The 56,764-nt window shown below is 55.6% G+C and carries 55 protein-coding genes, 1 tRNA gene and 1 pseudogene (1 of these 57 cut by a window edge); 42 read left to right on the top strand and 15 right to left on the bottom strand.

Annotated elements, in window-relative coordinates:
• The 4 genes from N3G78_09875 to N3G78_09860 form a co-directional block, all read right to left on the bottom strand.
• Positions 1 to 436 carry the start of an ABC transporter ATP-binding protein gene (locus N3G78_09875; GenBank protein ID MCX8118226.1) on the bottom strand. Its footprint begins 659 nt before the window's first position, so only the first 436 of its 1,095 coding nucleotides appear in the window; its start codon is at positions 434 to 436; its stop codon lies beyond the left edge, outside the window.
• The gene (locus N3G78_09870; protein MCX8118225.1) at positions 429 to 1,205 is read right to left on the bottom strand and encodes an ABC transporter permease; all 777 of its coding nucleotides are present in this window, start codon (positions 1,203 to 1,205) and stop codon (positions 429 to 431) included. Before N3G78_09870 ends, N3G78_09875 begins: the two co-directional genes overlap by 8 nt.
• A 111-nt stretch (positions 1,206 to 1,316) precedes the next feature.
• Positions 1,317 to 2,198, bottom strand: a complete 882-nt coding sequence (locus tag N3G78_09865; GenBank protein ID MCX8118224.1) for a substrate-binding domain-containing protein — start codon at positions 2,196 to 2,198, stop codon at positions 1,317 to 1,319.
• A complete protein-coding gene (locus tag N3G78_09860) occupies positions 2,195 to 2,542 on the bottom strand; it encodes a LysR family transcriptional regulator (protein ID MCX8118223.1) in 348 nt (115 codons plus the stop codon). The genes N3G78_09865 and N3G78_09860 overlap by 4 nt, the downstream gene beginning before the upstream one ends.
• Before the next feature lie 112 nt (positions 2,543 to 2,654).
• On the opposite strand from N3G78_09860, the gene N3G78_09855 reads away from it, so the two are divergent.
• From N3G78_09855 to N3G78_09830, 6 genes are all read left to right on the top strand, one after another.
• Positions 2,655 to 4,124, top strand: a complete 1,470-nt coding sequence (locus tag N3G78_09855; protein ID MCX8118222.1) for a transglutaminase-like domain-containing protein — start codon at positions 2,655 to 2,657, stop codon at positions 4,122 to 4,124.
• A 37-nt stretch (positions 4,125 to 4,161) separates the two neighbouring features.
• Positions 4,162 to 4,902: an ABC transporter ATP-binding protein gene (locus N3G78_09850; GenBank protein ID MCX8118221.1), complete on the top strand. Its 741-nt coding sequence runs from the start codon at positions 4,162 to 4,164 to the stop codon at positions 4,900 to 4,902.
• Positions 4,899 to 6,602: a hypothetical protein gene (locus tag N3G78_09845; protein ID MCX8118220.1), complete on the top strand. Its 1,704-nt coding sequence runs from the start codon at positions 4,899 to 4,901 to the stop codon at positions 6,600 to 6,602. Before N3G78_09850 ends, N3G78_09845 begins: the two co-directional genes overlap by 4 nt.
• Before the next feature lie 149 nt (positions 6,603 to 6,751).
• Positions 6,752 to 7,930 (top strand): nicotinate phosphoribosyltransferase, encoded by a 1,179-nt coding sequence (locus N3G78_09840; protein ID MCX8118219.1) that lies wholly within the window; start codon positions 6,752 to 6,754, stop codon positions 7,928 to 7,930.
• Positions 7,931 to 7,968: 38 nt separating this feature from the next.
• Positions 7,969 to 8,967 (top strand): AmmeMemoRadiSam system radical SAM enzyme, encoded by a 999-nt coding sequence (amrS, locus tag N3G78_09835; GenBank protein ID MCX8118218.1) that lies wholly within the window; start codon positions 7,969 to 7,971, stop codon positions 8,965 to 8,967.
• A gap of 21 nt (positions 8,968 to 8,988) precedes the next feature.
• The gene (locus tag N3G78_09830; GenBank protein MCX8118217.1) at positions 8,989 to 9,300 is read left to right on the top strand and encodes a helix-turn-helix domain-containing protein; all 312 of its coding nucleotides are present in this window, start codon (positions 8,989 to 8,991) and stop codon (positions 9,298 to 9,300) included.
• 14 nt (positions 9,301 to 9,314) lie between these two features.
• Here the strand turns inward: N3G78_09830 and N3G78_09825 are convergent, their stop codons facing one another.
• The 4 genes from N3G78_09825 to N3G78_09810 are packed head-to-tail and all read right to left on the bottom strand — an operon-like array spanning position 9,315 to position 12,035.
• Positions 9,315 to 9,842: a TlpA family protein disulfide reductase gene (locus N3G78_09825; GenBank protein MCX8118216.1), complete on the bottom strand. Its 528-nt coding sequence runs from the start codon at positions 9,840 to 9,842 to the stop codon at positions 9,315 to 9,317.
• 26 nt (positions 9,843 to 9,868) lie between these two features.
• Positions 9,869 to 10,201, bottom strand: a complete 333-nt coding sequence (gene trxA, locus N3G78_09820) for a thioredoxin (protein MCX8118215.1) — start codon at positions 10,199 to 10,201, stop codon at positions 9,869 to 9,871.
• Between the two features lie 44 nt (positions 10,202 to 10,245).
• Positions 10,246 to 11,262, bottom strand: coding sequence for a polyprenyl synthetase family protein (locus tag N3G78_09815; GenBank protein MCX8118214.1), 1,017 nt, complete (start codon positions 11,260 to 11,262; stop codon positions 10,246 to 10,248).
• Positions 11,263 to 11,294: 32 nt separating this feature from the next.
• Positions 11,295 to 12,035 carry a tRNA1(Val) (adenine(37)-N6)-methyltransferase gene (locus tag N3G78_09810; protein ID MCX8118213.1) on the bottom strand — a complete coding sequence of 247 codons (741 nt, stop codon included), beginning with the start codon at positions 12,033 to 12,035 and terminating at the stop codon, positions 11,295 to 11,297.
• 95 nt (positions 12,036 to 12,130) lie between these two features.
• On the opposite strand from N3G78_09810, the gene rpmB reads away from it, so the two are divergent.
• Positions 12,131 to 12,322 (top strand): 50S ribosomal protein L28, encoded by a 192-nt coding sequence (gene rpmB / locus N3G78_09805; protein MCX8118212.1) that lies wholly within the window; start codon positions 12,131 to 12,133, stop codon positions 12,320 to 12,322.
• 67 nt (positions 12,323 to 12,389) lie between these two features.
• On the opposite strand, the gene N3G78_09800 is transcribed toward rpmB, so the two are convergent.
• Positions 12,390 to 14,561 carry a bifunctional (p)ppGpp synthetase/guanosine-3',5'-bis(diphosphate) 3'-pyrophosphohydrolase gene (locus N3G78_09800; GenBank protein MCX8118211.1) on the bottom strand — a complete coding sequence of 724 codons (2,172 nt, stop codon included), beginning with the start codon at positions 14,559 to 14,561 and terminating at the stop codon, positions 12,390 to 12,392.
• Between the two features lie 175 nt (positions 14,562 to 14,736).
• Here N3G78_09800 and N3G78_09795 point away from each other — a divergent pair.
• Positions 14,737 to 14,811, top strand: a tRNA-Thr gene (locus N3G78_09795).
• An 11-nt stretch (positions 14,812 to 14,822) separates the two neighbouring features.
• Here the strand turns inward: N3G78_09795 and malQ are convergent.
• Positions 14,823 to 16,313, bottom strand: a pseudogene (gene malQ / locus N3G78_09790) (4-alpha-glucanotransferase).
• An 81-nt stretch (positions 16,314 to 16,394) separates the two neighbouring features.
• Here malQ and N3G78_09785 point away from each other — a divergent pair.
• Genes N3G78_09785 through N3G78_09775 form a run of 3 tightly spaced genes read left to right on the top strand, consistent with a single transcriptional unit; the run spans position 16,395 to position 19,477 of the window.
• Entirely contained in the window at positions 16,395 to 17,852 is a 1,458-nt protein-coding gene (locus tag N3G78_09785) for a M48 family metalloprotease (protein MCX8118210.1), read from the top strand.
• Complete coding sequence (locus N3G78_09780) at positions 17,849 to 18,325, top strand: GNAT family N-acetyltransferase (protein MCX8118209.1); 477 nt, start codon at positions 17,849 to 17,851, stop codon at positions 18,323 to 18,325. Before N3G78_09785 ends, N3G78_09780 begins: the two co-directional genes overlap by 4 nt.
• A 39-nt stretch (positions 18,326 to 18,364) precedes the next feature.
• Positions 18,365 to 19,477 (top strand): ATP-dependent 6-phosphofructokinase, encoded by a 1,113-nt coding sequence (locus N3G78_09775; GenBank protein MCX8118208.1) that lies wholly within the window; start codon positions 18,365 to 18,367, stop codon positions 19,475 to 19,477.
• 18 nt (positions 19,478 to 19,495) lie between these two features.
• On the opposite strand, the gene N3G78_09770 is transcribed toward N3G78_09775, so the two are convergent.
• The 3 genes from N3G78_09770 to N3G78_09760 all read right to left on the bottom strand — a co-directional run bounded on the left by N3G78_09770 (position 19,496) and on the right by N3G78_09760 (position 22,800).
• A complete protein-coding gene (locus tag N3G78_09770) occupies positions 19,496 to 19,918 on the bottom strand; it encodes a CoA-binding protein (GenBank protein ID MCX8118207.1) in 423 nt (140 codons plus the stop codon).
• A 37-nt stretch (positions 19,919 to 19,955) separates the two neighbouring features.
• Positions 19,956 to 22,433, bottom strand: a complete 2,478-nt coding sequence (locus N3G78_09765; protein MCX8118206.1) for a PBP1A family penicillin-binding protein — start codon at positions 22,431 to 22,433, stop codon at positions 19,956 to 19,958.
• A 76-nt stretch (positions 22,434 to 22,509) separates the two neighbouring features.
• Positions 22,510 to 22,800 (bottom strand): hypothetical protein, encoded by a 291-nt coding sequence (locus N3G78_09760; GenBank protein ID MCX8118205.1) that lies wholly within the window; start codon positions 22,798 to 22,800, stop codon positions 22,510 to 22,512.
• Positions 22,801 to 22,952: 152 nt separating this feature from the next.
• On the opposite strand from N3G78_09760, the gene N3G78_09755 reads away from it, so the two are divergent.
• The 9 genes from N3G78_09755 to N3G78_09715 all read left to right on the top strand — a co-directional run bounded on the left by N3G78_09755 (position 22,953) and on the right by N3G78_09715 (position 32,972).
• Complete coding sequence (locus N3G78_09755) at positions 22,953 to 24,506, top strand: long-chain-fatty-acid--CoA ligase (GenBank protein MCX8118204.1); 1,554 nt, start codon at positions 22,953 to 22,955, stop codon at positions 24,504 to 24,506.
• Between the two features lie 132 nt (positions 24,507 to 24,638).
• Positions 24,639 to 25,580, top strand: a complete 942-nt coding sequence (locus N3G78_09750; protein ID MCX8118203.1) for a TAXI family TRAP transporter solute-binding subunit — start codon at positions 24,639 to 24,641, stop codon at positions 25,578 to 25,580.
• A gap of 99 nt (positions 25,581 to 25,679) precedes the next feature.
• On the top strand, positions 25,680 to 27,536 hold the full coding sequence (locus N3G78_09745; protein MCX8118202.1) for a TRAP transporter permease: 1,857 nt from the start codon (positions 25,680 to 25,682) through the stop codon (positions 27,534 to 27,536).
• A 63-nt stretch (positions 27,537 to 27,599) separates the two neighbouring features.
• Entirely contained in the window at positions 27,600 to 28,844 is a 1,245-nt protein-coding gene (locus N3G78_09740) for a thiolase family protein (protein MCX8118201.1), read from the top strand.
• A gap of 40 nt (positions 28,845 to 28,884) precedes the next feature.
• Positions 28,885 to 29,436 carry a gamma carbonic anhydrase family protein gene (locus N3G78_09735; protein ID MCX8118200.1) on the top strand — a complete coding sequence of 184 codons (552 nt, stop codon included), beginning with the start codon at positions 28,885 to 28,887 and terminating at the stop codon, positions 29,434 to 29,436.
• Position 29,437: 1 nt separating this feature from the next.
• A complete protein-coding gene (locus N3G78_09730; GenBank protein MCX8118199.1) occupies positions 29,438 to 30,421 on the top strand; it encodes a 3-hydroxyacyl-CoA dehydrogenase family protein in 984 nt (327 codons plus the stop codon).
• A gap of 109 nt (positions 30,422 to 30,530) precedes the next feature.
• Positions 30,531 to 31,448, top strand: coding sequence for a LysM peptidoglycan-binding domain-containing protein (locus tag N3G78_09725; GenBank protein MCX8118198.1), 918 nt, complete (start codon positions 30,531 to 30,533; stop codon positions 31,446 to 31,448).
• A 3-nt stretch (positions 31,449 to 31,451) separates the two neighbouring features.
• Entirely contained in the window at positions 31,452 to 32,060 is a 609-nt protein-coding gene (locus tag N3G78_09720; protein ID MCX8118197.1) for an L-threonylcarbamoyladenylate synthase, read from the top strand.
• 24 nt (positions 32,061 to 32,084) lie between these two features.
• On the top strand, positions 32,085 to 32,972 hold the full coding sequence (locus N3G78_09715; GenBank protein MCX8118196.1) for an amidohydrolase family protein: 888 nt from the start codon (positions 32,085 to 32,087) through the stop codon (positions 32,970 to 32,972).
• On the opposite strand, the gene N3G78_09710 is transcribed toward N3G78_09715, so the two are convergent.
• The gene (locus tag N3G78_09710) at positions 32,960 to 33,370 is read right to left on the bottom strand and encodes a hotdog fold thioesterase (protein MCX8118195.1); all 411 of its coding nucleotides are present in this window, start codon (positions 33,368 to 33,370) and stop codon (positions 32,960 to 32,962) included. The two genes, N3G78_09715 and N3G78_09710, sit on opposite strands and share 13 nt — an antisense overlap.
• 133 nt (positions 33,371 to 33,503) lie before the next feature.
• On the opposite strand from N3G78_09710, the gene N3G78_09705 reads away from it, so the two are divergent.
• Both N3G78_09705 and N3G78_09700 read left to right on the top strand, forming a co-directional pair.
• On the top strand, positions 33,504 to 34,316 hold the full coding sequence (locus N3G78_09705) for an inositol monophosphatase (GenBank protein ID MCX8118194.1): 813 nt from the start codon (positions 33,504 to 33,506) through the stop codon (positions 34,314 to 34,316).
• A gap of 33 nt (positions 34,317 to 34,349) precedes the next feature.
• The gene (locus N3G78_09700; GenBank protein ID MCX8118193.1) at positions 34,350 to 35,684 is read left to right on the top strand and encodes a replication-associated recombination protein A; all 1,335 of its coding nucleotides are present in this window, start codon (positions 34,350 to 34,352) and stop codon (positions 35,682 to 35,684) included.
• Positions 35,685 to 35,687: 3 nt separating this feature from the next.
• Here the strand turns inward: N3G78_09700 and N3G78_09695 are convergent, their stop codons facing one another.
• Positions 35,688 to 36,353: a protein-L-isoaspartate(D-aspartate) O-methyltransferase gene (locus N3G78_09695; GenBank protein ID MCX8118192.1), complete on the bottom strand. Its 666-nt coding sequence runs from the start codon at positions 36,351 to 36,353 to the stop codon at positions 35,688 to 35,690.
• Between the two features lie 154 nt (positions 36,354 to 36,507).
• Between N3G78_09695 and N3G78_09690 the strand changes: the two genes are divergently transcribed.
• The 20 genes from N3G78_09690 to N3G78_09595 all read left to right on the top strand — a co-directional run.
• Entirely contained in the window at positions 36,508 to 39,528 is a 3,021-nt protein-coding gene (locus N3G78_09690; GenBank protein MCX8118191.1) for a tetratricopeptide repeat protein, read from the top strand.
• 45 nt (positions 39,529 to 39,573) lie between these two features.
• Positions 39,574 to 40,368 carry a TonB family protein gene (locus tag N3G78_09685; GenBank protein ID MCX8118190.1) on the top strand — a complete coding sequence of 265 codons (795 nt, stop codon included), beginning with the start codon at positions 39,574 to 39,576 and terminating at the stop codon, positions 40,366 to 40,368.
• Between the two features lie 44 nt (positions 40,369 to 40,412).
• The gene (locus N3G78_09680; protein ID MCX8118189.1) at positions 40,413 to 40,676 is read left to right on the top strand and encodes a septum formation initiator family protein; all 264 of its coding nucleotides are present in this window, start codon (positions 40,413 to 40,415) and stop codon (positions 40,674 to 40,676) included.
• 151 nt (positions 40,677 to 40,827) lie between these two features.
• On the top strand, positions 40,828 to 41,697 hold the full coding sequence (locus N3G78_09675; protein MCX8118188.1) for a radical SAM protein: 870 nt from the start codon (positions 40,828 to 40,830) through the stop codon (positions 41,695 to 41,697).
• A gap of 57 nt (positions 41,698 to 41,754) precedes the next feature.
• On the top strand, positions 41,755 to 42,156 hold the full coding sequence (locus N3G78_09670) for an acyl-CoA thioesterase (GenBank protein ID MCX8118187.1): 402 nt from the start codon (positions 41,755 to 41,757) through the stop codon (positions 42,154 to 42,156).
• Between the two features lie 77 nt (positions 42,157 to 42,233).
• Positions 42,234 to 43,295, top strand: coding sequence for a glycosyltransferase family 9 protein (locus N3G78_09665; protein ID MCX8118186.1), 1,062 nt, complete (start codon positions 42,234 to 42,236; stop codon positions 43,293 to 43,295).
• A 103-nt stretch (positions 43,296 to 43,398) separates the two neighbouring features.
• A complete protein-coding gene (waaF, locus tag N3G78_09660) occupies positions 43,399 to 44,508 on the top strand; it encodes a lipopolysaccharide heptosyltransferase II (protein MCX8118185.1) in 1,110 nt (369 codons plus the stop codon).
• An 84-nt stretch (positions 44,509 to 44,592) separates the two neighbouring features.
• A complete protein-coding gene (locus N3G78_09655; GenBank protein ID MCX8118184.1) occupies positions 44,593 to 45,375 on the top strand; it encodes a glycosyltransferase family 2 protein in 783 nt (260 codons plus the stop codon).
• Entirely contained in the window at positions 45,362 to 46,360 is a 999-nt protein-coding gene (locus N3G78_09650) for a GDP-mannose 4,6-dehydratase (GenBank protein ID MCX8118183.1), read from the top strand. Before N3G78_09655 ends, N3G78_09650 begins: the two co-directional genes overlap by 14 nt.
• A gap of 14 nt (positions 46,361 to 46,374) precedes the next feature.
• Positions 46,375 to 47,499: a DegT/DnrJ/EryC1/StrS family aminotransferase gene (locus tag N3G78_09645; protein MCX8118182.1), complete on the top strand. Its 1,125-nt coding sequence runs from the start codon at positions 46,375 to 46,377 to the stop codon at positions 47,497 to 47,499.
• Positions 47,496 to 48,257, top strand: coding sequence for a class I SAM-dependent methyltransferase (locus N3G78_09640; protein ID MCX8118181.1), 762 nt, complete (start codon positions 47,496 to 47,498; stop codon positions 48,255 to 48,257). Before N3G78_09645 ends, N3G78_09640 begins: the two co-directional genes overlap by 4 nt.
• Positions 48,254 to 49,423, top strand: coding sequence for a glycosyltransferase family 4 protein (locus N3G78_09635; protein ID MCX8118180.1), 1,170 nt, complete (start codon positions 48,254 to 48,256; stop codon positions 49,421 to 49,423). Before N3G78_09640 ends, N3G78_09635 begins: the two co-directional genes overlap by 4 nt.
• Positions 49,408 to 50,583, top strand: a complete 1,176-nt coding sequence (locus N3G78_09630) for a glycosyltransferase family 4 protein (protein ID MCX8118179.1) — start codon at positions 49,408 to 49,410, stop codon at positions 50,581 to 50,583. Before N3G78_09635 ends, N3G78_09630 begins: the two co-directional genes overlap by 16 nt.
• The gene (locus N3G78_09625) at positions 50,580 to 51,182 is read left to right on the top strand and encodes an acyltransferase (GenBank protein ID MCX8118178.1); all 603 of its coding nucleotides are present in this window, start codon (positions 50,580 to 50,582) and stop codon (positions 51,180 to 51,182) included. The genes N3G78_09630 and N3G78_09625 overlap by 4 nt, the downstream gene beginning before the upstream one ends.
• A 73-nt stretch (positions 51,183 to 51,255) precedes the next feature.
• A complete protein-coding gene (locus tag N3G78_09620; protein ID MCX8118177.1) occupies positions 51,256 to 51,792 on the top strand; it encodes a class I SAM-dependent methyltransferase in 537 nt (178 codons plus the stop codon).
• Positions 51,789 to 52,796: a glycosyltransferase family 4 protein gene (locus tag N3G78_09615; protein MCX8118176.1), complete on the top strand. Its 1,008-nt coding sequence runs from the start codon at positions 51,789 to 51,791 to the stop codon at positions 52,794 to 52,796. The genes N3G78_09620 and N3G78_09615 overlap by 4 nt, the downstream gene beginning before the upstream one ends.
• Entirely contained in the window at positions 52,793 to 53,788 is a 996-nt protein-coding gene (locus N3G78_09610) for a glycosyltransferase family 4 protein (GenBank protein ID MCX8118175.1), read from the top strand. Before N3G78_09615 ends, N3G78_09610 begins: the two co-directional genes overlap by 4 nt.
• Before the next feature lie 14 nt (positions 53,789 to 53,802).
• Entirely contained in the window at positions 53,803 to 54,321 is a 519-nt protein-coding gene (locus N3G78_09605; protein MCX8118174.1) for a class I SAM-dependent methyltransferase, read from the top strand.
• 285 nt (positions 54,322 to 54,606) lie between these two features.
• Positions 54,607 to 56,034 carry a hypothetical protein gene (locus N3G78_09600; GenBank protein ID MCX8118173.1) on the top strand — a complete coding sequence of 476 codons (1,428 nt, stop codon included), beginning with the start codon at positions 54,607 to 54,609 and terminating at the stop codon, positions 56,032 to 56,034.
• A partial coding sequence (locus tag N3G78_09595; protein ID MCX8118172.1) for a class I SAM-dependent methyltransferase occupies positions 56,031 to 56,764 on the top strand: 734 nt, incomplete at its 3' end. The genes N3G78_09600 and N3G78_09595, both read left to right, overlap by 4 nt.

Here is a 56,764-nt window from a genome sequence, read left to right as displayed (position 1 = left end):
CGAGGGCCCTGAGAAGGGCCACCCGTTTTTTCTCTCCGCCGCTGAGACGAGCCGGATACCGATCGAGAAGGCCTTCAACCCTCATCGCCCGGATCAGGGATTCCAGGTATTCTTCGTAATTTTTCGGCATGTGATTCCTCGCCCGGATCCCGTACAGGATATTCTCCCTCACGCTGAGATGGGGGAAAAGGGCCAGATCCTGAGGGACATACGAGATCTCTCTTCGCTCGGGAGGAAGCCTTTGGACCTCCTTCTGGCCGACCCAAATTTTCCCCCTTTCCGGCCGATGGAGGCCGATGATCGACTCGAGGATGAGGGTCTTGCCCGATCCCGTTGGGCCGAGGAGAAAGTGAAAGGACCCTTCCTCGATCGTGATGTCGAGGTCTTTCAGTTTAAAGGTGCCGACATCGATCGAAAGGGATTCGATCTTAATCATAACGGTACAGTTTTCCGGTCAGGCGAACCGCAAAGAGGGCGAGGAGGCCCAGGGAGACGAGGATCAGGATCAAGAGGATCGTCTTTTCGGTATTGGCCGTCGCCAGGGCCGTATAGATGGCGATGGGCATCGTTTCGGTCTTCAGCGGCATGGCCCCGGCCACCGTCACCGTCGCCCCAAATTCGCCCACCGCTTTGGCCCAGGAGAGGATGGTGGCGGCCAGCAGCCCCCTGAAGGAGAGGGGCAGCGTGATTCGATAGAAGGCCTCCCATGGCGAAGAGCCGAGGGATCGGGCCACGGCCTCGTACCTCGGGGAGATCTCATCCAGAGAGGCCTTCATCAACCGGGTCGCCAGCCCCGCGATTGTGGCGAACTGGGCCAGGAGGATTCCCGGGAATTCGAAGACGAAAGAGATGCCTTTAGACTGGAGGAACTCTCCCAAAGGCGTATTCAAAAAGATCAGAAGGGAGGCGCCCAGGGCGATGGGAGACATGATGATGGGAATTTCAAGGAAGGTATCGACGATCTGCTTCCCCCTGAACTGAAAACGGGAAAGGGCATAGGCCGAGGGAAGGCCGACCCCGATGGCCAGAAGCGTGGCCACGGTTGCAGCGATGAGGCTCAACCGGATGGAGAAGAGGGTCGAGGGTTGGAGGAGGGAGTCGAGGACACCTTTTGGGGTCACCGAAAAAACGAGGGAGACGAGAAGGGCAAGGTAGAAGGAGAAAATCCCAAGGGCAGCTCCGATCATCGTGTATCGAAAGGCCATCGGTCCTCCTCGATTTACCGCCAATCACCGCATCCCTTTCAGCCAATCCTGACCCACGACCAGTCGGGACTGGCCATTGAAAAGGGTTGGGGGATGGGGGCTTGGGATCGGTTACGGTCTCGTCCTCCATTGCTTTGGCAGCCGGTACTCCCCGCCCACGGGGGTGTCGGGTTTTGTGAAGCGGCGTGCCCCTTCGAGATCCATCAGATAGTGATGATTCCTGAATAGGGTTTTTCCCTCGGGCCCCAGGAGGAAGTCAATAAAGGTTTGGGCCAGAGGCTTGCTCCGGGTGAACTTAGAGATGGCGATGGGGAGATATCCGATCCTGGGGATCTCCTCGGGCCTTAGCAAAACCGTTTCGATCCGATCCGGGTCCCAGTGCTGAAAGACCTCCCAGCCCAGCACCGCATCCACCGCTTTGAGGGAGATGATATTGGCCGTTTTCTCGCAGCTTTCGGTATAGCTGACCAGATTCTTCCTCAGGGCCTCCTTTTCCGAGGGGGAAAGATTCCTTTCGATGATTTCGACGGCATAGGTGCCCACGCAGACCGACTCGGGGTTGGCGATGGCGAGACGAATTCCGGGGCGGGCAAGGTCCCTCAGTGACCGGATCGCTTTGGGGTTACCCCTCTGGACGTTGATCGCGGGGATCAGGTAGGCCACGACCCTCTCCGATTCAGAAAAGACAAGGCCCTCCCTTTTGGCCAGCTCCATGAAGTCCGAGGAGCCCGGGAAGAAGAGGTCGCCCTTTTTCGAGAGCTTCATCTGGGAGAGGACAAAACCGGACCCTCCATAGACGACCTCCACCCGGGTACCCGTTCTCTTTTGGAACGACCGGATGGCGCTATCGGTCGGGGGTTTGCTTGCGGCGCCGGCAAAGAGGAGCAGTTTTTCAGGAGAGGAGGCCTCTCCCACGACGACGAGGAAGGGCCATAGAAGGAGAGCGAAAAAAGGGGCCCGAAGCGGTCTTCGAAGAAGAGGGAAAATTCTCATACCTTCTGGAAATGGTCTTTGAAGACTTTCCGGAGGACTCGGTCGGCCTCTTTGCGGAACCTCCCGTATCGGTCCATCATCTTTTTCCCCTCAGGGGTGAGGCGGGAGCCCCCTCCTGCGATTCCCCCGGTCTTTCGTTCGAGAAGCGGGAAACCCAGGCGCTTCTCGAGGATGCCCATCAACCGCCAGGCCTTGTTGTAGGACATCCCCATGTCCAGGGCGGCCCGGTGGAGGGAACCGGTCTTCTCCACCCTCCGGAGGAGTTCGTAGGGGCCATCGCCGAAGGCCTTTCCGTGGCGATCGAGCCATAATTTATAACCGAGCTTCACGGGAGGGGGCCTCATCGTTATACTCCATCGTATATAATGGTGTTTAACCCAAGCAATCCCCTTCTGTCAATTTCGGGATGGGCAAGAGAAGGTTGAACGGAGGGGGGTTGTAAGATATGATTAATCGATGAAGAACCTCCCTCGATTCAGACCTTACGCGGTCCTCGGATTGGGCTTCCTATCGGTCTTCACCTTCCTTCTGATGCTCCGTTTGGGGGTCCTGGAGCCCAAGGGGAAAGGAGGGCCCTCGCTCTCCTTCACCCTTCCCTCCGGCCCGAACCGGGAGATCTGGATGCAGATCTTCCAGCACGACCGGAGGATCGGGTATGCCCACCGCCAATTTTTCGAGATGGCCGACGGGTTTCGGGTTCAGGAGACGGTTTCGCTCAGAATGAACATCCTTGGCCTGGTCCAAGACCTCCGGTTCAGGATGACGGGAGATCTAAATCACCGCCTCGGCCTTTCCGGCTTCGACTTTGAACTCCAATCCGGCCTCGTCCGGTTCAGGGCGAGGGGAGGGGTCCAGGGCCGGACCCTCGCCGTTTCCTGTGGGCCAACCGGTTCGGAGGAATACCTCCAAATCCCCCTCGACCGCGAGGTCCATCTCCCGGTCGGTCTTTTGGAATCGCTCAAGCCCGCGACGATGAGGGTCGGGGATCGGCGAAGCTTTGAGGTATTTGATCCCTTGACCCTTTCCCGAAGATCCGTCCGATTGACGGTGGTGGCCGAAGAGACGATCGAGGTGATGGATCGCCGGGAGAAGGCGAAGAAGGTTTCCGTCGACTGGATGGGTTCCCCGCAGGTGGCTTGGATTGGAGAAGACGGTTCAATCCTGAGAGAGGAAGGCTCCCTCGGCCTGAGGCTTGAGCGAACCACCCGGGAGGAAGCCATCCAAGGGGGAGGTCTTTCCCTCCCTTTAGATCTTGCGGAAGTGGCCTCGGTGCCGGTCAGCCGGGTTCTCCCGGAGCCCTCCTCCCTGAACCTTTTGAGGATCCGGTTGGAAGGGATTGAGGCCCCAAGGTTCTTCCTCCATGGAGGGAGGCAGGCGTTCCGAAATGGGATCTTGACCGTCCGGAGAGAAGACCTCCTCCGCCCCCCGCCGAACCAGGAGAGGGAGGGAGGGGGAGATCTCAAGGATTTCCTCAAGCCCTCTCCGTTTATCCAGTCCGATCATCCTGAGATTTTGGCCCAGGCAAGGGCGATCCTTTCGCAGGAGGATTCGGATCTGGAAAAGGGGAGAAAACTGGTCCTCTGGGTCCACCAGAATATCCGGAGGCAGCCCGTCTTCTCGATTCCCAATGCCCTCGAGACATTGCGAAAACGGGTCGGCGATTGCAACGAACATGCGGTCCTCTTGGCGGCACTGGCCAGGGCCGCCGGCCTCCCGGCAGAGGTCGAAGCGGGTCTGGTTTACCAAAACGGGAGATTCTATTATCACGCCTGGAATGTCCTCTATTTGGGAAGATGGGTCACCGCCGATGCCACCTTAAACCAACTTCCGGCGGACGTGACGCACCTACGATTTGTGCGGGGGGCGGCTCGACAGATCGACCTGGCCGGGATGATCGGAAAGATCCGACTGACGATCCTGGAGTGAGTGCGACTGGGGGGGAAATCTTCGGGAGGCCTTTGGGATGGGCGCCATCGAATTGAGAAACCTCACCAAGACCTTTGGAAATCGGATCGCCGTCAACCGAATCAATCTCACGGTCAAAGAGGGGGAGATTTTCGGGTTCATCGGTCCTAATGGGGCGGGCAAGACGACTACTTTAAAAATGATCAGCGGCATCCTCTCCCCCACCGAAGGGACCGTGATGATTGACGGCATCGACATGGCCAAAGAGCCGGAAAAGGCCAAACAGCGCCTCGGCTATATTCCGGATCGCCCCTTTCTTTATGAGAAGCTGACGGGGATGGAATTTTTGAGGTTCACGGCGGACCTCTACGGGCTCGAGGAGGATCGTTTCTGGGAGAGGGCCGAGATTTGGTTGGATATCTTCTCCCTGACCGATTGGCGCCACGAATTGATCGAATCCTATTCCCACGGGATGAAACAGCGATTGGTCTTTGCAGCCGCCCTTCTTCGCGAGCCGAAGGTGTTGATCATCGACGAGCCCATGGTCGGCCTGGACCCGGCCGGCATGAGATTGATCAAACGCCTTTTTGTGGACCTGGTTGAGAAGGGGACCACCCTTTTTCTCTCGACCCATCTTCTGTCCGTGGCCGAAGAACTCTGCCACCGGATCGGCGTCATCCACAGGGGAAACCTGATCTCCACGGGGACGATCGGAGAGCTGAAAGCATCGGCCCAGATCGAAGAAGGAGATCTCGAGAAGGTCTTCCTGATCCTGACCGAAGGGGAAGGCCTTTTATGAAGGAGATCTTCATCCTCTTGAGGCCGAGGCTCCTCTCCTTCAAACCTCGTAGGGGTTCTCCTCGGAGAGGGCTGAAGATGCTCTTCGGGGTTTTCGGCCTGTCTTTCTGGGGAGGCCTCTTCCTCCTTTTCTTCCGGGTCCTCCGTTATCTTCACGCGGTGGAGGGCTTCGGAGACCTCCTGGCCTTCAAGCTCCTTTCCATGATCCTCATCACCTTCTTTTTCCTCCTCCTCTTCAGCGCGGTCCTGGCCACCCTGAACCATCTCTATCTCTCGAAAGATCTCCCCCTCCTCCATTCGATGCCCGTCTTCAAAGAGACGCTCTACCTCTCCCGGTGGGTGGAATCGACCTTTGACAGTTCCTGGATGATTCTCGTTTACAGCCTGCCCGTCTTTATCGCCTATGGAGTGGTCTATGGGGGAGGAGCGGGTTATTACCTCGCGGTGGGACTCAACCTCATTCCCTTCTGCGCCATCGCCTCGAGCCTCAGCGCCCTATTGGTTTTGATCTCTGCCAAGGTCCTTCCAGCGGGTCGGCTCCGGAATCTCTTCCTCTTTTTCGGCCTGATGGCGGTCCTCCTCCTCGTGATCGTGTTCCGTTTGATCCGGCCAGAACAGTTCGTCAATCCAGAATCGTTTGCCACGCTCCTTCTCTATCTCAGGACCCTCGAGACTCCCTCCTCTCCCCTCCTCCCCACCACCTGGATGTGGGAGGCCGTCAGGGGAGCCCTGCTCGGTTCATGGGAGGAGGTCTGGTTCAACACCGCCCTCTCCTGGAGCTGCGCCCTCAGCGGGGTCTTCCTCTCGACCTGGATTGCAGGAAGCCTCTATTTTGGAGGGTTCTCAAAATCCCTGAGCGGCAGAGGAGGCTCTCCGACCTATCCCTCCCGGTTAGGGAGGGGAATGGCGATCCTCCTTCGGCCTCTTCCCCGTTCCGTCCGGGCCTTTGCTGAAAAGGAGGTGAAGACCTTCTTTCGAGATCAGTCCCAGTGGTCCCAGATCTTCCTGATCCTGGGGGTGATCGTGATCTACCTATATAACTTTTCGGTCCTCCCCCTGGAGAAGAGTTCGCTCCCCATCGACTCCCTCCGAAACGTCCTCGCTTTTTTAAATATGGGGTTGGCTGCCTTTGTCCTGAGCGCCATCTCCGTGAGGTTCGTCTTCCCCGCGGTCAGCCTCGAGAGAGAGGCCTTCTGGATCGTGAGGTCTTCCCCTCTCTCCATCCGCTCTTTTCTCTGGATCAAGGTGTGTGTCTACGGCGCTCCTCTCCTCTTTCTGGCCGAGGCCTTGATCGTTATAAGCAACCTCCTTCTTCAGGTGAACCCTCTGATGATGACCCTCTCGGTCATCACCCTCTTTCTGGTCGTTCCAGGGATTGTGGCGATGGGGGTCGGGCTGGGCGCCATGTATGCCGATTTTCAATCGGAGAGCCCTGCCCGATTCGCCACGAGCCTCGGGGGCCTGATCTTTATGACCCTCTGTAGCGGGTTCATCGCCGTTGTCATCGTCCTCGAGGCAGGGCCGGTGTGGCGGCTCCTCATGGCCGGCCTCGGCTGGGAGAGCCTCACCCTTGACCAGTGGGCGTGGATGGCTGGGTCCTTGGTCTGTGTCCTCGGACTCAGTGGGATGGCCACGTGGATTCCCATCCGAAAAGGAGAACGGAGGCTCCTCGAGGAGGGGATTAATCCCCGAGGGCCTTGAAGCTCTCGCCTTCTCGTGACCCCCTGTCCCCCTCCTGTCGAGGCAAGAGGAGGGGACGACCTCCCTCCCGAGAGCCATCTCATATAGACAGGGGCAGGAAGTTTCTGTTATATAGGGAAAAGAGAACTCCGAGCCGAGAGGAAGGGACGATGTTCCATATCGCTGATCCCAAGGATATCAAAGCCGGAAAGTACACGGACGTCTATTTTACCCGGACGATGGAGGTCCTCAAGGCGAAGAAGATCGATAAACGGGTCAAGGCGGAATTTATTGCCAAGCGCTTTCCCGAGGACTACAGTTGGGGCGTGCTGGCCGGGATCGAGGAGGCCGTCTATCTCCTCAAAGACCTTCCGATAAAAGTGAGGGCCATGAGAGAGGGGACGATCTTCAGGGCCTACGAGCCGGTGATGGAGATCGAGGGGATGTATACCGACTTCGGCCTCTATGAGACGTCCATCTTGGGGCTCCTCTGTCAGGCCTCTGGCGTTGCCACCAAGGCGGCCCGCTGCAAGAAGGCCGCCGGGGATCGGGGGGTCATCAGCTTCGGGGCCAGGCGCATCCATCCTGCCATCGCGCCGATGGTGGAACGGAATGCCTTCATCGGAGGTTGTGATGGCGTTGCCGTGGTCAAGGATGCGGAGTTGATCCACGAGGAGCCCTCCGGCACAATGCCCCATGCCCTGGTCCTCCTCTTCGGAGACACGGTGGAAGCGACCAAGGCCTTTGACGAGGTGATCGACCCCAAGGTGAAACGGGTGGCCCTGATCGACACCTTCAACGACGAGAAGGTCGAGGCCGTCCGGGTGGCAGAGGCCTTGGGAAAGAAACTATACGGCATCCGGCTCGACACGCCGAGTTCGAGGCGAGGGGATCTGCAGAAGATCATCGAAGAGATCCGTTGGGAACTCAACCTGAGAGGCCATGGCCATGTGAAGATCTTTGTCAGCGGAGGATTGGACGAAAAACGGATCTTGAGCCTCAATCCCGTGGTGGATGCCTACGGGGTGGGTACCTCGATTACCAATGCGCGGTCGATCGACCTGGCGATGGATATCGTGGAAATCGAAGGGAAACCCCTGGCCAAAAGGGGAAAGATGTCGGGTTCGAAGAGCGTCCTCCGCTGCACGAAATGCTACCAGGATAAGTTGGTCCCCTATCGACCTCCCTCGGAGGCTTCGGAAAGGGGCTCAGACCGGTGTGCCTGCGGAGGGCATTTCGAGGATCTCCTCCTCCCTTTGATCGACCATCACCGGATTCTTCAGGACTCTCCCGCACCTCAGGAGATCCGGAAATATGTCCTGGAACAGTTGCCCCATTTCGACCTTTAGGCGTCGTTCCTGCCTGGGGATATAGAATGAAAGAGGCGATGCTTTACCACTCCCTCGAGGAGGGGAAGGTCAAGTGCCACCTTTGCCATCATCGGTGTCTTATCCTCCCCTCGAAGAGGGGCCTCTGCGGGGTGAGAGAAAACAGGGGGGGGAAGCTCTACAGCCTTGTCTTCGAGCGGGTCATCTCGATGAATGTCGACCCGATCGAGAAGAAACCCCTTTTCCACTTTCAACCGGGCACAGCCACCTTCTCCATCGCCACGGTCGGATGCAACTTCCGGTGCCTTCAATGTCAGAACCACGAGATCTCGCAGATGCCCGTGGATCAGGAGAGGATCGAGGGGACGCCCGTTGCTCCCTCCCGGATCGTCTCCCTCGCCGAACAGCGAAGATGCCAATCCATCTCCTACACCTATACCGAACCCACCATCTATTTCGAATATGCCTACGAGACCGCCCTCCTTGCGGCCCAGAAGGGGTTTAAAAACATCTTCGTGACCAATGGCTACATGACCGAGGAGGCGTTGAAGGCCATCCGGCCTTACCTCCACGGGGCCAACGTCGATTTGAAGAGCTTTGAGGAGAAGTTCTACCGGGAGATCTGCGGGGCCAGACTCCAGCCGGTGCTGGAGACCCTGAAGTTGATGAAATCCCTCGGGATCTGGGTGGAGGTCACCACGCTGGTGATCCCTACGTTGAACGATTCGGAGAGGGAGTTCGAAGCCATTGCCCAGTTCATTCTCACCTTGGGACGGGAAACCCCTTGGCATATCTCAGCCTTCTATCCCACTTACCGGATGACCCGCCTTCCGAGGACTTCTGCGGAAACCCTCCACCGGGCCAGAGAGATCGGGTTGGCCGCTGGACTCTGGTATGTCTATTGCGGCAATATCCCTGGCAGAGGCGGCGAGGACACCTTCTGTCCGGGGTGCGGTCGAAAGATCATCGAACGCATCGGATTTAATGTGACCCGGTTGGAGATCCATCAGGGAAGGTGCCGGTACTGTCAAAGGGAGATCGAGGGGGTCTGGGATTAGGAAGAGGGAGGCAGAGAACCGATGAAGCCGGCCGACACGGACGGGACCCTCACCTTCAAGGAGATCACCCTGGAGACGGGCGAGATCGACTATCGCGGGAGGTCCTTAAAAGAGCTCCGAGAAAAGTTGGGGATCGACCTCAAAACGATCTCCGCTGAAACGAAGATCAACCCCAAAATTCTGGAAGCGATCGAGGCCGAAGACCTTTCGCGACTCCCTGCCCCGGTCTATCTCAAGGGATTTCTAAAGGCCTATGCCCGGTTCCTCCATTTGGACCCCCAGCGTTTGGTGGAGGGATATTTCCGGCTCTTCAAAGAGGAGAGGAAGAAATAGACGGGGGAGGGCGATCAGGGAGATTCGGCGATCAGCTCTTCCACTTTCGAGTCGATCTGCTGGCCGATGGCGCTATTGAAGCCGACGATCCTTTGGCGGATGACCCCCTTTCGGTCGATGAGGACGGTTGTGGGAAGCCCGGTCACCCGGTATTTTCGGGCTACCTCGTCGGGGGTCAGGATGATGGGGTAGGGGATCTCCATCGTCCTGACATATTTCCGCACCACCTCGATGTCCTCTGACCGGTCTTTGCTCATTCCGATCAATTCGAAGCCTTTCTCTTGGTAATTTCTGTAGAGACGAACCAGATGGGGGATCGATTCTCGACAAGGACCGCACCAGGTGGCCCAGAAATCGAGCAAGACCACCTTCCCCTTCAAGTCGGAGAGGGTGATCTGCTGACCGTTTAAAGTCCGGAGGGAAAAATTGGGGGCCTGATCCCGCTCCTCCGTCTTTTTGGCGCAGCAGGGGAGGAGGATGAGAACGCTCAGGGCAAAGGCGAAGGCAAGGGAAGTCTGCAAGAAAAGGCGTTTCAATGACATGCTTTGCTCCGAAGGGAGGGGTCCGGCTACAATGCCTTTTCGATCATGGCCTTCAGACGGGCCTTTGGAACCGAGCCCACGATCTGATCCAAAACTTTTCCTGCCTTGAAGAGGATGAGGGTGGGGATGCTTCTGACCCCGTACTGGGAGGGGGTGAGGGGGTTTTCATCCACATTGAGCTTGGTGACTTTGACACGGCCCGAATATTCTTGGGCCAGTTCATCGACGAGGGGGCTGATCGCCCGGCAGGGTCCGCACCAGCTCGCCCAGAAATCGACCAGGACGGGCAGGTCGGATTGCAGGACCTCGGCGGCGAAATTTTGGTCTGTCAGATGAAGAAGGAAGGTTTCCGTTGCCATGGTTCACTCCTCTCAAACGGTGATTTTTGTTCTTTTAGAAAGATTCACCATCTTCTTTCTACCACGTAATCCGCAAGGGCCCTCAAGGCCTCCCTTTCTCTCGATTGGGGCAGAAGATGGAGACGCGTCTTGGCCTGTTCGACGTAGCTCTTCGCTTTTTCATAGGTGTAGCGGGTTCCCTCGTATTTTTCGATCAGGGCCAAAACCTGATCAAAGGACTCCTGAGCCATCTCCTCCGTAGAAACGGCTCGGTGGACGAGGGCCCTTTCCTCTTCGGTGCATTGGGCCAGGGTGAAGATCAAGGGGAGCGTGATCTTCCCGTCCTGGAGGTCGATCCCGATCTTCTTGCCAAACTCCTCCTCCCGGGAGATGTAGTCGAGGTTGTCGTCGATGAGCTGGAAGGCAATCCCGAGTTCCTTTCCGAAATGGGCGAGGGCCCACTCCTCCTCCTCCGAGGCCTCGCCGAGGATCGCGCCCACCTGGGCTGCCGCAGAGAAGAGGGAGGCGGTCTTTCGGGTGACGATGAAAAGGTACTCTTCCTCTGTCAGAGAGAGGTCATTCGTCTTGATCAATTCCTCCAGTTCACCCTCCGCCATCGAGGTGGTGGCCTTGGCGATGGCCTGTAGGATTTTACGATTGCCGTTTTCGACGAGGAGGGAAAAACACTTGGTGAAGAGAAAATCTCCTACCAGGACACAGGCCTCATTGCCCCATTTGGCATTGGCCGATTCCATCCCCCTCCGGAGTTCTGCCCGGTCCACCACATCGTCATGGAGGAGGGTTGCGGTATGGATGAATTCGATGAGGCTGGCCATGGAGATGTGGTCATGACCTTGGTAGCCGCAGGCCCTGGCAGAGAGAAGGAGAAGGAGGGGTCTGAGCCTTTTCCCCCCGCTAAATAGAAGGTGCTCCCCGATGGCAGAGATGATGGGGACCCTGGAGTTGAGATTCTTTCGGAACTCGAGATCGACCTTTTTCAGGTCATCCCCGAGCCAATCCAGGAGATCTTTCAGCGAGAGCTTCTCTTCTGTCTTCGGTGTCGCCGCTTCCCATGCCTTCATTAGACAATAATTATCCTATTCCTCGCCCGTTGTCAAAACGTATTTCGGTCCTTTCCGTCCCGACCCCCCGGATGGAGGATCCGGGGAGGCATCAAGGTCAACTCGGCGCCACTCGACTTGATCGATTCGACGACAACGAAGACCGCCTTTTCCCCCCAAAAGGGGTGGACCGATTGGAGACGCTTCGGTTCCAGCTTTTCTCGCCTCAGCGACACCAAAAGATCGACGAGCCTGGAAGCCGGATAGATGAGATAACATCTCCCCTTGTTCGGAAGGAGATAGGAGGCGAGCGAGGTGAGGTCGTCCAGGGTGGCATGGATTTCATGACGGGCCATCGCCTTCGAAAAGGAAGGGTTGACTCTCCCAGAGTGAGCCTTTCGATAAGGGGGATTGGAGATGACGACATCGAAGGAGGCGGGGGGAAGGGTGTCCCTTAATTTTCGAAAGTCGTCCTGGAGGATGGTGATGCGTTCCTGGAGACGATTGAGGTGCACATTTTTGACAGCGCACTCCACCAAAGATTTCTGAATCTCCACCCCGACGAAGGTGGCCGTTTCCGATTTTTTGGACAACAGGAGGGGCAAGATCCCGCATCCCGTACCCAGATCGATCACCCTCTCCCGGGGGCGCAGGGCGACGAACTCGCTGAGCAGGATCGCATCGATCGAGAAACGATAGGCCTCCTTCTTCTGAATGACCCTCAGTTCGCCGTTAAAGAAGGCATCGAGTGTTTCGTCGGTCGAGGGGGAAACCGGGCCCTCTTCTTTTTCCATGGACGTTGCGATTCTCCCGGGGTTGTCCGTCAAGGGTCCTTGAATTTGGTCAAAGGGTGTGTTAATCAATATTCAATTTCGTTTGAGGTCTTTCTATGGCAAAGAGATGTGACATTTGCGGCAAAGGCCCTGTCTTCGGCCACAACGTGAGCCATGCCAACAATAAGACCCGGAGGGTCTGGTATCCCAATCTCCACAAGGTCAAGGCCTCTCAGGGAGGCAAGACCTTCCAGATCAAAGTTTGCTCAAGGTGCCTTCGCTCCGGCCGGGTGGTAAAGGCCGCCTGACCTCCTTCACCCTTTAGCCCCTTCGTTTTTCCCTCCCGCATTTTCCGCAAGCCCCTCTGGAGGAGCTTCAGGAATCGATCTGGGTTTCGAATTTCATCCTCTCCACCCGGAGAACCCCTTTGATCTTTTCGAGACCCTTGATCACCTTTTTCAGGTGGTTGAGATCCCTAATCTGTAATTCGAAGGTCCCGATCGCCTTGTGGTCCTCGGTCGTCTCGACACGGGCGTTGGTGATGTTGGCTTCGTTCGAGGCGATCGAACTGCTGATCTCGGCGAGCAACCCTTTCTTGTCCTCCGAATAGACCCGAATTCGGACGGGGTAGCTGTATTCTTTCGTCCCGTCCCATTCCACCTCCACCTTCCGGTTGGGATCTTCATCGATGATGTTCTGGCAGTCGACCGTATGGAGGGTCATGCCCCGGCCCCGGGTGATGAACCCCACGACCCGGTCCCCTGGCACGGGATTACAACAGCCCGCATAGCGCACCATCACGTTGTCGACCCCTTTGATGAGAAGGGCATCTTTCGGACCGGCATGGGTGATTTTATGGAGGAGGCTTCTCAGGCGTCCCTCCTCGGTCTCTTCTTTCCTCTCCATCTTCTCGGGGGGGAGGATCTTTCCGATGATCTGGTTGGCCGTGATCTTTCCGTAGCCCACGGCCGCGATGAGGTCCTCGGCCCCCTGAAAGCTGAATTCCGAGGCCACCCGATCCAGCTCTCCCGATTTGGTGACTTTCGCCAGCTGGAGGTCATATTTTCTCAATTCCTTTTCGAGGATCTCCCTTCCGAGGAGGATCGATTTCTGCCTCTCCTCCGCTTTGAACCACTGGCGGATCTTCGTCTTGGCCCGAGAGGTCTTGACAAATTTGAGCCAGTCCTTGCTCGGTTTTTGATTGGGCGAGGTGAGGATCTCGACCGTATCGCCGCTCTTAAACTCATATCTCAAGGGGACCAGTTTTCCGTTGACCTTGGCGCCGACGCAATGATGGCCGATGTCGGAATGGATGCTGTAGGCGAAGTCGACCGGCGTGGCTCCCACCGGAAACTCTTTGACCTCCCCTTTAGGGGTGAAGACATAGACCTCATGGGGAAAGAGGTCGACCTTGACGCTTTCGATAAACTCTTGATCGTCTTTTAAGTCGCGCTGCCACTCGAGGAGCTGCCTCAGCCAGGTGAACCGTTTGTCGTCGGCCTCGTCCAAGGGTTTTCCCTCTTTGTATTTCCAATGGGCGGCGATCCCCTCCTCGGCGATCCGGTGCATCTCCTTCGTCCGAATCTGGATTTCGATCCGTTCCCCGTAAGGTCCGATGACGGAGGTGTGGAGGGATTGATAGAGGTTCTCCTTGGGGAGCCCGATGTAATCCTTGAACTTTCCCGGGATGGGTTTCCAGAGGGAGTGGATGATCCCGAGGACATCGTAGCATTCCTTGACGGTATTGACGATGACCCGAAAGGCCGTGATGTCGTAAACCTGGTCAAAGTCGATATTCTGGTCCTTCATCTTCTGGTAGATGCTGTAGATCTGCTTGAGCCGGCCGGTCACTTCCCCCTCGATCTTATTCTCATAGAGCTTTTTCATGAGGGTCCGCTTCACCTCATCGATATACCGGTGCCGCTCCTTCTCCATTTTGGAGATCTTTCGTTGGATCTCCTGATAAATCTCAGGGTGGAGGTGTTTGAAGGCGAGATCCTCCAGTTCGGTTTTGATCCAGTCGATCCCCAGACGATTGGAGAGGGGGGCATAGATATCGAGCGTCTCCTGGGCAATCTCGGCCTGCTTTTCCGGATGGTGATATCGAAGGGTCCGCATGTTGTGGAGGCGGTCGGCCAGTTTGATGAGGATGACCCGGATGTCTTTGACCATCGCCAGGATCATCTTTCTAAAATTTTCGGCCTGTCTCTCCTCGGAGGATCGGAAGGAGATCCGGCTGATTTTGGTGACCCCGTCGACGAGCTCTGCGATCTCGTCCCCGAAGTTGTTGCGGATCTCCTCGAGGGTGGTGAGGGTATCCTCAACGGTATCGTGGAGGAGGCCGGTGGCCAAGGCCGCCACATCCAGTTTCATCTGGGCGAGAATCCCTGTGACTTCGAGGGGATGGGTAAGATAGGGCTCTCCCGAGAGACGGACCTGGCCCTGATGGACTTTGGCCGAAAAGACGTAGGCCTTCTTCAAGAGGTCGACATTCGCATTTGGGTTGTAGGAGAGCAAGCGATCCAAAATGTCATTGAATCTTAACATCTTAAACACATCATACTACAATGGACAGAAAATTCAAGGGATGGCGGCATGGGAGAGGCTATGGAAGGAAGGTCGTAGGCCCGAAAAGGAGAGTTGAAATTCCTAAAGGAAAGTGGCACAACATAGTTAACCTCGAGGGGGGCCGGAGAAAAAGGTTTCCCCTTTCCGACCAAAGGCCGGCGTAGCTCAGCGGTAGAGCAACTGATTCGTAATCAGTAGGTCGAGGGTTAAAACCCCCCCGCCGGCTCCAATTTCGTTCGCCCTGCCATAAATCTCGGTCATATCGAGGAGCCTTGCCGCATGGACCTCCGTCAACTGGTGGGGGAGGAGGCGCCATTGCCAGTTGCCAGAAGAGGTGGCGGGGCGGTTCATCCTGCCCTCTTCACCCAATCCCAATAGATCCTGCACGGGGATGAGGACGGTATTGGCCACCGACATCATGGCAAGGCGGATCAACTCCGTGGAGACCTCTTCCGGGAGGAGTTCTCTTCCCACATAACGGAACACCCTCCTCCGTTCCTCTGGAGAGGTTTCCCTTTCGAACCACCCCCTTACGGTATTATTGTCGTGGGTTCCGGTATAGACCACGCTATGGGGGATATAGTTATGGGGAAGATAAGGATGGGAGGGGTTGTCCTCGCCAAAGGCGAATTGCAAGATGCGCATTCCGGGAAAGCCGAATCGCTCCATGACCTCCCGGACCTCAGGAGTGATGATCCCGAGGTCTTCCGCGATGAAGGAGGAGACCTGGAATCTCCTCAACAGGGCCTGGAAGAAGTCCTCCGAGGGGGCGGCCTTCCATTCTCCGTTGACGGCCGTGGTTTCACCCGCCGGGACTTCCCAGTAGGCGACGAACCCCCTGAAATGGTCGAGACGTAAGAGGTCATAGAGGTGGAGGTTGTGGGAGAGACGATCGATCCACCACTGGTAACCCTCTTCTCTCAGGCGATCCCACCGATAGGTCGGATTTCCCCAGAGTTGGCCGGCCTCGCTGAAATAGTCCGGAGGAACCCCCGCCACCCCCAAGGGCCTCTTCTCCCCATCGAGGTTGAAGAGCTCGGGATGGGCCCAGACATCGGCGCTATCATAGTTGACATAGATGGGGATGTCCCCGATCAAACCGATTCCTCTTCTATTGCAGTAGGTTTTTAGGCTCCGCCACTGGGTGAAGAAGAGGAATTGGTAAAACATCTCCTCCTCAACCTCCTCTCGGAGCCTTCTCCTCATGTTCTCAAGAGGCCCGGGTTCCCGGTGTTTCAGACCCTTTTCCCAGGTGTCCCATGATTTTCCGCCGAAATGATGCTTGATCGCCGTGAAAAGGGCATAATCCTCGAGCCATCCCCTCTCTTCTTGACAGAAAGTTTCGAAGGCTTGCGGCCTTTTTTCGGCTTTGAAGGATAGGTAGGCCTGTCGAAGGAGGGCCTTTTTATAAGAGGCGACCTCTGAATAATGGCAGATGCCCTGGGGGAAGGGCGGTGGGGAAACTACGGCCTCCCTTTTAAGCCATCCGGATTCGACGAGAAAATCGAGGTCGATCAGGAGGGGGTTTCCTGCGAAGGCCGAAGGGCTGCTATAGGGAGAGTTCCCGCAGGCGAGATCGGTGGGATGGAGGGGCAAGACCTGCCAGTAACTCTGCCTCGTATGGGAAAGAAAGTCGGCAAAGTCGTAGGCCGACCGGCCCAGATCGCCGATGCCATAAGGAGAGGGTAGAGAGGTGATGTGACAGAGGATGCCGCTTCCCCGTTTCCCCATCGGTCGACCCATTATATCCGAAGCCCGCGGAGTTTACCAGAGGGGGAGAAATGGGGTATAATTTCCCCATCACCCTCATCGATGGGAGGAAGGAATATGAAAGGGATGACAGGCCCGGTCGCCTGGCTGGTGCTTCTCTGCTTCATCGTCTCCTGTGCGGTCAACCCGGTCACCGGAAAAAAGGAGTTGATGCTTCTCAGCGAACGAGACGAGCTGCAATTGGGCAGGGAAACCGACAGGGAGATCCTGCAACAGTACGGCCTCTATGAAGATCCGAAGCTGACGAGCTATGTTCAGGAGATGGCCAAGCGGATCGGAGGCTTCTCCCACCGGCCTCACCTGAACTACGATTGTAAGATCCTCGATGCGCCGGTCGTCAATGCCTTTGCGGTTCCAGGAGGCTATGTCTATTTCACGCGCGGGATATTGGCCTTTCTCAACAGCGAGGCAGAGCTGGCAGGGGTGATGGGACACGAGATCGGCCACATCGCGGCCCGGCACTCCGCCCAGCAATATAGCAAGGCCCAGATCGCTCAGTTGGGATTGGGGTTAGGGTCGGTCCTCATCGATTCCCCCCTCGTCACCGGACTGGCCCAGATCGGCGTAGGCCTCCTCTTTCTGAGGTTCAGCAGGGACAATGAGAGGGAAGCCGATGAGTTGGGGGTGGAGTATGCAGCCCGGGCAGGGTACGATGCAGAGGCCTTGGCCCAATTTTTCGAGACCCTCGAGAAGCTCAATCCCGGTTCTGATCGAAGCGGCCTGCCGGGATGGTTTTCAACCCATCCCAGTCCAGAAAATCGGATCGCTGCGGTAAGGGCGAAGGCGAAAGAATGGTTCCAGAAACTGAATCTTCAAACTTCGCGGGTTGAAAGGGAGGGCTATTTGAAAAGGATCGATGGGCTCCTCTATGGGGAAGACCCGAGGCAGGGTTACGTGGCCGAAGATGTCTTTTACCATCCTGTCCACCGGTTCGAGTTTCCGACGCCTTCGAGGTGGAAGCTCAATCAGAGGCCCTCGCAAGTCCAGTTCGTCAGCGAAGGCGGGGAGGCCCTCCTCCTGTTCCTCGTCTCAACGGCGTCCTCCTCTTGGGAGGCGGAACGGCAGTTCCTCGCAAAGACCCAGCCCATCGTCCTTCGGTCCGAAACCCTCCGGGTGAACGGTCTGCCTGCGCGGCGGCTCCTCTCCGATCACCGATCTCAGAACGACCTCCTTCGGGTCCTCTCCTATTTTATCGAAAAGGATCGAAAGGCCTTTGCCTTTCACGGGGTGACTTTGGCCCAGCGATTTCCCTCTTATGTTAGGGTCTTCGAGACGACGATGGGTCAATTCAAGGAGTTGACGGACCCGAGAAGGATCGAGGTCAAACCGGATCGGGTGAGGGTTCAGGCGGTTAAAACCTCCGGCACCCTGGAAGGTTGTTTAACCCAACTCGGTGTCCCCAAAGAGCGGATGCAGGAGGCGATCCTGTTGAACGGAGGAAGGGCGGGCCAGACCCTTGCGGCGGGGAGTCTGGTCAAAGTGGTGGAGAGGGGGCGATGAGGATCCGTGCGTTGATGGCCAAGGACAGAGCCGGACTCGAGAGGATGCTGAGAGAGGTGGCCGTCTTCACAGAGGAAGAGATCGGCGTCGCCTTGGAACTCATCGATATCGTCCTTGAAAACCAACATCAGAAGGATTATCAGGTCGCCTGCGCCGTCGATGTCCATGATCGCCCGATAGGATATATCTGTTATGGGCCGGCCCCGATGACCCGGGGGACCTACGACCTTTACTGGATCGCGGTCGATCCCAAGGTCCAGGGACAGAAGATCGGTTCGACCCTTCTCGCTTTTCTCGAAGACCGCCTTCGGTCCTCAAGGGGGAGGATGCTCCTCGTGGAGACCTCCTCCCTCCCATCCTATCAGAAAGCCCAGACCTTCTACAGGGCCAGGGGATTTCAGGAGGTGGCCAGGATTGCCGATTACTACTGGGAAGGAAACGACCGGATCACCTTTTGCAAGAGGATTGTCTGATCGGGTCTTTTGACCATCTTGATAGGGAAAGGAGGGTCTATGGAAAAGAAAAGGATCGGCGTCTTGACCGGGGGAGGAGACTGTGCCGGGTTGAATCCTGCGATCAAATGGGTGGTGAAGACCGCGCTGGATGACAGACTTAAGCGGATGAGAAAGGTCGAACACGAGGTCATCGGGATACGGGATGGCTGGAAGGGGCTGGTCGAGCCCGAAGGGGATGAGGAGTCCCCTGTCCCCAGACTGGTGACGTTGACCGAGGAGATGGTGAGGACCTGGGATCGCTACGGAGGGACGAACCTCGGCACATCGAGGACGAACCCCTACGATCCCAAAAGGGATCGTTCCAAAATCGTTCTGGAGAATCTCGAGCGGTATAAGATCGACTATCTCATCGCCATCGGAGGAGAGGATACCCTTGGGGTGGCAAATAAGCTCTTTAAAGAAGGGGTGAAGGTCGTCGGCATTCCCAAGACGATCGACAAGGACCTTTCCGGGACCGATTATACGTTGGGGTTCGAGACGGCCCTGAACGTGATCACCGAGGAGATCGATCGGCTCCGGACGACCGCAGGGTCCCATCGCCGGATCTTCGTCGTCGAAACGATGGGCCGCCATGCCGGGTGGCTGGCATTGGAGGGGGGGGAGTCGAGCGGGGCCTACATCATCCTCATCCCCGAGTACGATTTCGAGGTGAACAAGGTGAACGAGCTGCTCCTCGAGGGGAGGCGAAAGGGCACACGCTATGAGATCATCGTCGTCGCCGAAGGGGCCAAGCCCGTGGGCGGGACCGAATTCACCAAAGAGAACGGTCTGGACAGCTTTGGCCACAAAACCCTCGGAGGGATCGGAGAATTCTTGGCCAACCAGATTTCGAAGGCCACCAAGATCGAGACCCGGAGCATCACCTTGAGCCATCTCCAGCGGGGAGGGGCTCCCTGTGCCTACGATCGTCGGATGGGAAGGTATTTCGGGATCGCAGCGGTCGACCTGATCGTCAAAGAGGACTTTGGCAAGATGGTGAGCTATAGAAACGGCAAAATCACGGCTGTGCCCCTCGAAGAGGCTGTGGGCAAACTGAACCTCGTCGATGTCCAGACCCAGTATGACATCGAACGCTACAACGGGAGGAGAACCATCTTGGGATATTCCTGAGCTCTTCCAAAGAGGGATTTAACGATCGTCCCGAAAAAGACGCTCATGTTCTTTCTTCATGCACCGGTCCATGACCACGAGGAGGCCGGCCTCCCTCGCTTTTGCCGCGGCCCCGGGGTGGAGGACGCCTTCTTGCATCCAGATGACTTTGACCCCCCGCTTGATCGCCTCCTCCACCACCGGCGGAACCTCCTCTGCTCTCCGAAAGATGTCGACGAGATCCACCTGAATCTCTCCCGGGATCTCCGAGAGCGAGGGGTAAACTTTTTCCCCTAAGATGACCTGGCCATCCGGCCGGACGGGGATGATCCGATATCCTTTGGATTGGAGATAAGCGGCCACCCCGTAGCTGGGCCGATCCTCTTTGGGTGAGATTCCGACGACGGCGATCGTTTTACAACTCTCTAAGATTTCCTTGAGCTTCACATCCTCTTTGATCATCCCGAATCACCTCAGATCGATCGAAGGGTTAGAATCTTCATGGACCCGTGGTCGGAGGCCGTGAGGGATCTGACAGGGAGACCCCCCGGAAAGGAGCGGCACCGGTGAGATCCCCTCTCTCCTTAGGAACGGTCCCCTCGACAAAGGCCTCCAGAACGGTTTGGGAGACGCTGCCATCGGCGGGCAGGCCGGTCTCGAGATTGACCCTAACCAGGACGATCTTCTCCGGGACTCTGAAGGGCTCCGGAGGAGTGCGGTCCAAGGCCCATCCCATGAAAGCGATCCAGATGGGAAGGGCAGCCTTGGCTCCGGTCTCATTCCTCCCTAACGAGGTTTTATCATCGAAACCTACCCATACCCCTGCAAGAAGGGAGGGGGTATATCCGATGAACCAGGCGTCGGCATAATCGCTCGAGGTCCCCGTCTTTCCTGCCACAGGCCTGCCTAAAATCTTGGCCCTCTGTCCAGTCCCGTGTTGGATCACCCCTTCGAGAAGATGGGTCATGATGAAGGCATGTTGGGGCGAAATGACCTGCTCCCTGACGGGGGTGGGAGACGGTTTGGGAGAGGGCTCTTCGGCTTCCTCCTCATCCTCCTCCACCTCCTCATATCCTTCGAATGGGATGTGCTCTTCGAGCACCTCTCCCTTCATCGTCACGACCTTTTTGATGAACAGGGGCTGGATGCGCTCCCCCCCATTAGCAAAGACCGCATAGGCGGAGACCAATTCAAGCAGGGAGACCCCTGAGGTCCCCAGGGCTACGGAGAGGTCCCTCTTGATGGGGGATTCGATGCCCAACTTCTTGAAGAATTTGAGGGCATATCCGATGCCGATGTCTTCGAGGATCTTGACGGTAACGACGTTTCTCGAATGGGCGAGGGCATTCCGGAAAGTGATGGGTCCCATGAAGTTTTTGTCGTAGTTTTTGGGAGCCCAGTAGTATCCTCCGTCATAGTCGGAGTATTCGACAGGGGAGTCCATCAGGATCGTCGAGGGGGTATACCCTTTCTCCAAGGCAGCGGCATAGATGAGGGGTTTGAAGGCCGAGCCGGGTTGCCTTCGAGAGTGGACCGCTCGGTTAAATTGGCTTTCCAGGAAGTCCCGTCCCCCTACCAAAGCTTTCACAAACCCTGTTCGTGGATCGATGCAGATCAGGGCTCCTTGGACCAGCGGTTCTTGCTCGAGGGTGAATACGGGCGGGGTCTCTTTTCTGGGTGGCTCTTTCAGCCTCACCTGGACGACATCTCCGGGCTTGAAAAGGTCTGCGGGCGATCGAATCGGCCCCGGTTTGAAATGGGGGGTGGGTTTCACCTGAAGCGCCCAGGCCATCTCTGAATAAGGGAGGATCCCCTTCCGATCTGCCACCCAGATCAGATAATGCTTCTGCGAGTCTTCTCGCGAGAGGACCACCCCCTCATAGATCTCCTGAGTCGATAGGGGTTGCAAAGGGGGCCTTTTCTTTTTTGTGATCTCCTTCAACTCCTCAGGGGTGAGTCTCTGAACGGGTCCCCTAAATCCCTGTCTTTTATCGAGGTCCCTCAACCCCATGTCGATGGCCCTCTCAGCGGCCTTCTGTAGGTTGAGGTCGAGGCCGGTATAAATTCTCAACCCCTCCTTATAGAGTTTCTCTTTCCCATATTTCCTCTCGATTTGTTGGCGAATAAGTTCGGTAAAGTAAGGTGCCCTGCTGAAAAAGGCGCTGCCCCTGGATTGGACCTTCAGGGGGCTCCTCAGGGCCTTTTCCTTTTGGTCCGGGGTGATGAATCCCAATTCGGCCATCCGACTCAGGACGTAATGTTGCCGCTCTTTGGCCCTTGAAAGGTTGTGTACGGGAGAGTAACGGCTGGGGGCCTTGGCCAAGCCTGCCAGCATGGCGATTTCAGCGAGGTTGAGCTGTTCGACCCGTTTGTTAAAGTAGCTCTCTGCGGCCGCCTCAATCCCATAGGCGCCGTTGCCCAAATAGATGTGGTTCAGATAGAGGGTCAAAATCTCCTCTTTGGTAAAATTGCGTTCGAGCCCGAAGGCATAGGCCACCTCTTTCAACTTTCTGAGCAAGCTCCTCTGGGGGGTCAGGAAGAAGGTCTTGGTCACCTGCTGGGTGATGGTGCTCCCTCCCTGGACGATCTTTCCTGCGAGGATGTTTTTCAACAGGGCACGGAGGATCCCCCGATAGTCGATCCCCCGATGTTCAAAGAACTCCGCATCTTCGGCGGCCAGGAAGGCCTGGATCACGGGTTTGGGGATCTTTTCGTAAGAGATCGGGATTCGATTGTTCAGAAGGAATTTCCCCACGACCTCGTCGTCCTCCGAATAGACGATGGAATAAGCTTCCAGGTCTCGTTCTTTGAGGGAGGCGAAGTCCGGAAGGTTCCGGGAATAATAGACGAAGAGCGAGATGCCTAAGAGGAGGAGCAAGAAGGCCGAGGTTGCGAAGGCCAGGAGAAGGGAATAGACAAGCCCCTTTTGGGTCTTTTTCTTCCTCCGTGGTTTTATTTTTTTCTTCCCTTTGTCCATGGAGAAGGAGATGAAGAATCAAAAAGGGAAAATCCGCCAGAGAGGGATTTTCCCTTTTTGGGGGGGCCAGGACGATTTACTTCTTCTTCTTCGCAAGCTGGGATTTGAGGTCTTCCACCTGTTTTTTCAGGGCTTCGTTCTCCGCGGTGAGAGAGGCGATGGTGGCCTCCTTTTCAGCGCCCTTTTGGAGGTCTTCTTTCAATTTCTGGACCTCGAGTTTCAGTTTGTCATTGTCTGACTTGAGGCTTGCGTTCTCCGCTTTCAACTTCTCATTTTCGGCCTTGATGTCCGCTCCGCACCCCAGAAGGCCGGACAGGCACACGCCGATCAGGAAGATGGAAAGCGCCAACGAGATCGTCTTCTTCATCTACGAGTCACCTCCTTTTCTCTCAAGTTTTCTTCAAAATTTCTTGCATTATAATTTCCGCGCCAGAAAAAATCAAATCGACCTTCGGCCGCCTTGTGCTTGACGGAGGATCCTTTTTTATATAGGATGGGCCGAGGGATGAGAAGAAAGGGATGGACCTCGGAAAGATCCTCGCCTTGACCGCCCGTAAATTCCCCCATCGGATCGCCTTGATCTGCGGAGAGGAGCGGGTGACCTACCAGGCCTATGAAGATCGGGTCCATCGGCTGGCCCATGGGCTTCTCCGGATCGGTCTGAGGAAGGGGGACCGGGTGGCCGTCCTTCTCTATAATTCGATCCCCATGGTCGAGATCTTCTTCGCCTGCGCAAGCACCGGAGGCGTCTTCACGCCCATCAATTTCCGGTTTACCGCCGAGGAGGTTTTTTACATCCTGGACCATTCCGACGCCAGATTTTTTATCTACGGCCAGGAGTTTTCCGAACTTGTCGAGACCATCCGGCCCAGACTGGAAAGGATCGAGTTCTTCCTGGCCGTGGGGGAGTCGTCCTCTGCCCGTACATTAGACTACGAGACCCTCCTAAGAGAGGCCTCTTCCGAGGCCCCGGAGGTCCAGCTCACCGAGAGGGACGAATGCGAATTAATGTACACCTCCGGCACGACCGGAAGGCCAAAGGGCGCCCTCCTCACCCATGGGAATCTCCTCTGGAACCTCTTCAACACCATCCTGGGAAGGGAGGAGAGAGAAGGGGAGCGCTCCATCGTCATCAGCCCCCTCTACCACACCGCGGGCCTCAACAACCATTTCCTCACCCGTGTGGCAATGGCCGGAACGAGCATCCTCGTGAAACAATTCGACCCCGAAAGGGTGATGGAGATCATCGAAGAAGAAAGGGCCACCGTGATCTCGGGTGCGCCGGCCGCCTACCATTTCATGCTCTCCCTCCCTGAGGGCCGGTACGATACCCGGTCCATCACGAAATGCACCACAGGGGCCTCTATCCTCCCGACAGAGACGAAGGAGAGATTGGTCAAGCTTTTTCCCAACCTCACCGGGATTTATGACGTTTACGGTTGCACGGAGGCCAGTCCCTCCATCGCCATCCTAAAGGCCGGGGAGTCCATGAAGAAGGAGCGATGTGTGGGCCGGGCGGTCCCCTTTCTCGAGGTGAGGATCGTGGACGAGCAGGATCGGGACCTTCCCTTTGGGGAGGTGGGCGAGGTGGTCTGCAGAGGGCCCAATGTGACGAAGGGCTATTATAAAGATGAGGAGGCCACCCGCGAGGCGCTCCGGGGCGGTTGGCTTCACACGGGCGACCTTGCCCGGATGGACGAAGAAGGGTTCCTCTATATCGTCGGCCGGAAGAAGGAAATGATCGTAAGCGGGGGGGAAAATATCTATCCACGCGAGATCGAGGAGGTCCTCTTTCGTCACCCCAAGATCGAGGAGGCGGCCGTGATCGGGGTTCCCGATCCGCTCTGGGGAGAATCGGTCAGGGCCTTCGTTGTTTTAAAGAGAGGGGAGGTGATGACCGAAGCGGAGGTGATCCAGTACTGTAAAAGACATCTGGCCAGTTACAAAAAGCCAAAATCCGTGGAATTCGTGGAGGCCCTTCCGAGGAATCCCTCCGGAAAGGTCCTCAAGAGGATCCTGAAGGAAGATTATTTAAAGAGGGTGGGGGCTGGAGACCCGAGCCTCGGTGAATAGGCCTCTTTTCAATTGGCGAACCCATCTCGTCGGGGAGGGGAAGTCAAGGCTTCTTGACATCCCTTTCAATTTATGGTTTATGAAGAGCCATCAATCCATTCAGGGAGGTAGGAGATGACATCCAAGAGACTCATGGGTCTGGGGTTAGGCTTGCTCCTTTTGTTGATGGTTCCATTGTTTTCCTTCGCACAGGAGAAGGTCGATCTCAAGATAATGAGCGGGCCCACTGGCGGGGTGTGGATTCCCCTCGGGGGCGCCATTGCCGAGTTGATCCAGAAGAATATCCCGGGGACGACCGTCTCGGTGGCCCCAGGGGCTGGCATCGCCAATGTGGTGGCCGTCGAAGAGGGAAAGGCGGACATCGGTTTCGGGAATTCCTCCTCCAGCGTGGACGGGGTGGCGGGAAGGGAACCCTTCAAGGCCCCTACGAAGAATGTGATGCAGCTGGCCAACCTCTACCCGCAGTATTTCCAAATCGTGGTCCTCGAAGATTCCCCGATCAAGACGATCCTGGATTTAAAAGGGAAGAGGATCTGTCCCGGGACCAAAGGGATGACGGGCGAACTCCTGGCCAGCCAGGTGCTCCAGGTCCACGGCCTTTCCTATAAAGACATGGCCAAGGTCAATTACGTGAGCTATGCGGATTCGGCCTCGTTGATGAAGGATGGCCATGCCGATGCCTATATGCCGGGGACGACCATCCCTGCGGCCACGATCGTCGATTTGGCGACGACGAAGAAGATCCGGCTCCTCTCCATCCCGGAGGATAAGATCAAGGAGCTTCAAAGGATGAACGTCGGGTATATCCGAAGGGTCATCCCCGCCGGGACCTACCCTGGGGTCAATTACGATGTGGTCACGGTCGGTTATTTTACCCATCTGATCATCAGCGCCAAACTCCCCGAGGCCCTCGTCTACAAGATCACGAAGGTCCTCGTGGAGAACGTCGATCGATTGGGCGATGTCGTCAAAGACATGAAAGGGGTGACGGCAAAGGACCTTGCCCATGACATCGGGGTTCCTTTTCACCCGGGGGCCTTGAAGTTTTACCGGGAAAAAGGCCTCCTCAAATGAGGTCGGGAAGAAACTTTTAAACGGCATTCGGAAAGGGGTTCCCCGATGGAGGAGGCGGGACGCCCTCCCCTCCCGCCTTTTCTTCTACCCGAGAGCAGGATGAATAAGGTACGTCAGATGAAACGGGTGGCCGCCGGGATTGCCATCCTCATGTCCCTCTACCACCTCTATACGGGCGCCTTCGGGGCGCCCGAGGCGATGATGCACCGAACCGTCCATCTCGCCTTCACTCTGGTGTTGATCTTTCTCATTGGCCTGACGACCGAAAGCAGAAGGTCTCGAGGGAGGATAGCCCTGGATATCCTCCTCCTTCTCCTCGCCGGTATTTCGTTGGGATATATTTTCCTCCACTACGAATACGTCGTCACCCGCTATCCCTATGTCCATCCCGTCACGCCATGGGCCTTTGGATCGGGGGTGGCCCTCACCCTGCTCCTTCTTGAGGCCTCGAGAAGGGTGATCGGATGGGCCTTGCCGTTGACCGCGGTGGGCTTCCTCCTCTACGGTCTCTTCGGCCAATACCTTCCAGGGTTGTTACGGCATACCGGGTTCAGCGTCGAGACCGTCATCGACCAGCTCTACCTCACCACGGAAGGGATTTTCGGAATCCCCCTCGGCGTCTCGGCAACCTATGTGATCCTCTTCGTGGTCTTCGGGGCCTTTCTCGAACAGTCCGGGGCGGGAAAGTTCTTCATGGATTTTGCGACCTCCTTGGTAGGCGGGGCCAAGGGAGGGCCTGGAAAGATCTCGGTCGTGTCGAGCAGCCTCTTTGGAACGATCTCTGGAAGCGCTGTGGCCAATGTGATGGTCGATGGGTGGTTGACCATCCCCCTGATGAAACGGGCGGGATTTAAGCGCGAATTTGCGGCAGCGGTCGAGGCGACGGCCTCCACAGGAGGCCAGATCATGCCGCCGGTCATGGGCGCGGCGGCCTTCGTCATGGCCGAGTATACGGGCATCTCCTACATCCACATCTGCAAGCACGCCCTCATCCCGGCCCTCCTCTATTATCTGGCCCTCTTCATGGCGATCCATTTCGAGGCCTCCAGGACAGGCCTTTTAGGGGTCCCGAAAGAGGAGAGGCCCCCGCTCCGACAGATCCTCCTATGGAGAGGCCATCTCTTCGTACCCTTGGTCGTCATCGTCTATTTCATGATGGCTGGATATACGCCGATGTACGCCTGCATCTTCGCGACGATCTCCGTTGTCCTTATCTCCCTGATCCGGAGGGAGACGAGGATGGGGGTGGTCAAAGTCTTGGAGGCATTGGAATCCGGCGCGAAGAATATGCTTCCGGTGGCCGCGGCCTGCGCCTGTGCCGGGATCGTCGTGGGGGTGATCAACCTCACCGGCCTCGGGCTGAAGTTCACCAGCCTCATCCTCCTCATCGCCGGCGACTCCCTCGTTCCCGCCCTGATCTTCACGATGATCGCCGGGATCGTCCTCGGCATGGGGCTTCCGACCACAGCCGCTTACATCGTCCAGGCCGCCCTTCTCATCCCTGCCCTCATCAAACTGGGGGTGCCGGTCATCGCCGCCCACCTCTTCGTCTTCTATTTTGCCATCATCTCGGCCATCACCCCTCCGGTGGCCATGGCCGTCTATGCGGCTGCGGGCATCAGCGGCTCGAACCTCTGGAGGACGGGGCTTGCGGCCATGAGGGCCGGGGCCACGGGATTCATCGTCCCCTTCATGTTCGTCTACGGGCCTTCCCTGCTCCTCATCGGCTCTCCGATAAGTGTGGTTACGACGATCCTTTCGGCATCGGTGGGTGTGATCCTGCTTTCGGCCGGCCTGATGGGATGGTTTTTGAAAGAGACGACATTTCTGGAAAGGGGATTGCTCATCGCGGGCGCGCTCTGCCTGATCAAACCCGGGTGGGTGACAGATATGGTCGGCCTGGGCCTTCTGATCGCGGTCGTCCTATCCCAGAAGTTCCGAGACCGATCCCGATAAGGGTCGGTGGGATCCAGAAAGGGATGGTCGGAAGATCAGGGGTTACCTTCAAAGGGGGATGTTTTGAGAAGGCCGGTGATCGTCAGTGCGGTTCGAACGCCCATCGGGAGATACCTCGGGATGTTGAGGGATATCCCCGCCTATGACCTCGGCGCCCTCGTCATCGACGAGGCCATCCGGAGGGCGGGATTGCGCCCCGATCAGGTGGATGAGGTGATCCTGGGCCAGTCCTACCAGAGCGGCGAGTATGTCAATATCGCCCGGATGTCCCTTCTGAAAGCGGGTTGGCCTGAGTCGATCCCCGGGATCACCCTCGATCGGCGGTGCTTAAGTGGCCTCGATGCGATCTGTTTTGCCGCCATGGCCATCCAATCGGGACATGCCGAGATTGTGGTGGCAGGCGGCGTCGAGAGCATGAGCAATGCCGAATTCTACCTCCCGGGGGAGATCAAGTGGGGGATCGGCGGAAAGAGGGGGATGCCCAAGGGCCATGGAGATCTCGCCATTTGGGGCGTTCCCCTCTATGACCGGATCCAGAGGGCCAGGGTGATGTCTCAGCCCATCGAGAGGTATGGGGTGCTTCCTACGATGATGTCCTGGGCGGAGACAGCAGCCCGGGCAGAGGGGATTACGAGGGAGGATTGCGACCGCTGGGCCCTCCGAAGCCATCGAAAGGCCTGCGAGGCCACCGACTCCGGCCGATTCAGGGAGGAGATCGTGGCCATTCCCCTCACCGGTGAGAAGGCCACGACCTCGCGGATGGATCGTGACGAGACGCCAAGGCCGGATACGACCCTCGAGCAACTTTCGAAGCTTCCGCCGATCCTGGGAGGGGTCTGCACAGCGGGAAACTCCTCCTCCGAAAATGACGGGGCGGCCGCCTGTGTCGTGATGACCGAGGAGAGGGCCGAGGCGATGGGGCTGTCCCCCCTGGCCTGGCTCGTCGATTTTTCTGTCGCAGGGGTGGATCCCAGGGAGACCTACAAGGCGGTCGACCTTGCCGTAAAAAAGGTCTTGCAAAAGACCGGATTGAGGTTGGAGCAGATGGATTTGATCGAGATCCAGGAGGCCTTTGCAGCCCAGGTGCTTGCAGATATGAAACTTTTAGGATTGACCCAAAAGGATGAGGAGAGGGTCAACGTCAATGGCTCCGGCATCTCTCTCGGCCACCCCATCGCCTGCACAGGGGCGCGCGTTTTGGTGACCCTCCTTCACGAGATGAGACGAAGGGGGAGCCGCTTCGGCCTCGAGGCCATCTGTGGCGGCGGAGGCCTCGGGATCGCGGCCATCTTCGAAAGAAAAGGGTAAGGAAGAACCAGATAATCCATAAACGGGAAGGAGCATCTCTATGGCATTCCCTTCACCCCCTCAACCCCTCATTACGCCTTTCGAGGGCAAGACCCCCTTGTTCGACGAGAGCGTCTTCATCGATCCCTCGTCGAGGTTGATCGGCGAGGTCGTCCTGAAGAGGGAATCAAGCATCTGGCCCTTCGCCCTATTAAGGGCTGATAGCGATCGGATCGTCGTGGGCGAACGATCGGTCATCCTCGACAAGGTGCTCATCGAAGCTCCGACAGGATTCCCCGTCCTCATCGAGGATGAGGTTTTGATCAGCCACGGGGCCATCTTACACGGATGTGTCGTCCGGCAAGGGGCGATCGTCGGGATCGGCGCCATCCTCCTGGACGGGGTTGAGGTGGGGAGGGATTCGATCATCGGAAGCGGCTCTGTGGTCCCTCCCCATACGAAAATCCCAGAGGGGTCTCTCGTCTTAGGCATCCCGGGCAAGGTCGTCAAGCCTTTGGACGAGGAGGCGAGGAGGCGATCGAGAGAGCAGTGGGCCGAAGCTTACGAAAAGGCGAAGAAGTATTTAAAGATTTTCCGACCTTCAGGGGCATAAAATGGGAAGGGTTCAGAGGGTCATGGTTATCGGAGCGGGGACCATGGGACATTCCATCGCCCTTGTCTTTGCGAGAGGGGGCTACGAGGTCGATCTCATGGACGAAAAGGAGGAGGCCCTTGACCGTGGGCTCGGCCTGATTCGGGCAAGCCTCCGGATCTTAAAAGAAGCGAGGGCCTTGGCCGGCCGCCCCCTTCCTGAGATCATGGCCCGCATCCACCCCACCACCTCCCTCGATCCGGCGGGCCGGGCCGACCTGGTCATCGAGGCCATCTCAGAAAATCCCAAAGCGAAAAGGCGACTGTTTCAAACCCTCGATCGCCTCTGCCCTGGCCGGACGATCTTTGCGAGCAACACCTCCTACCTCAATCTCTTTCGGCTCGCCAAGGGGATCCGTCCCCAAAAGATGGTCATCTGCCACTTCTATGCCCCTGCCCATCTCATCCCCCTGGTCGATCTCGTCAAAGGGCCCCAAACCTCCGCCGGGACGGTGGAGACGGTAAAAGAGATCCTCCTGAAGCTCGGAAAGGTGCCCGTGGTGATGAATCGATTCATCCCCGGCTATATCGTCAACCGTCTCCAGAGGGCCATGGCAAGGGAGATCTTCTTTCTCCTCGACAATGGGTATGCCACGGCCGAAGAGATCGACCGGGCGGTGAAGAACAGCCTCGGCATCCGGATCCCCGTTTTGGGCGTCGTCCAACGATACGATTTCACCGGTCTGGATCTGGCCCTCACCTTCGAACAGAACCCCTCCATCCGCCTCGTCTCCCGGGATCGGATCCCGAGGACCTTGAGCCAGCTGGTGAAGAAGGGACATGTCGGGATCAAATCTGGGAGAGGATTCTACGACTACTCCTCCAAAGGCCTCGAAGCCATTTTGAAAGAGAGGGACCGGAAGCTGTTAAAGGTGAAGGCCTTTTTGGAAGAGCTGAACCGTTCCTCCCCTCTCTCCCCCCGTTTCCAAGGGAGGGGGGTTGGTTGACAGATCGGTCCGATCGATGTATAAATAAACCACATCTTCAGACGGTGAGATTTTTTATCGGAGCCTCTTTCGGTCGGGATGAGATTCTGAACGAAAGGAGGATGGGTTTATGGCAGGACGGTTGAGCTTTCTGGGGGTGAGGCTGGTCGTCCTTCTGCTTCTGGCCTTCCCAGCGGGAATTCTGGCAGAGACAAGGTATACGGTCAAATCTGGAGACACCCTTTACACGATCGCAAAGCAATATGGCATTTCCGTAGAGGCGTTGAGAGAGGCGAACGGTCTTTCCGGCTCCCTTCTCCGGCCCAAACAGGTTCTTCTCATCCCCTCTCCCCAAAAGGGACCTTCGGGAAATGGTCTGAGGAAGACCACCTGGGAGCCTGAAGTCTATGTCGTCAAACAGGGAGAGAGCCTCCATTCGATATCGAAAAAGACGGGCCTTTCGATTGAAGAGATCAAGCGGTTGAACCGGCTCCAGACGTCTGCGTTGAAGGTAGGCCAGAGGCTGATCCTATCGGAGCGAAGGGGGAGCCAGGCGGAGGAACTGGAGGAACTCGGCGACGTTTCGGAGAGCAGCGACTCTCCGGTGACAGAGGCCGAAGGGTTTAAAGACTCCGAACCCCTGGGAAAGTGGAGGAGCCCTGAAGAACGAAACCTCTTCATACGGGTGGTGAAGACCTTCCTGGGCGTCCCTTACCGGTTGGGCGGCAGCACGATCAAAGGAATGGACTGTTCCGCTTTTGTGAAGAAGATCTTCGAGATCTTCAATGTCCATCTTCCAAGGACCGCCCGGGAACAGCTGTCCATTGGGAAGAAGGTCGGTCGGGAGGAGCTTGAAGAGGGGGACCTTCTCTTTTTCCGAACGCGGCGGGCCAACAACATCCACGTAGGGATTTATATCGGCAACAACGAATTCATCCACGCCTCCTATCGGAGCAAAGAGGTGCGGGTGGACAGCCTCGATTTGCCTTATTTCAGACAGAGGTTCCTCAACGGGGTGCGGGTGATCGAACTGGAACAAGAGAGTTGAGAGATGATCCTTACCATCAATCCCAAAAATCCTCAGGTCCGGCTGATCCGAAAGGTGGTGGAGGTCCTCCAACAGGGAGGGGTCATCGGTTATCCCACCGACACCATCTATGGATTGGGTTGCGACCTCTTTCAACCCGAGGCGATCCGGAGGATCCATCGTTTGAAAAAGATGGACGGGAAGAAACCCCTCAGTTTTATCTGTGCCGACCTGAAGGACATCAGCCGCTATGCCTACGTCTCCAATTACGCCTATAAAATGATGAAGAAGCTTCTCCCCGGCCCTTACACCTTCATCCTGAAGGCGACCAAGCTGGTCCCCAAGATGGCCATGACGAAGCAGAAGACGGTCGGCATTCGCATCCCCGACAACAAGATCTGCCTCGCCCTCGTCAAGGAATTGGGCCATCCGATCATCAGCACCAGCGTCTACACACCTGAGGACACCTTATACAACAACCCCCTCGAGATCGAAGAGCGGTTCGGGAAGCAGCTCGATCTCGTCATCGACGGAGGGGTCATCGTCGCAGAGCATTCGAGCATCATCGACCTCACCGAGGATGAGCCCAAGGTCCTCCGTAAAGGGAAGGGGGATGTCAGCCTCTTCCTGTAAATCCAAGGACGTCTCCTCTCCTGCATGATCATCGATGGTCATACCCACATCTTTCCGGAATCGGTCAGAAGAGACCGAATCGGTTTCTGTGGGAAAGACCGGGGGTTTGCTGCGATCTACGCTCATCCGAAGGCCAGGCTCATCGGCGCCGAGGAGTTGATCGCCTCCATGGACGAGGCCGGGGTATCCCGAGCCGTCATCTGCGGTTTCCCCTGGAGGGACAAGGAACTCTGCGCCCTTCACAACGCCTACCTGATCGAATCGAGCAGGCGCTATCCCGGCCGGCTGATCGTTTTCATCCTTTTCCCCTTTTCTGACCCAGAATGGTCTTTGCAGGAGTTGGAACGAGGGATCGGGGAAGGGGCCTGTGGGGTGGGGGAGATGGCCTTTTACGATCGGCCAATGAGCCTCGAGGGAATGAAGGCCCTGGAAAGGGTTTTCAGGAGGATGGAGCAATGGGAGATCCCCCTCCTGCTCCATGCCAATGAACCTGTAGGCCACCTCTACCCGGGGAAGGTCCAGACAGACCTTGAAACGATCTATCAGTTCGTCCTCGCCTTTCCCGGGCTTAAAATCCTCTTGGCCCATTGGGGCGGGGGCCTTTTCTTTTATGAACTGATGCCGGAGGTGGCCCGGGCGATGAAAAACGTCTTTTACGATACAGCAGCCTCCCCGTTCCTCTATTCGAGAGAGATCTACCAGGTGGCGAAGCGGATCATCGGGGTCGAAAAGATCGTTTTCGGATCGGACTTCCCCTTGATCAGGCCTGGGAGGTACTTCGAGGAGATGGAGCGTCTCGGCCTCACGACGGAGGAGAGGGAAAAAATCCTGGGATCGAACCTCTTGAGACTCCTTCCATCGAAACCCTTTCTGAGGGAGGCGGATGAGAAGCCTAAAGTTCAGCCCGTCTGACGCTCCTGCCGAACGAAAGTGGCGGTGGCTGTAGCCAGCAAGGTTCCATCCTCCCTTGAAATCCTCGCTTTGGCCCTGACCAGCTTTTTGTGCACCTCTGTGATCTCCCCAAAAATATTAAGGGGCTCAAGGACCGGGGCGGGTTTCTTAAACCTAACCTCCATCGCCGCCACGATGCCGCCCAGTCCCAGTTCGTAGACGAGATTGGCCATGGCCTCGTCAAGGAGGGTGCAAACGATTCCGCCATGGACCACGCCCTCCCACCCTTGATAGGTGGAGGGGACCGAATAGGTCGCCGAGATGGTCTGATTCACCCGATCTACCTGGAATTTGATCTTCAACCCCCCTGGGTTCTTTTCACCGCAGACAAAACAGCTCCCTTCCGCAACGAATTCCATCTTCCCTCCTGATTCGAACCTTTGCCGTCCCCGAGGGACAGGGGTCCACCCTTTTATGGGCCCCAGGTTGACTTGTATTTTGGGGTATCATATAGTCAGATCTAAGGAATGTCAAACCCCTGTGGGAGAGAGGATGTCCCTAAAAGAGAGCGAACCCTATCTCGCGGTGGCCCTCCAGGCGGCCAGGGAGGCCGGGAAGATCCAGATGGACCATTTTGGCAGGCCCCAGTCGATCACCTACAAGGGAGAGTTCGACCCCGTGACCGAGGTGGATCGCCTCTGTGATTTAACCATCCAAAGGACGATCCGGCAGCAGTTCCCTGAGCATGAGATCCTGACCGAGGAGAGCCCTTTTCAGGGAAGGGGGGGGCCTTGGAGATGGATCATCGACCCCTTAGATGGGACGACTAACTATGCCCGGGGATTCCCCTTCTTCTCGATCTCGATCGCCCTTGAGCGGGAAGGGGAGGTAATTCTCGGGGTGGTCTACATCCCCATTCTGGATGAGCTCTTCGTCGCCCTGAAAGGGGGCGGGGCCTATCTCAACGAAAGGAGAATCCGCGTCTCTCAGACCGGGCGGTTGCGGAGGAGTTTTATCGCCACCGGGTTTCCCTATGATGTGCAAGAACGACCCGACGATTACCTCCCTTACTTTCGTCAATTTATCCGCCAAACCCTGGCCATTCGCCGTCCCGGGTCGGCCGCCATCGACCTCTGCTATGTCGCGGCAGGCCGTTTTGATGGCTTCTGGGAATTTAAATTGAAACCTTGGGATATCGCCGCGGGCAGTCTCATGATCCGGGAGGCCGGGGGAAAGGTGACCGATCCAGAGGACAAGCCTTTCGATATCTATTCCGCAGGACTCCTCATCGCCACCAATGGGTTGATCCACGAGGAGATGCTGCAGTCGATTCAGGAGGTCCGGTGGTCTGGAGGACCTGCCTAAGACGAGGAAGGGGACGGCGGTAGGAGTGGGACATTGAAGAGACAGCCCGATCTTTTCCGAAGAACCGGTGGGGAGACGTTCAGGAAAGACGGTCCTCTCGCAGACCGCATGAGGCCCAGGACTTTGGAAGAGTTTGTCGGGCAGGACCATCTCCTGGGTCCTGGAAAGGTCCTCCGGCAGGCCATCGAGTCGGATCAAATCCCTTCCATGATCTTATGGGGGCCTCCGGGCTCGGGCAAGACGACCTTGGCCTTGCTCATCGCCTCGCTGACCCGGGCCCGGTTCATCGCCTTCAGCGCCGTCCTTTCCGGAGTCAAAGAGATCAAAGAGGTTATCAAGGAGGCGGAGGAGGAGTGGGGATACCGGGGAAGGCGGACCATCCTCTTTATCGACGAGATCCACCGTTTCAACAAGGCCCAACAAGATGCCTTCCTCCCCCACGTGGAAAGGGGGACGATCATCCTCATCGGCGCAACCACAGAGAACCCATCTTTCGAGGTCATCTCCCCCCTCCTTTCCAGGGCCAAGGTCTTCACTCTTAACGCCCTTCGGGAGGAGGAGATCGAGGTCATCCTGAGCCGGGCTTTAAAGGATCGAGAGAGGGGGCTGGGGCAATATCCTGCCCAGATAAGTGGCGAAGTGATCCGGAGGATTGCGACCCTGGCCAATGGGGATGCGAGGGTGGGCTTGAATACCCTCGAAATGATTGTCCTCACCACCCCGCCCGATGAAAATGGAGTCCGTCAAATCACGCCAGAGAACCTCGAAGAGGTCCTCCAGAGGAAGGCCTTTCTTTACGACAAGAGCGGAGAGGAGCATTATAATCTGATCTCCGCCTTCCATAAGAGCCTCAGGGGGAGCGACCCGGATGCCGCCCTCTACTGGCTCGGTCGAATGCTCGAAGCCGGGGAAGATCCCCTCTACATCGCCAGAAGGATGATCCGGTTTGCCTCGGAAGACATCGGAAACGCCGACCCCCATGCCCTTCAGGTTTCGGTCTCGGCCATGCAGGCCTTTCATTTCATCGGCCGTCCGGAAGGCGACCTGGCCCTGGCGCAGGCCGCGGTCTACTTGGCCACCGCTCCAAAATCGAATGCCCTTTACACTGCCTTTCAGGCCGTCCAGAGAGATGTCCGGGAGCTGGAGAATCTGCCCGTCCCCCTCCATCTCCGAAATCCGGTCACCTCCTTGATGAAGGATCTGGGCTACGGGAGAGATTATAAGTACCCTCATGATTACCCGGATCATTTCGTTGAAGAGGAGTATCTCCCGGAAAATTTGAAAGGGAAGATCTATTACCACCCCTCGGAGCAGGGATTCGAGAAGGAGATCAAAAGGAGGTTGGAGGCCTGGAGGAAGAAAAGGTAGGGTCTACTTCTTTCGTTTCACCCCCTCGCCGGTCATCGGGACGAAGATGACCGGGATGACGTCGATCGTTTCGATCTTGCCGGATCGTTTGATCACCTTTTTCAACTCTTGAGCATGGGTCCCGACGGGGAGGACCAGCCGTCCCCCTTCCTTAAGCTGTTCGATGAGGGGAACGGGAATGTGGTCAGGGGCACAGGTGACGATGATGGCATCGAAAGGGGCAGCCTCCGGCCAACCGAGATAGCCATCTCCGGCTTTCACTTGGATATTGGGGTACCCGAGTTCTTGGAGCAGCCGCCTGGCTGAAGTGGCAAGCGTTTCAAGGATCTCGATCGTGTAAACCTCTTTGGCCAGTTCGGCAAGGATGGCCGCCTGATAGCCCGATCCGGTTCCAACTTCGAGAACTTTCTCCTCCCCTTTCAGCTCGAGCAGTTCCGTCATCAAGGCGACGATATAGGGCTGGGAGATGGTCTGTCCCTCTCCGATGGGAAGAGGCTGGTCAGAATAGGCAAGGGCCTGATACTCCTCTGGAACGAAGCGGTGGCGCTCGACCTTCAGCATGGCGGCGAGGACCCGTTCATCTTTCACGCCCCTTTGTTTAATCTGGGTCTCCACCATCTTCTCCCGCATCTTCTTGAAATCCCTTTCCGCCTTTGGAGGGAATCCCACCCTCTCCCCGCTACATCCTCCCGTTAAGACGCATAGGATGACAAAAAGGAGGTAAACGCAGAAAGTTGACTTCACAACCGAAGGTTATCATACCTTTGAATATCCTGTCAATTCTTGACAATCCGTTGGCCCATCTGATACTTTGATAGAACGGATGAACATTTTCAAAATGGCGGTCAAGATCTTCAGCCTTTTCCTCCTCCTCTCCCTTACCTTCTCTTTTTCGTTCCTCAATGGCCAGGATCAGACCCGAGGGAACACCTCTGCGGTGACCATCACAGGGATCGAAGAAAGACGATGGAAGGAGGTGCGAGACCCCCCCGTCCCCCAGCTCGTGGCCCACGGGACCAAAGAAGAACCCTTCTGGGGGTCGATTGACTTTCAGGAAGATCGGATCGCGCCCATGAAGAAGATGGGCCCTGCCACGACACAGCCAGGTTGCGCCTATCGAAGCCGATTGACCAGGGGGATGATCCGTGGGGACGAGGCCTTTTATGAACGCGGCAGGTATCTGTACCTCCAGGGGGATTATGAAGAGGCCGTCCATCTCTTCCAAAGGCTGCTTTCGGAATACCCCGAAAGTCCTTGGCGGGGGGCTGCGACCTACTGGTTGGGAGAGGCCAAGTTCCATCAAAGGAACGTGGAGGAGGCCTTTGTTTACTTTCAAAGGGTCGTCGATGCCTTTCCTGAGAACGAATTCTCACCCTATGCCCTTTACTCCTGCGGTTGGATCCGGATGACGGGAGGGGCCTACGAGGAGGCCAGCCGGTTCTTCCGTCTGGCTTACGAAGCGAAGCCCAGCCTATCCATTGCCCAGTCTTCCCTGTTCTGGTCAGGATACTGCCTCTATCAGCTGGGCCGTTTTGATGAATCGCTCAGGGTGATTGAGGACCATCTTCAACAATATCCCGAGGGACTCTGGCGGCCCGAGGCCGAATACCTGAGGAGTCTCAACATCTTCAGGTTAAAGCGATATGAAGACGCCCTGAGCCTTTTTCGAGCCTTTTTGCGAAGGTATCCCCGGCATCCCCTCGAGGAGAGCGCACGATATGCCCTGGCCTGGAGCCAGATTGCCTCTAAGGACTACCTCGGGGGACGAAAAACCTTCGAGGACCTTCTCCTCCACTTTCCTCATACCCCGCTATCGGATGCCATTTTCTGGGGCCTTTTGAGGAGCTATCTCGGAAATGACGAATCCGAACGGGCTATCGATTATTATCAAAGATTTCTCTCCTATTTTCTCCCATCCCCTTATAACGAACAGAGTCTCTTCGATATCGGCCAGCACTTTTTTCAAAAGAGGGATTTCGGCCAGGCCATCTCGATGTTCCGCATGTTCTTGAGGGCCTTTCCAGAAAATGAGCTTCGGGAGAGGGTCTATCTCATGTTAGGAGATTCCCTCTTTAACCAGAAGGACTTCCCGGGGGCCATCGACGCCTACCTGCAGATCCTTCGGTCTAAGAGGAGAGTGGAATTCGAGGAGCAGGTCTACAGGAAGCTTGGGGTGACTCACTTCCTTATGAAACGGTATGGGGAGGCCATCGGTTACTGGGAACAGTGGGTTAGGAAATTTCCTGGACATCCTGAAATGCCGGAGGTGCTCTATTGGTTGGCCGAGAGCCACCTTCTGGGGGGAGATTACCCGAAAGGTCTTCAATACGTGGAAGGGCTGAGGGGAAATCCAACCCTCTATCCAAAAGGGTTGAATACCTTGGGATGGTACCATTTCGAACGGGGGGAGTGGAAAGAGGCCCTGTCTTATTTTCAAAAAATCTTGAAGGAGTTTCCCCAATTTCGATCCTCACCCCCCCTCCTTCTTGTCCTCGGTCAATGCTATATGAACCAGAATCAGTACGAGGAGGCCAAGGTCCATTTGATCCGGCTGGTGGAGTCCCAGGAGGAAGAGGGGAAGGAGAAAGGATACTATCTCCTGGGATGGATTGCTTACCGACAGGAACGGTTTGAGGAAGCCCTAAATTATTTTGGGAGACTGAAGGAGAGATATCCTTCGAGTTCCTACCGCGGGGAGGCTCAATATTGGGCCGGTTGGTCCCATTTCAGGAAGAGGGATTTCGAAAAGGCGATCGAGGCATTTCAGGAGCTCCTCAGGCACCATCCGGAGGGCCCTCTGGCCCCCTCTTCGCTCCTAAAGATTGGGGACAGCTTCTACAACCTTAAACAGTATTCCCAGGCCATCCAGGCCTACCAACAGCTGGTCAAAGAACACCCCAAATCGAAGGAGGCGCCGGAGGCCGACTACGGGATCCTCCTCTGCCTTTTCCAGGAGAAGCAATTTGACCCCTACCTGGTGCGTGCGGAGGCATTTATCAAACATTATCCCCAGCATCCCTTGGCAGGCCAGGTCCTCCTCCAATTGGGAGAGTATTACCAACAATCGAAGGTGTTGGAGAAGGCCTTGAAGACCTTCCAGGAAACGGTTCGTCTCTTTCCCCAAAGCCCTTGGGCGGAGGAGGCCCAATTTCGCCTCGGCCTCCTGCTGAAGGGAGAGAGGCGGTGGTCCGAGGCGATGGAAGAGATGGAGAAGTTCATACGGGCCTATCCGAGAAGCCATCTCCTCCAGGAGGCCTATCTCGAGGCAGGGGAGACTTACCTTCTCCTCAAGGCCTACCCGAAGGCCCTCGAACGGTTTTCCTGGGTGATGAAAAATCGGCCGACAAGCCTCGCATTCCGGAGAAGCACCTTGGGGATGGAAGAGGCCTACCGACACATGGGCCGAATGGAGGAGGCCGAAAAGATCCTGAAGGAGTTTCTCGAAAAATATCCCCAGGAGGAGGCGCGTTTTGAGATCTTTTATAGATTGGGTCTTCTTTATCTTCACCTCAAACGTTATTCCGAGGCCATCGCTTCCCTCACCCAAGCCCTTCGAAGCCCGGAGGAGGGGATGGCTGGCCAAGCACTGTTCAAATTGGGCGAGGCCTATGCCGAAGCCGGGAATCGGGAAGCGGCCATCCTCCATTTTTCGAAGGTCCTCTATCTCTATCCCCATCTGACAGCCTTGACAGAGGAGGCGCTGTTGAAGCTGGGAGCCCTCTATATGGAGGAGAGGCGATGGGCGGAGGCCAGGCAGGTTTATCAGCGCCTTTTTGAGAAGACGAGCCGGGAAGAGAGGCGCCGGTTGGCCCGGAGCATGCTGGAGCAGATCAAGGGGAGGTAGGGTCGGTTAATGAATAAGGTAAAAAGGCCAAGTTCTAGACCGAAGGTGCCCCGTCTCGTCTTCCTCCTCATCGCCGTGGTCGGTTTTTGTCTTTGGGCCCTTCTCTACATCCCGTCGGTCCAATTCCCTCTCGAACAGGGATGGCGGGAGATAAGCCGGGAGGCGGCCAAGCGTCTCGGTTTGAAAAGGGGCGAGGGAGTTTCCCTGGAAGAGAAGAGGATCCGGGAAGAGGTCATTTTGAAAAAAATGGAGGAGGCGAGCGCTCAGCAAGATTGGAGGGCCCTTGCCCCAGAATATCCCCGAATGCCCAAGATCGAGGGGGCCACGGAAGAGGAACGGATGAGGGCCCTCAAGAATCACCCTGAGTTTAAGGCCCTGGAAAGGGAGATCGAAAATTATTTAAGGGAGAAGGAGGAGAAATTCATCCCCGAGGCACCGATTCCCTCGATGAAGGAGGCTTTGAAGATAGAGAAAATCAGAGATCGAGGCGCAGAGAGGGTCGCCGAGAGGTTGCTCCTCGTTAAAGAAAGGCCCGTGACCGCGAAACCCCTGGAGGAGAACCTCAAATTAGGGATCAAAGGACAGCTGGTTACCCGGAGGATTATCGAGAGGCCCCCTCCTCCAACGGCCCAAGTGGGGGTGGAGGCAGAAATTGAAATGATGATCTGGGTCCTGCCAAACGGCATGGTCGATCGTGTCGTGCCAACGATCAAAGGGGATGCAGAGCTGGAGCGGATCGCGATCCAATACCTGAAGCATTGGCGCTTTGCCCCTCTTCCGAAAGATCACCCCCAGGTGGAACAGTCAGGGACCATCCCCATCAAGTTTAAACTCCAATAGATTCGAGGTCTATGAGGTTTAAAAAGAAATCCTTCTTCCTTCTCTTGATCGGATTTCTCCTTTTCGGGTTCTTCACCTTTTTCGGGGAGAAAGGCCTGCTCCATCTCATCCGTTTAAAAAAGGAGCTGGCCAGGATCAGGGAGATGAATCTGAAATTATCGGAGGAAAACGAGAAGTTGAAGGAGGAAATTCGACGGCTTCGGAATGATAAAGGTTATATTGAGGAGGTCGCAAGAAAGGAGCTCGGGTTGGTCAAGGAGGGGGAACTCCTCTATCAGTTCGATCTTCCGGAGGGGAAAAACCGTTAGGCCCAAGCCCGTCCGTTTGTCCGAGGGCGAGTTCCTGGTTCACGGGGCCAGGTTTGGAGTAGCGGCTGTTTTAACCCAAATCACCCATCCGGATCAAAGGAGGTCTGATTAAAGGTCCTGCTTAAAGGAATTGGGGAGCGAGGGTTTGAAGATGAAATATGAAGGGATGATCTTTCGACCGCCCAGCGAGGCCGAGAGCTTGATCCTCCAGGTCACGGTAGGCTGCTCCTATAATCGATGTACCTTCTGTGGCGCCTATCGGGGGAAGAAGTTCAGGGTGAAACGTTTCGAGGAGATCCAGGAGGACATTGATGAGGTGAGCGGATATCCGATCCGTAGGGTCTTTTTGGCCGACGGGGATGCCCTGGCCATCCCTCAGGATGAACTGAGGAAGATCCTTGAATACCTCCGGAGGAGGATCAAGGGGCTCGAAAGAGTAGGGATTTATGCCAATGCGAGGGACATCCTCAGGAAGGGGCTGGAACAATTGAAGGAACTTCGAACATTAGGGTTGGGGATCCTCTATTTAGGATTGGAGTCTGGCGACCCCCACGTCCTGAAAAGGGTGAAAAAGAATGCGACGGTGGAGCAGATGATCCAGGCGGCCCGGATCGTGAAGGAGGCCGGGATCCTCCTTTCGGTGACCGTCATTTTAGGTTTGGGCGGGGTGGAGGGAAGCCAGGCCCATGCCCGGGAGACAGGCCTTGTCCTTTCTAAAATGGACCCGGACTTCGTAGGGGCCCTTTCTCTGATGGTCGTGCCGGGAACGCCGATTGAGAGAGAGATCGAGGAAGGACGATTGGTTCTTCCCACCCCCTTTGGCCTCATCCAGGAGCTCGAGACGATGATCGAGCACAGCGAGATGACCCATTGCTTCTTTGCCTCTAACCATGCCTCGAATTACCTTCCCCTTCGGTTTTGGATTCCCGAGCAGAAGGAGGAAGCGCTAAGGAGGATCCGGGAGGTCCTCAAAAGAAGAGACCCCGCTCTCTTGAGGCCGGAATACCTGAGGGGGCTCTGACCCGGCCGGCGAATCAATCAGGGCGATGGCATGAGGATCGTTCCTTGAGGGGAGGAGATGAAGGATTACGTGGATGTCGAGATACGGGTGAGATATGCGGAGACGGATCAGATGGGGGTGGCTTATTACGCCAATTATCTCATCTGGTTTGAGGTGGGAAGGTCGGAGTTCTGTCGCCGGAAGGGGTTTCGATATGCTGACCTCGAAAAGCTCGGATACCGGCTTGTCGTATCCGAGGTCCATTGCCGCTACAGGGGTTCTGCAAGGTATGACGAATTGATCCTTGTTAGAACTCGGTTGAAACAATTGAATAAACGGATGGTCACGTTTGCGTATCAGATCTTGGGTGAGGACCGGAAGGAGATCCTGGCCGAGGGAGAGACGAAACACCTCTGCGTCAGCATTGAGGGCAAAACGAGGAGCCTTCCCGACACGTATCTCCAGTGCCTGGCCGGTTAGGTGAAGCAGGAGGAATGGGGAAGGGCCCGTGGATGTCCTCGAAGTCAGAATCGGCGTGAGATAAGTAAGATCGATCGATGGGATACCAAAGGATTTTAATTTTAAGGCTGAGCGCAGTGGGGGATGTGATCCGGACCCTTCCGGCCGTAAAAGCCATCAAGGCACACCATCCTTCCTCGTCTATTTCATGGGTGGTCGAGGAGCCCTCCCAAGGGCTCCTCGAAAGCCAACCCGAGATTGACGAGGTGATCCTCTTTCCGAGAAAGAGGTGGGAAAGGGGGATGAAATCGGCTCAAGGCCTGATGAGAACGGCCTGGGAGGTCCTCTCCTGGGTTCGGCTCCTCCGCAGCAGGAGATTCGACCTGGTGCTCGACTTCCACGGCATCCTGAAGAGCGGACTGCTTTCCTTTTTTTCGGGTTCTCCCAAACGGATCGGTTATGGCCGAAGAGCGAGCAGAGAAGGAAACTTCCTCTTTTCGAACGTCCGAATCGATTTCGTTGAAAGGGTCAGCCGTTATGAGAAGAATTTCAGATTGCTCAAGGGAATGGGCCTCGAGATTCCACCCCAACCCTACCCGGTCTTCGTCCCAAAGCCGGACAGGGATTATATAAACCATTTTTTTGATCAAGCCATCCCTGCTTCCAAAGGTCCTCTCATCGCTATTCATCCGGGCACCAGCCGTAACACGCCTTACAAAAGGTGGTTTCCAGGCCACTATGCCCAACTTGCTGACCGGCTCACCATGGAGCTTGGAGCCACCGTCCTCTATACCTGGGGTCCCGAGGAATTGGATTGGGTCAAAGAGATTCAGGGAAGGATGAAAGGCCATTCCCTCCTCGGGCCACGGACATTTTCCCTTACCCAGCTCGCGGAGGTCTACCGGCGATGCCATCTTTATATCGGGGGGGATACGGGCCCAATGCACCTGGCCTCCCTGATGGGGATTCCCGTGGTGGTCCTCTATGGGCCAACCGACCCCGTTGTGAACGAACCCATAGGGATTCACAAAAAGGTGGTCAAGAAGGTGGGTTGTAACCCCTGCAGGGAACGTTCCTGCCGGAGGTTAACCTGCCTTGAAGAGATCACGGTGGAGGACGTATTTAAAGCAACAGAGGAGGTCTTGTCTCTAAGCACTTGAAAAGATATTCATATTGACTTTGGAGGCTAAATAGAATAATTTAATGAATCGAAAGGGGACAGCCACGATGCCTGTCCCCTTTCAATAAGGAGAGAAATCGAGCTTGAAGGTCGACTTTGATCAGGTGAGGCGAATTCTGGTCCGGGGGGTCAACTGGGTCGGCGATACGATCCTCACCTACCCAACGGTGGAATCCCTGAAGAGGCGATTTCCAGGGGCGATGCTCTCGGTCCTGGTTCCGGCCCCTCTGGCGGATTTATGGAAGAATTCTCCCTATGTCGACGAGATCATCCCGTTTGAGAAGAGAGGAGGGGCGAGGGCCGTTTTTGACGATCTCAGAATCGGGAGGAGCTTAGAAAAGAAGAGGTTTGATCTGGCCCTCATCCTCCCGAGGTCTTTTCGTTCCGCCTTCCAGGTCTATTTGGCAAGAGTCCCGATCCGGGTTGGATATCGGGATGAAGGCCGGTCAATCCTGCTCACCCACGGGATCGTCCGCAAGGAAGAGCTCCTCCGGGTCCACAGGATTTTCTATTATCACGAGCTCTTAAGATCCCTTGGCCATCAGGAGGTTCCATCCTCTCCCTCCCTTCCGCTGGGGGAGGAAGAAAGGGGATGGGCTGAAGAGATTTTAAAGGGGAGGGGGGGGCTGGAGGGGAACCCATTGGTCGGCCTCAATCCAGGAGCGGCCTATGGGTCGGCCAAGTGCTGGTCTCCGGAACGTTTCGGCGAGCTGGGAAGAAGGCTCGCCCGGGCACGGAAGGCCAAGGTGATCATCTTTGGAAGCGAATCGGAACGGAGGATTGGTCGCAGGATCCTGGATCACTTAGGGAACGATGGGATAGACCTTACTGGGAGGACCAATCTGCTTCAGCTTGCTGCCCTCCTTGAACGGTGTGCCTTTCTCCTCACGAATGACACCGGAACGATGCATGTGGCCACCGCCGTCGGGACGCCTGTGGTGGCCATCTTTGGCCCGACCGATCCTTCTGCCACCGGCCCTTGGGGAGAGGGACATGTCGTTGTAAAAAAGGAGGTCTCCTGCAGCCCCTGTTTTAAAAGGGTTTGCCCGACCGATCACCGATGTATGGAACAGATCACGGTGGAAGAGGTTGAGGAGGTCATTGACAAGGGTTGGGAAACCTTTTCGAATCGCCGAATCTCAAGGCCTGAACACCCCCTAAGCGCCCACTGCCAATCCCCCCTTGTTCCTTAAAAGGGGAGGAAAGGATTGGGGATTGGGCCGGTAGGATTGGGTGATTGGTTGTGGAACCCTGCCCCCTTGATTAGGATCAAGGCCATGAGGGATAAACTTCCAGTCTCGGTCTATGTTTTAACCTTTAACAATCGTCGAACCATTGAGCGATGTCTGAAAAGCCTTCCCTGGGCTGAGGAACTGGTGGTCGTGGATTCGGGAAGTACCGACGGAACCTATGAAATCTGTCAACGTTATACCGACAAGCTCTACCGGAGGGAATTCCGGGGCCATCGGGATCAATACCAATATGCGGCGGATCTGACGACCCGGCCCTGGATCATGTTCGTGGATGCGGACGAGGAGGTTCCTCGGGCCCTGGCGGAAGAGATCGGAGAGGTCTTAAAGGACGGCGCAGACGGGGTGGACGGTTTTTTCGTCTACCGTCAGACCTACTACCTGGGACGGTGGATTCGATACGGCGGGTGGTATCCGGATGGCGAGATCAGGCTATACCGGAGGGAGAAGGGGAGGTGGGAGGGCGGACTTCATGCCAAGGTGGTGGTTGACGGAAAAGTGAAGGTCCTCAAAAATAAGTACCTTCACTATACCTATCGAGACATTTCGGACCAGATTCAGACGATCGACAAATATTCTCGAATCGCCGCGGAGGATATGGTTCGAAAGGGGGAGAAGTTCAGTCTCTTCAAGCTCCTATTCCACCCCCCCTTCCGTTTTATCAAGGAATACCTTTTGAAGATGGGATTTCGGGATGGCCTGCCCGGTTTGGTCATCATCGTCTCGACCATGTTCTATGTCTTCATCAAGTATGCGAAGCTCTGGGAGATCCAGAGGGCCCAGAAGGAGAATCTCGATGACCTCCTATGAGGAAGCCTTTCAGGGAAGACGGGTCCTGATCACGGGAGGATTGGGTTTCATCGGATCGAACCTCGCCCTCCGCCTCGTCAACCTCGGAGCCAAAGTGACGATCGTTGACAATATGATGCCCCGCCTTGGAGGAAACCTCTTCAACGTAAGAGAGATCGTGGATCGGATCCGGATCAATTTCAGCGATGTCCGCGACGAACATTCGATGGACTACCTGGTGAAAGATCAGGACTACATCTTTCATCTCGCCGGACAAGTCAATCATGTGGATAGCATCCGCAATCCCATCCAGGACCTGGACATCAACTGCCGGGGAACCCTGGTCCTCCTCGAGTCCTGCCGAAAGAATAACCCGGCGGTGAAAATCATCTTTTCAGGGACCCGGGGAGAGTACGGGTCGAGCGTCAGGCTTCCGGTGGGGGAGGATCATCCCACCAACCCTAAGGGGATCTATGCGGTGACCAACCTTTCGGCGGAGAAGATGGTCCTGGTTTACGATGATGTCCACAAGATCTCCGGAACCTGCCTCCGAATTACCAACACCTATGGCCCCCGACACCAGATGGCCCATGATGAATATGGGGTGGTCAACTGGTTTATTCGGAAGGCCATCGACGACCAGGCGATTCCTGTCTTCGGGGATGGCCGTATTTTGAGAGACTTTCTCTATGTGGATGATCTCGTGGACTGTTTCCTCCAGGTGGCGGCCTGCCCCCAAGCGTACGGGGAGGTCTTCAATGTGGGGACAGGCGTGCCGATCAGCTTTGTCGAACTTGCCAAGAAGATTGTAGAGATCGCCGGCACGGGAAGGGTGATCTTCACGGAATTCACGAAAGAGCGGAAAGAGGTGGAGCCGGGCGATTATTATACGGACATCTCAAAGATCAAGAGGGTGGTAGGGTGGAGTCCCAAGACCGACCTCGAAGAGGGGCTTCGAAAGACCATTGATTTTTATCGGAGGTATAAGAAGGAGTATTGGGAATAAAATGAGGAAAAGGGATGGTGCCTTTTATCGATCTGACCAGGCAGTACCGAGAGATCGGGGGTGAGATTCTCTCCGCCACGAGGCGGGTCCTGGAAAAGGGGAGGTTCGTCCTCGGGGAGGAGGTCTCCGCCTTCGAGGAGGAATTTGCCCGTTTTTGTGGGGTTCGTTATGGCGTTGGAGTCAATTCTGGAACCGATGCCCTCTATCTCGCCTTAAAAGCAGCGGGTATCGGAGAAGGGGATGAAGTGATCACGGTCGCCAACTCTTTTATTGCGACCGCTCTGGCCATCGCTTTCACAGGGGCGAGACCTCTTTTCGTCGATGTCGATCCCGCGACCTTTAATATGGATCCCGGTCATCTCGAACATCTCCTGAAGAAACGAAGAAGCAAGAGGATAAAGGCCATTCTTCCCGTTCATCTTTACGGCCAACCCGCAGAGATGGACTCCCTTATGGACATTGCCCGTCGATATCATCTCCTGATCATCGAGGATGCCTGTCAGGCCCATGGGGCGGCGTACCAAGGCAAAAGGGTGGGGTCCTTTGGCCTCATGGGTTGCTTCAGCTTTTATCCCACCAAGAATCTGGGGGGCGGCGGAGATGGGGGGATGATCGTGACGGATGACGGGAAGGTATACGAAAAACTTCGGATCCTTCGGTGTTACGGAGAAAGGAAAAAATACCATCATGCCCTCCGGGCCGGAAATAGCCGGCTTGACGAACTCCAGGCCGCCATTCTCCGGGTGAAGTTAAGCTATCTCGACCGATGGAATGCCCAGAGGAGGGCCAAAGCCCAACTTTATAAGGAAAGACTTCAAGAAACGGGCGTGCAATGCCCGGTGGAAAGCGAGAAAAGTCAACATGTCTATCATCTCTTCGTCATCCGGGTGAAACGGAGGGATAAGCTTCAGCGGTTCTTGAAAGCGAAGGGCGTTGAAACCCTCATCCACTATCCCATCCCCATCCATCTTCAGAAGGCCTTTCAGGATTTGGGCTACCAGAGGGGAGATCTACCCGTCACCGAAAGAGGCTCCAGAGAAATTCTCTCCCTTCCCCTCTATCCTGAATTGAGCGACGAAGAGATCAGGGAAGTGGGAGAAGGTATTCGATATTTCTCACAGAGGGATAAGGCTCGATGAGGGATGGGTCGTTGAGGGAGAAGGTCCTGGGGACCCGACACCCCCATGATAAAGTGGTGAAGATTTTGACCGATATTGGCCCAAGGGGAAAATTATTGGATGCTCCGGCAGGGACGGGGGCCCTCTCCCGTCGTTTAAAGGAGGCCGGTTTTGAGGTATTGGCGGTGGATATCGAACCCAGCCTCTTTGGCGCAGAAGGGATCTCTTGTCTTCGGGCGAACCTTAATGCCCCTCTGCCCTTTCCCGATGAAAGTTTCGAATTCGTCCTCTGTTCGAACGGCATCGAGCACCTCGAGGACCCTTTCCAGTTTATCCGGGAATGTTACCGGGTTCTGAAAACCAAAGGAAAACTGTTGATTACGACGCCCAATCTTTTGAATTTAAAGGCGAGGCTGGCAAACCTTCTGGTGGGCTTTAATCTTTTTACTGGAAGGCCCTGTAACGAGGTGGATGCCTTTGCCGGGGGAGAACATATCCATCTTGCGAATTATTTTGAGCTCAGGGTCATGCTTCATCGAAATGGGTTTCGGATCCTAAAGGTCACCACGCACCAGTACAGCAACACGGCGATGGTTCTCTTCTTCCTCTTTCCTTTGATTTACCTGGCCACCTATCGCGCCTTTCAAAGGGAAAGGAATCCTCTCCAGAGGGAGAGGAACAGGGAGATTTTTCGACATACGATGTCGGCGGACCTGATCTTCGGGAAAAAACTCTTTCTCCTGGCCGAAAAAGACCCAGGATACCTTCGAACCGGATGAAGATCCTCCATCTCTTCAGCGACTGGAAATGGACCGGGCCCTCTGAACCGATCCTCAACCTCTGCAAGGCGTTGGAGAGGAGGGGACACGAGGTGATCCTCGCCTATCGGAGACCTCCCGTTCCAGTGGAGGACAGCTTGGAGCGAAGGGTCAGAGAGAATGGCATCTTCGCCACCGACAAGTTTCATCTGAACCGCCCCTTGAGGTTATACTCCTTTCGATCGATCCGGGATAACCTCTCGGACGTTTTCGATCTCACGGATTATCTCCGATCGGAAAAGATCGAAGTGCTCAATGTCCACCAGTCTCACGACCACCTCCTGGGCGGGATGGCCGCCCGAAGGGCCGGAGGCCCGGTGGTGGTGATCCGGACAGACCATAAGCGCGATGCCATCCCCTCGCATATCGGAAATCGCCTCTTGATTTCCAAATTCACCGATGGCCTCATTACTTTTTCGGAAACCGGGAGAGAGAAGGTCGAAAGGCATTTCGGTTTTCCGAAGGAACGAATCTGCAAAGCCAACCCCGCCCTCGATCTCGAACGATTTCGAACTCGGATCGCGGGAAAAGACATGAGAGCCCACTTCGGGATAGGGGAAGAGGAGATCGTGATCGGGATGGTGGCCAGATTTCAGAAATATCGGAGGACCGAGGTTTTCCTCGAGGCGATCAAGCAGATCGTCCCAGAATACCCCAAGATCAAGGTCCTTCTGGTGGGACGGTCGAGCCAGATGGAGGAGAGCGTCCTCAAACCGATGAAGAGGCTCGGCGTGGAACCCTGGGTGGTTCTCGGTGGGTATCAGACCGATCACTATCTCGACACGCTGGCCTGTATGGACCTCTTCGTCTTTTTGATGCCCGGTTCCGACGGAACGGCCCGGGCCCTCCGAGAGGCCATGGCCATGGGAAAACCATCGATCGTGGCGAACCGGGGAATTCTCCCCGAGCTGATCGATCACGGAGTAACGGGTCTGGTCGTCGAGGATACGCCCGAGAATTTGGCGATGGCAACCCTTCAGCTTTTAAAGGCTCCGGAGTTACGATCCAAGATGGGGCAAGCGGCCCGGGAGAAGGCCCAGCGGGAATTCCGATTGGACCGACAGGCCGAGGTCGTTGAAGGGTTCTACCAAGAGGTGATGAAATTGGGGAGATGGAGAGGAAAATAAGGTTTGCCACGGCCATCCCTGACTTCTCCAAACGCAGGGGAGGCGCGGAGAGATATGTGGTCGACCTCTGCACTTGGATGGCGGGCGAGGGCTATGAGGTCCATGTCTATGCAGAGCGTTGGGAGGAAGGGGTGAAAGGGATTCTGCTTCACAGGGTGAGGACGATCCCTTTTCCGAAGAGCCTCCGTCTCTTATCCTTTGCCATAAAGGCAACCCGGGAGATCAAAAGAGGACAATACGACGTCACCCTCGGGGTGGGAAATACTTTGGAGGCGGATGTGCTTCAACCCCATGGGGGCGTCCATTGGGCCTGGTTCTGGCGCAGTTTAAAGGCCTACGATCATCCCCTCTTACGGTCGATCAAATTTTTGGGCAGGGTGCTGAGCCCGAAGCAATGGGTCCAGGGCTATATCGAGAGCGCCCCTTTTAAAAGAGGAAGCTATAAAAGGATCGTCGCCATCTCCGACATGGTCAAAGAAGATCTGATCCAATGGTATAAAATTCCAGAAGACCGGATCGCGGTGGTTTACAACGGAGTGGATACCGTTCGATTTCATCCCCAAAATCGCCGATATCGAGATGAAATTCGGAAACGATACGGGTTCGGAGAGGACTTCCTCATCCTGTTTGTGTCGAATAACTTCCGGATGAAAGGATTGCACACCTTGATCCGAGCCTTGGGGGACTTAAAAAAAGGGGGTTGCCCGCCCTTCAAACTTATGATCCTTGGGAGAGATCGGCAGACCCCTTATCTCCGGTTGGCCAAACAATCTGGAGTTTCGGAGGACATCGTTTTTGCGGGTTCCACCGATGAACCGGAAAAGTATTATGGGGCGGCCGATCTCTTGGTCCATCCCACCTATTACGATGCCTGTTCCCTTACGGTCTTGGAAGCCTTAGCAAGCGGACTGCCTGTCATCACGACCTCTTGGAACGGGGCCAGTGGGGTGATGAGGACTCATCGAGAGGGTTTGGTGCTTTCGGATCCTCGAGATCACGGTTCCCTTGCCCAATCCATCCTCCTGTTTCTGAAAAGAGGGGCGGGTCAAAACCCCAGTGACCCCGAAGGCGCTATGGTGCCGTATTCTCATCAAGGGACCTGGCACACCCTCAGCCAACTATTCTCGGGGATTCAATCAGGAGGAAGATGCTCCCCATGAAAAAGAAACGATTCTGGTATCCCCTGGCCAATCTCAAAAACCGTTTTTTCTTTGGCTCCTACGGGAAGGATGTTTATATTGAACCGGGGGTCGTCATCAATCGCCCCCGATTCGTTCATATCGGCGACCATGTCCGGATCAAGCGGAATACGAGCATCAACCTCCATCCCAAAGACAAGCGGTCGAAAGAGGGCCTGTTGTTCATTGGAGACCATGTGATTATTTCAGAGGGTTGCTTTATAAGCGCTTGCAATCGCATCGTCATCGAAGAGAATGTGGGGATTTCTCCCAATGTGATGATCATCGATAATTCACGAAAGCCAGGAGATATCCGTCGGCCAAGCAAAGAGCAGGAGATCAAGGTGGGCTATGTCCATATAGGAGCGGATTCTTGGATTGCGTATGGTGCCTGTGTCTTGCCCAATGTGACGATTGGAAGACACTGCATCATCGGGGCCTTATCCGTGGTGACCAAAGATATTCCAGACTATTCGGTGGCGATGGGGGCTCCAGCGAAAGTCGTGAAACGGTTCGACTTCGAGAAAAGGGAATGGGTGCGAGTGGATGGTCGAAGGGATGAGTTGGTCAAGGATTTTTGAGTTCCGAAATCAAATCCACCAGCGATATCCTGAGATATGGGACTTAAAAATCCTTAAAAAGCGATTTCCGCTGATGCTTCGTCACCTCCGGGATGGCGATCGGGTGCTTGACATAGGGGCCTCTGATCGAGCCTTGGAAAGGCGTTTAAAAAAACATTTTCCCAAACTCCTTTACAAAAGCATGGACGTCGATCGCGATCAATTTCACGATTATTACGACCTGGAAGAGATTCAGGAGACCTTTGATGCGGTTTTTCTATTCGAGGTGATCGAACACCTCCCCCTGGAAGAGGGGATCAAGATGCTCGGGAAGATTTACGAGCTTCTTAAAGAGGGCGGGAGGCTCATCCTGACAACGCCCAATACCTTTAACCCCGGGCGTTACTGGCGGGATGCCACCCACAAACAGCCTTACTGTTATGACGAGCTGGGGGGGATCCTGATGTCCCGGGGGTTTGAGATCAAAGAGATGTACCGGACCTATAGCGACGCCTTCCATCGTTATCTCTTTCGAAAGTATGTGATGGCCCCTCTCCATCGATATTTAGGGGTCGACTTTGCTAAATCGATTTTAATAGTGGCCGTCAAGGGGCTTCGGGAAAAGGGATGAATATCATTTTCCTTACCCATTCCAGCGATCAAGGGCACCGGTTTAGAGTCGAACAATATTTCCCCCTTCTCCGGCATCGCGGGGTGTGGCCTCTCTGGCAGCCCTTGCCCGCCTCGATTCAAGATCGTTTTTCTATTTATATGAGGCTCCCCCAGTATGACCTCGTCTTTATTCAGAGGAGGCTCCTTTCCCCCATTGAATTTTCATGGATTCGGAGGAAATCGAAGAAGATTCTCTTCGATCTCGACGATGCCATCATGTACCGGTCTTCCAGCTCACCCAAGCCTCGTTCCCTTTCGAGATGGGTTAAATTTAAGTGGATGGTCAAAAAGAGCGATGCGGTGATTGCGGGGAACTCCTTTCTTCGAGAGGAAGTGTTAAGAGCCGATCCCCGAAAAAACGTCTCGGTCATTCCCACCCCGGTCGATTTGAGGGCTTACCCCTTGAAAAAGGAACCCACCTCCTCCTCTCCTTTGATCATCGGGTGGATGGGGACCAAGGGTAATTTGCGGTACCTCCAGAAATTAGAGCCCGTGTTTAGGACCTTGGCCTCAAGGTTCCCGAATTTGGCTTTAAAAATCGTCAGCGATGGCCATTTTGAATCCCGATTCCTTCCCACGATCAATAAACCCTGGGCCCTGGAGGAAGAGAATCTGGACTTAATTTCTTTCGATATCGGGGTGATGCCCCTCCAGGACCACCCCTGGTCAAGGGGGAAATGCGGTGTAAAAATTCTTCAATATTTGAGCGTCGGCCTCCCGGTAGTCTGTTCACCCGTGGGGATGAACCGCGATATCATCAAACCCGGGGTCAACGGTTTCTGGGCGGAAACCGAGGAAGAATGGGTCAGGCATTTGGAGACGCTCCTCGAGGACCCCGGCATGCGAAGGGAGATGGGCCGCCAGGGCATCGAGACCGTGAAGGAAGGCTATTGTATCGAGGTCTGTTTTCACCAACTTTATCAGGTTTTGCAATCCCTGATCGGGGGAAGAGCGATTTGTTGAAGGTCCTTTTTCTTATCCAAGGATACACTGTTGCCGCCAGTCGGTATCGGGTGCTCCAATACCTCTCCTATCTCCAATCCAACGGGGTGGAGGCCACGGTCGAACTTTTCCCCAGGACTCCCCGGGAATACCTTCGATGGTTCAGATCGCTTCCTCGTTATGATATCGTCTTTATCCAAAGGAAACGATTCAATCACCCGAGGCTCTGGCTCCTTCGGAAAAGGGCAAAGAAAATCGTCTACGATTTTGATGATGCGGTCATGTATCGAAATTCCAAATCCGAACAACCCCTCTCCCTCTCCCGGAGAAGGCGGTTCGCTCAGATGATCCGCGCCTCTGATTTCGTCATCGCAGGGAATGAATTTTTAAAGAGGGAAGTGTTGGCCCTTCATCCCCGCGTGGAGGTCATCCCCACCCCTATCGACATCAGCCGCTACCGGCCCAAAAACTATAGGCATCGAGGGGAACGGATAACCCTGGGATGGATCGGGGATCATGGGTCGATCCACTATCTTGAGAAAATGAAGCCCATTTTCGAACAGCTCGGGCGGAAATATTCCTACCTTGACCTGAAGATCGTCTGCGACACCTTCTTCGATTGCGAATCGATAAGGGTGATCAAAAAAAATTGGAGGGCCGATGAAGAGGTGGCCGACCTCCAAAGCTTTGACATCGGGATGATGCCCCTGGTGGACGATCCGTGGTCCTGGGGAAAGTGTGGGTTGAAAATTCTCCAATATCAGGGGGTGGGGCTGCCAGTGGTCTGCACCCCGGTGGGGATCAACCGGGATCTGGTGGAAGACGGGGTAAACGGGTTTTACGCCAGGACACCGGAGGAATGGATGGAAAGGTTGTCCCTCTTAATCGAAGATCCAGAATTAAGGGAGAAGATGGGAATGGAAGGCCTAAAGAAAGTGGCGAGCCAGTACACCCTGCAAGCCTGTGCTCCGAAAATGCTCTCTATCCTTCAACGGGTTTTTGGCATGCCCTAAAGGAAAGAACTGCGATGAGAGAGGCCGTGGTGAATTATGTGAAATGGGTGATTGAACGGTATCCCTTTGAGGAACCCATCCTGGATACCTGTGCCGGGTGGGAGCCCAATTATTATCAGCCCCTTTTCCCTGGGCGGCGTTACCTCAAGCAGGACATTCAGGATTTCGATCCCCCTTGTATCGACATCCTTTGCGACATTGCCGACATGAAACCCATCGCCGACGAAAGTATCGGCCTGGTGCTTAATCTCGAGTCTTTGGAACATCTCCCCTATCCCCAGAAGGCCATCGATGAGATCTATCGGGTGTTAAAACCCGAGGGTCTTTTGATCCTAACCACCGTCATGCATTTTAAAATCCATCCTGCCCCTAAGGATTACTGGCGTTTTACTCCCCAAGGCATCGAATTATTGCTGAACCGATTCAAGATTTTGGATTGCACCTTAGAAGGGGACCGGAAACGGCCGAAAGGAATATGGGTCACCGCCCGAAAAACGGGGTCCCAGGAGGAATGGGGAAGGCTCCCCCCCTGAGATTTGTGAAAAGTGACGATCGGCTGTGGATGAGGTTGAAAAGAAAGATTCGAAAGCTGAGCGAAGGACGAGGGGGGCGATCTCCGAACCGATATGGTTAAACCCCTTTATCACAAGGTGGCCACCGGGTCCCTGAAAGGATGGATTAGGGAAGATCTGCTTGGGTTTCTATCTTCTCCCTTCTTCCTCGATCCGGTTGCCTCCGCATTGACCTTAGGAGGAGGTTGTATCCGCCACTCGAAATGGAGGTGGACCGGGTTTTTCCTGTTACCGGACGGACGAAAGGTGTTCCTCAAGAGAGATCTGACGAAAGACTGGATCGAGGCTTTGAAATATACCATCTTCCCTTCAAAAGGGAGGAAAGAATGGTTCGTGGCCTACCAGTCGGGCAAAAGAGGCCTGAAGGTCCCGAACCCTCTGGGATGGATGGAAAGGATATCGAAAGGGTTCGTCTGGGAAAGTTACTACATGTCGGAAGCGATCCCTTCCGAGGGGTCCTTGGCAGAGAACCCCGAACTTTTGAGAAACGAAGGGATTGTAACCGAACTGGTGAAGATGCTTCTCCGGATACACCAGGCAGGGTTATTTCATCAGGACCTCCATGTCGGTAACTTTCTCTGGGATGGTGGGTCGCTGTTTCTCACCGATCTCCACCGGGCGAGGTTTTCTCCTTCTCTCTCCATGAGTCAGAAATTATGGAATATCGCCCAACTCTTTCACTCCTTGAGATTCGTCTGGCCGAAAGAGAAGCTCGAAAGATTTCTCGATCAGTACTTTGAGGGTGATTTAGCTTACCAAAAGAAAAAGGCGTTCTATTTCCAAAAAATCAATTCCTGGATGAATCGTCTCGAAAAAAAACAATGGGAGAGCCGGACCAGACGTTGTTTAAAAGAGAGCACCGAATTTTCCGTCAAACAAAATAAACCGTTTACCTTCTACTCCCGCAGGGACTTCCCTTTGGATCTTCTCGTCCGTGCGATCGAGAGGCACCGGACCTTTGTCGAAAAGACTCCAGCCCTGCTGGTCAAGCAGAGTCCAGAAGTCAAGGTTTCGATCTTCCAGGCCGGGGACAAAAGGATATGTGTTAAGCAATTTTGCTATCCTCATTGGTGGGATCGTTTGAAAGAGCGGTGTCGGCGATCTAAAGGGGTCAGGGCATGGGTGGGAGGGAACGGGGTGCGAGTCCGAGGGGTGCCCTCCGTCCCTCTCCTCGGCTTGGCCGAAAGGCGAGAACGGGGTTTGCCCCGGGAAAGCCTTTTGATTATGGAGGCACCGGAAGGGGAGGAGCTGGATCGCTTTTTATGCAAGGGTTTTGAGGATGACGAGGCGAAGAAACGTTTCATCCGGGACTTTTCTCAGTGGCTAAGCCGACTTCATCAACGAGAGGTCTTCCACCAGGATATGAAGGCCTGTAATATTCTCGTTTCAAGGGAAGATCAGCAGTGGTCTTTTAAACTGCTCGATCTGGAGGATATCCGGTTGGGGAAAAAGATAGATGAAAAGAGGCTATTTAAAAATCTCCTCCAACTCAACACCTCAATCCCCCATTTCATATCTCCAAAAGATCGGCTGAGGTTTATCAAATGGTATTTACATCAGAATCCTGTGATCAGGGGTAGAAAGACCTTTCTCCGTCGGCTCGTCAGAGAAAGCCGGAAAAGAGGCATTGTCTATGTTTCCCCTTGGGGGGTTGTGAAGGAAAGGCTCCATTGAACCGACCGATTGCTTCTTCAACAAAATGGCCCTATGGGATGGTCTCCCTCTCCCGGACGGAGATCCACGAGAAGGTAATGGCGATTGCCCAGAAGGAACCCAGGGGGAGGGCCCTCGATGTCCCTACGGGAACGGGGATTTTGGCGGCCCGGCTTAAAAAATTGGGATTCGAAGTCCAATGCTGTGATATCGATCCAACTTATTTCTCTGCTCCAGACTTGACGCTCGATATTGGTGACCTGAATCGCTCGCTTCCGTATCCTGCTGACCTGTTTGATCTGATTACCTGCGTGGAAGGGATCGAACATCTCGAGAACCCTTTTAATGCGATTCGAGAGTTTTCCCGGGTCCTCAAACCGGGGGGGAAATTGATTCTCACCCTTCCTAATTACCTCAATATCGAGAGAAGGTTAAGGTTTCTCATCACTGGATTATTTTCTAAAATCCCTTCGCCTAAAAAATTGGGAAGAGATCGGTTCGAACATCTTTACATGCTCCACCTTTCTCCTTTGACCTTTCCGATCTTGAGGTTGATGATGGAGCATTGTGGATTCAAAATCCTCTTTCTCGACCGAGATAAGGAAAAAAGGCGAATGAGGTGGCTTCTTCCCTTGGTGTGGGCCATCCGATGCTACTGCTCTTTCTGGACGGAAGAGAAAAAGGAAGATTACCATTTAAAAGAGACCCTTTCAGATCCTTTGATCATGGGCGGAAATACTTTGATCGTGGT

Source organism: Thermodesulfobacteriota bacterium, from assembly GCA_026415035.1.
Classification (GTDB): domain Bacteria; phylum Desulfobacterota; class BSN033; order BSN033; family UBA1163; genus RBG-16-49-23.
Note: the sequence above shows the minus strand (reverse complement) of the source record. Positions and strands in the feature narration are given on the sequence as shown.

Excerpts from the sequence above, each read along its gene's own strand:
- N3G78_09870 (MCX8118225.1), bottom strand. The coding sequence starts at position 1,205 with ATGGCCTTTCGATACACGATGATCGGAGCTGCCCTTGGGATTTTCTCC.
- N3G78_09865 (MCX8118224.1), bottom strand. The coding sequence starts at position 2,198 with ATGAGAATTTTCCCTCTTCTTCGAAGACCGCTTCGGGCCCCTTTTTTC.
- N3G78_09860 (MCX8118223.1), bottom strand. The coding sequence starts at position 2,542 with ATGAGGCCCCCTCCCGTGAAGCTCGGTTATAAATTATGGCTCGATCGC.
- N3G78_09855 (MCX8118222.1), top strand. The coding sequence starts at position 2,655 with ATGAAGAACCTCCCTCGATTCAGACCTTACGCGGTCCTCGGATTGGGC.
- N3G78_09850 (MCX8118221.1), top strand. The coding sequence starts at position 4,162 with ATGGGCGCCATCGAATTGAGAAACCTCACCAAGACCTTTGGAAATCGG.
- N3G78_09845 (MCX8118220.1), top strand. The coding sequence starts at position 4,899 with ATGAAGGAGATCTTCATCCTCTTGAGGCCGAGGCTCCTCTCCTTCAAA.
- N3G78_09840 (MCX8118219.1), top strand. The coding sequence starts at position 6,752 with ATGTTCCATATCGCTGATCCCAAGGATATCAAAGCCGGAAAGTACACG.
- amrS (MCX8118218.1), top strand. The coding sequence starts at position 7,969 with ATGCTTTACCACTCCCTCGAGGAGGGGAAGGTCAAGTGCCACCTTTGC.
- N3G78_09830 (MCX8118217.1), top strand. The coding sequence starts at position 8,989 with ATGAAGCCGGCCGACACGGACGGGACCCTCACCTTCAAGGAGATCACC.
- N3G78_09825 (MCX8118216.1), bottom strand. The coding sequence starts at position 9,842 with ATGTCATTGAAACGCCTTTTCTTGCAGACTTCCCTTGCCTTCGCCTTT.
- trxA (MCX8118215.1), bottom strand. The coding sequence starts at position 10,201 with ATGGCAACGGAAACCTTCCTTCTTCATCTGACAGACCAAAATTTCGCC.
- N3G78_09815 (MCX8118214.1), bottom strand. The coding sequence starts at position 11,262 with ATGAAGGCATGGGAAGCGGCGACACCGAAGACAGAAGAGAAGCTCTCG.
- N3G78_09810 (MCX8118213.1), bottom strand. The coding sequence starts at position 12,035 with ATGGAAAAAGAAGAGGGCCCGGTTTCCCCCTCGACCGACGAAACACTC.
- rpmB (MCX8118212.1), top strand. The coding sequence starts at position 12,131 with ATGGCAAAGAGATGTGACATTTGCGGCAAAGGCCCTGTCTTCGGCCAC.
- N3G78_09800 (MCX8118211.1), bottom strand. The coding sequence starts at position 14,561 with ATGTTAAGATTCAATGACATTTTGGATCGCTTGCTCTCCTACAACCCA.
- N3G78_09785 (MCX8118210.1), top strand. The coding sequence starts at position 16,395 with ATGGGAGGAAGGAATATGAAAGGGATGACAGGCCCGGTCGCCTGGCTG.
- N3G78_09780 (MCX8118209.1), top strand. The coding sequence starts at position 17,849 with ATGAGGATCCGTGCGTTGATGGCCAAGGACAGAGCCGGACTCGAGAGG.
- N3G78_09775 (MCX8118208.1), top strand. The coding sequence starts at position 18,365 with ATGGAAAAGAAAAGGATCGGCGTCTTGACCGGGGGAGGAGACTGTGCC.
- N3G78_09770 (MCX8118207.1), bottom strand. The coding sequence starts at position 19,918 with ATGATCAAAGAGGATGTGAAGCTCAAGGAAATCTTAGAGAGTTGTAAA.
- N3G78_09765 (MCX8118206.1), bottom strand. The coding sequence starts at position 22,433 with ATGGACAAAGGGAAGAAAAAAATAAAACCACGGAGGAAGAAAAAGACC.
- N3G78_09760 (MCX8118205.1), bottom strand. The coding sequence starts at position 22,800 with ATGAAGAAGACGATCTCGTTGGCGCTTTCCATCTTCCTGATCGGCGTG.
- N3G78_09755 (MCX8118204.1), top strand. The coding sequence starts at position 22,953 with ATGGACCTCGGAAAGATCCTCGCCTTGACCGCCCGTAAATTCCCCCAT.
- N3G78_09750 (MCX8118203.1), top strand. The coding sequence starts at position 24,639 with ATGGGTCTGGGGTTAGGCTTGCTCCTTTTGTTGATGGTTCCATTGTTT.
- N3G78_09745 (MCX8118202.1), top strand. The coding sequence starts at position 25,680 with ATGAATAAGGTACGTCAGATGAAACGGGTGGCCGCCGGGATTGCCATC.
- N3G78_09735 (MCX8118200.1), top strand. The coding sequence starts at position 28,885 with ATGGCATTCCCTTCACCCCCTCAACCCCTCATTACGCCTTTCGAGGGC.
- N3G78_09730 (MCX8118199.1), top strand. The coding sequence starts at position 29,438 with ATGGGAAGGGTTCAGAGGGTCATGGTTATCGGAGCGGGGACCATGGGA.
- N3G78_09725 (MCX8118198.1), top strand. The coding sequence starts at position 30,531 with ATGGCAGGACGGTTGAGCTTTCTGGGGGTGAGGCTGGTCGTCCTTCTG.
- N3G78_09720 (MCX8118197.1), top strand. The coding sequence starts at position 31,452 with ATGATCCTTACCATCAATCCCAAAAATCCTCAGGTCCGGCTGATCCGA.
- N3G78_09715 (MCX8118196.1), top strand. The coding sequence starts at position 32,085 with ATGATCATCGATGGTCATACCCACATCTTTCCGGAATCGGTCAGAAGA.
- N3G78_09710 (MCX8118195.1), bottom strand. The coding sequence starts at position 33,370 with ATGGAATTCGTTGCGGAAGGGAGCTGTTTTGTCTGCGGTGAAAAGAAC.
- N3G78_09705 (MCX8118194.1), top strand. The coding sequence starts at position 33,504 with ATGTCCCTAAAAGAGAGCGAACCCTATCTCGCGGTGGCCCTCCAGGCG.
- N3G78_09690 (MCX8118191.1), top strand. The coding sequence starts at position 36,508 with ATGAACATTTTCAAAATGGCGGTCAAGATCTTCAGCCTTTTCCTCCTC.
- N3G78_09675 (MCX8118188.1), top strand. The coding sequence starts at position 40,828 with ATGAAATATGAAGGGATGATCTTTCGACCGCCCAGCGAGGCCGAGAGC.
- N3G78_09670 (MCX8118187.1), top strand. The coding sequence starts at position 41,755 with ATGAAGGATTACGTGGATGTCGAGATACGGGTGAGATATGCGGAGACG.
- N3G78_09665 (MCX8118186.1), top strand. The coding sequence starts at position 42,234 with ATGGGATACCAAAGGATTTTAATTTTAAGGCTGAGCGCAGTGGGGGAT.
- N3G78_09655 (MCX8118184.1), top strand. The coding sequence starts at position 44,593 with ATGAGGGATAAACTTCCAGTCTCGGTCTATGTTTTAACCTTTAACAAT.
- N3G78_09650 (MCX8118183.1), top strand. The coding sequence starts at position 45,362 with ATGACCTCCTATGAGGAAGCCTTTCAGGGAAGACGGGTCCTGATCACG.
- N3G78_09645 (MCX8118182.1), top strand. The coding sequence starts at position 46,375 with ATGGTGCCTTTTATCGATCTGACCAGGCAGTACCGAGAGATCGGGGGT.
- N3G78_09640 (MCX8118181.1), top strand. The coding sequence starts at position 47,496 with ATGAGGGATGGGTCGTTGAGGGAGAAGGTCCTGGGGACCCGACACCCC.
- N3G78_09635 (MCX8118180.1), top strand. The coding sequence starts at position 48,254 with ATGAAGATCCTCCATCTCTTCAGCGACTGGAAATGGACCGGGCCCTCT.
- N3G78_09630 (MCX8118179.1), top strand. The coding sequence starts at position 49,408 with ATGGAGAGGAAAATAAGGTTTGCCACGGCCATCCCTGACTTCTCCAAA.
- N3G78_09625 (MCX8118178.1), top strand. The coding sequence starts at position 50,580 with ATGAAAAAGAAACGATTCTGGTATCCCCTGGCCAATCTCAAAAACCGT.
- N3G78_09620 (MCX8118177.1), top strand. The coding sequence starts at position 51,256 with ATGCTTCGTCACCTCCGGGATGGCGATCGGGTGCTTGACATAGGGGCC.
- N3G78_09615 (MCX8118176.1), top strand. The coding sequence starts at position 51,789 with ATGAATATCATTTTCCTTACCCATTCCAGCGATCAAGGGCACCGGTTT.
- N3G78_09605 (MCX8118174.1), top strand. The coding sequence starts at position 53,803 with ATGAGAGAGGCCGTGGTGAATTATGTGAAATGGGTGATTGAACGGTAT.